Here is a 57671-nt window from a genome sequence, read left to right as displayed (position 1 = left end):
CGCTGAGCGTGGAGGCACGCGGCGACTCCTTCCCGGCGCAGGCCGGCTGGCACCCGTGGTGGCTGCGCAACCTCGGTCAGGGCGGCCAGGACGTCGAGTTGGCGTTCAGCGCCGCATGGCAGGAGGAGCGCGGCGACAACCACCTGCCCAACGGCAACCGCATCGACCCCAAGCCCGGCCCGTGGGACGACTGCTTCGGGATGCCGGACGGTGTGGACGTCACCCTGAACTGGCCCGGGGAGATGACGGTGCGGGTCAGTAGCCCGAGCGAGTGGGTCGTCGTCTACACCGAGCAGCCCGAAGCGGTATGCGTGGAGCCGCAGTCAGGCCCGCCCAACGGCCTGAACACGCGCCCCCGCCTGGTCACCCCGATCGATCCGCTGGAGATCAGCACGGTGTGGAGCTGGCAGAAGGTCGGCTGACGGGACCGGGGTAATGGCCGGTCGGAGCGTCGGCCCGGCGACTGGACCGGCGGTTCGCCCGGCTCCCGGGACCCGCTTCCGCCCTTCTGCTCGGAACATACCCATGCCTGTCGCTCGGCTAATCTCATCCGTATGAGCGACGTACGCACCGCCCTCCTGCGGCAGATCAAGGACAAGGCCGTCGTGCACGGCAAGGTGACCCTCTCCTCGGGCCTCGAAGCCGACTTCTACATCGATCTGCGCCGGATCACCCTGGACGGACAGGCCGCCCCGCTCGCCGGCCAGGTGATGCTTGACCTGACCGCGGACCTGGAGTTCGACGCGGTGGGCGGACTCACCCTGGGCGCCGACCCGGTGGCCACGTCGATGCTGCACGCGGCCGCCGCCCGCGGGCAGCGGCTGGACGCGTTCGTGGTGCGCAAGGCCACCAAGACCCACGGGCTCCAGCGCCGGATCGAGGGCACCGACGTCAAGGGCCGCCGGGTGCTGGTGGTGGAGGACACCTCCACCACCGGTGGTTCACCGCTCACCGCGGTCGAGGCGGTCCGCGAGGCCGGCGGCGAGGTCGTGGCCGTCGCGGTGATCGTCGACCGGGGCGCCGCCGCGAAGGTCGCCGAGGCGGGCCTGCCCTACCTGGCGGCGTACTCGCTCGCGGACCTCGAGCTGTCCTGACCGCCCGAGACCTGGGCGTGCGAGACGCGAGCGCCCGCTGAGACCGGAGCACCCGTCCTGACCTGGGATTTCATGGCTCCTGGGATGTTTCACGTGAAACATCCCAGGAGCCTTCGCGTGTGCGTGGCCCGCCCACCGCGGGCCCCGGGTACGGCGAGGTGGTGTATTCGTTCGAGTCTGGGAAGATAAGGGCGACGATGACGTCGCCACGCATGCCAGCAGTACCACCCGCACAGTCATGAGGAGCGGAAACGATGCCCATCGCAACCCCCGAGGTCTACGGCGAGATGCTCGACCGGGCGAAGGCCGGCAACTTCGCCTACCCGGCCATCAACGTCACGTCGTCGCAGACCCTGCACGCGGCCCTGCGCGGCCTCGCCGAGGCGGAGAGCGACGGCATCATCCAGATCTCCACGGGCGGCGCGGAGTTCCTCGGTGGCCAGTACAGCAAGGACATGGTGACCGGCGCGGTCGCGCTCGCCGAGTTCGCGCACATCGTCGCGGAGAAGTACCCGGTCACGGTCGCGCTGCACACCGACCACTGTCCCAAGGACAAGCTCGACGGGTATGTCCGCCCGCTGCTGAAGATCTCCCAGGAGCGGGTGGCCGCCGGCCGCAACCCGCTCTTCCAGTCGCACATGTGGGACGGCTCCGCCGAGACCCTGGACGACAACCTCGCCATCGCCAAGGAGCTGCTGGCCGAGGCGGTCAAGGCGAAGATCATCCTGGAGATGGAGATCACCCCGACCGGCGGTGAAGAGGACGGTATCTCCCACGAGATCAACGACTCCCTCTACACCACCGTCGACGACGCCTTCCGCACCGTGGAGGCCGTCGGCCTCGGCGAGAACGGCCGCTACCTGCTGGCCGCTTCCTTCGGCAACGTGCACGGCGTCTACAAGCCGGGCAACGTGGTGCTGCGCCCGGGCATCCTCCGGGAACTCCAGGACGCCGTGGCGCAGAAGTACGGCAAGGCCAACGCGTTCGACTTCGTCTTCCACGGCGGCTCCGGCTCGACGACCGACGAGATCAACGAGGCGCTGGAGAACGGCGTGGTCAAGATGAATATCGACACCGACCTCCAGTACGCGTTCACCCGTCCCGTCGCCGGCCACATGTTCAGCAACTACGACGGTGTGCTGAAGGTCGACGGCGAGGTCGGCAACAAGAAGGCGTACGACCCGCGGGTGTGGGGCAAGGCCGCCGAGGCCGGGATGGCCGCGCGCGTCGTCGTCGCCGCCCAGGACCTGCGTTCGGCGGGCAACCGCCGCAAGTAACGGTCGGGCGCGCCTGGTTCGGCGCCCGCGACGCGGCGGGAGCCGTGCGGAATCGAGGCCCCCGGCAGCTGCCGGGGGCCTTCTGCCTGCCCACTCGGGCAGACTGGAACCCATGGCCAATCACGAGAACCTGCTCGGGGGTCCCGCCCCCACCCACCTGCCCGACGACCCGGAGCCGCGTGAACTGCTCGCCTCCGGTGCCGCGCCCGCCGAGGTGGCGGCGAAGTACCCGTCCTCCTCGCTCGCCTGGGCGCAGCTCGCCGACGACGCGTTCGAAGGCGGCCGGGTGGTGGAGTCCTACGCCTACGCGCGGACCGGCTACCACCGCGGTCTGGACGCGTTGCGCAGGGCCGGATGGCGTGGCCACGGCCCCGTACCGTTCGAGCACGAGCCGAACCGCGGCTTCCTGCGCGCCCTGCACGCGCTGGCCCGGGCTGCTCAGGGCATCGGCGAGCAGGAGGAGTACGACCGCTGCACCACCTTCCTGCGGGACAGTTCGCCGACCGCCGCGGACACGCTGGGCTGACCCGCCGGTCCGCCCCACACGCCGGTATGCCCGGTGCTAGGGCGGTGTTGGGAGGTGCCGGGCGGTGCCGGGGTGGCTCACCCCGGCACCGCCCGGAGCGGCCCCAGCAGAGCGGTCCAGCGCCCCCCGTTTTCTCCCCTCCTCTCCCGACGCCCCTCCCCTCCCGTCACGATTACCGCCGCTGACCTGCCCAAATGTCGCGGTTCGGCAACAGTCGGTTGACTCATGGCATATTCACGTATCCATGTGCGATCGTGTCCATGCCGTCCTCACCGCAGGGCGGCATCACTACGTCCGGGACAGCCCGAACGTAGGCATGACGCCGACACGCAGCTCGGAAGCGCCACGGGGGGCCGGGGCCGCGGTTCCGGCTGCCGACGCCTTCAGGGGGAGCCTTGGCAGCAAAGGGCCGCCACGGCCGACATCAGCACAGCCGCCGTACGACACGACGCCGGGTCGCGTTCGTCGGCCCGCTGGCGGTGCTCTGCGTGGTCGTACTCGGCTGCGGCGGGGGCTACGCGGCCTGGCACAAGTCCAGGGGCGGCGGCTCTGCGGCGGCGATCGACGCGCCGATATCCCACTCGCCCTCGCCCGGCGGCGGCTCGCTCGCGCCGGCCAACGGCGACAGGACGGGCTCGGGCACCTCCTCCCCGTCCACCGCCGGCAAGCCCGCGACCGGCGGCCCGAGCGCGAGCCACTCACCCGCGCCCAAGCCCTCCAGCGTGCCCAAGTCGGGCACCGGCGCCTTCGGCACGGCGCACGCCACCGGCACCGCCTCCGGACACGGCAAGATCCGCCGCTACAAGGTCGAGGTCGAAGGCGGCATCCAGCTCTCCGCCAGTGACGCCGCTCACGAGATCGCCGGCATCCTCGCCGACTCGCGCGGCTGGGAGAACGACGGCCACGACGGCTTCCAGCTGGTCTCCTCCGGCCCCGCCGACTTCGTCATCAAGATCGCCACCCCCGACACGGTGGACAAGATCTGCGGCGCCGCCGGCCTGCTCACCCGGGGCGAGGTCAACTGCGACGTCGGCGCGACCGTCGTGGTCAACCTCAAGCGCTGGATGCTCGGCTCGCCGGAGTTCAGCGGCCCGATCCACGACTACCGCGCCCTGATCATCAACCACGAGGTCGGCCACCGCATCGGCCACGGCCACGAGGGCTGCCCCGGCCCCGGCAAACTCGCCCCCGTGATGATGCAGCAGATCAAGGGGCTGCACGGCTGCAAGGCCAACGCCTGGCCGTACGACAGCAAGGGTCGCTACATCCAGGGCCCGCCCACCGCCTGAACGGTCCGCCGCATCGGCCACCCCGCCGCGCCGCGCCACACCTCCGCCCATCGCCGTCGGCTCTTGCCGGATCTGTCCGCACCGCAGATGATCGCGGCACAGGCCCGGTGACCCCGGGACACGATGGAGGTAGAACCATGTCCGACGCACCGACCGACGAGGCGGCGACCCCGAACCTGTCGTTCGAAGGCAGCACGCCCTACGAGGACTACGTGCAGGCGTCCGTCCTCACCCACCTGCAGCACCCGCTCTCCGACGAACCCGGAGAGATGGCCTTCCTGGTCACCACCCAGGTGATGGAGTTGTGGTTCACCCTCCTGGTACACGAGTGGACCACCGCGGCCGCGGCTCTGCGTCAGGACGACCTGCCGACGGCCAGGGCCGCGCTGCTCCGCAGCCTGCCGGAGCTGGAGTCGCTCAACGCCTCCTGGAAACCGATCGCCCACCTCACTCCCGCCCAGTTCAACGCCTACCGGTCCGCCCTCGGCGAGGGCTCCGGCTTTCAGTCCGCGATGTACCGCCGCCTGGAGTTCCTGCTCGGCGACAAGTCCGCGTCCATGATCGTCCCGCACCGCGGTACCCCCAGCGCGCACGCCGAACTGGAGAAGGCCCTCACCGAGCCGAGCCTCTACGACGAGGTGCTGCGGCTGCTGGCCCGTCGCGGCTACGACCTGCCCGCCGCGGTGCTCGACCGCGACCCGGCGCTGCGCTACGAGCCGCACCCGGAGGTCGAGGCCGCCTGGCAGGCCGTCTACGCGGACGACGACCAGGACTCCGACATGATCCGGCTCGGTGAACTCCTCACCGACGTCGCCGAACTCGTCTGGCGCTGGCGCAACGACCACCTCGTGGCGACCCGGCGCGCGATGGGCGCCAAGGCCGGCACCGGCGGCTCGGCGGGGGTGGCCTGGCTGGAGAAACGCGCCACGAAGAACGTCTTCCCCGAGCTGTGGACGGCGCGCAGCCATGTCTGACGTCCCTGCCGTCCCCGCCGCCCTCGCCCTGGACGCGCTTGCCGACCGCGCCGCCGCCCTCGACGCCGCCGACCCGCTCGCACCTGTCAGGGACCGCTTCTTCCTCGGCGGCAGCTCCCCCACCGAAGGCCATGGGGGAGGCACCGTCTACCTCGACGGCAACTCGCTGGGCGCGCTGCCCACCACGGTGCTGCCGCGGCTGACCGAGGTGATCGGCCGTGAGTGGGGCGAACTGCGCATCCGCTCCTGGGAGGAGAGCGGCTGGTGGACGGCGCCCGAGCGGATCGGCGACCGGATCGCTCCGCTGATCGGTGCCGCGCCGGGGCAGGTCGTGGTCGGCGACTCAACCAGCGTCAACGTCTTCAAGGCGCTGGTCGCCGCCGTCCGCATGGCCCCCCAGGACCGCGACGAGATCCTGGTCGACGCCGCCACCTTCCCCACCGACGGCTACATCGCGCAGTCCGCGGCCCGTCTCACCGGCCGGACCGTGCGGGCCGTGCCCGCGGGCGGGATCGCCGAGGCGGCCGGCGCCCGCACCGCCGTCGCTCTCGTCAACCACGTGGACTACCGCACCGGCCGGCTGCACGACCTGCCCGCCGTCACCGCCGCCCTTCACGCGGCCGGGGCACTGGCCGTATGGGACCTGTGCCACAGCGCCGGGGCCCTGCCGGTCGCTCTGGACACCGACGGAGTGGACCTCGCGGTCGGCTGCACCTACAAGTACCTCAACGGCGGCCCGGGCGCGCCGGCCTACCTCTACGTGCGAGCCGAGCACCAGCCCCGCTTCGACTCCCCGCTGCCCGGCTGGAACTCGCACGCCGACCCCTTCGGCATGGCCCGCGAGTACGTGGCCGCCGAGGGCGCGCCGCGCGGACGCGTGGGCACGCCGGAGATCCTGTCGCTGCTCGCGCTGGACGCGGCCCTCGACGTCTGGGAAGGCGTCGCGCTCGCCGATGTGCGCGCCAAGAGCCTCGCCCTGACCGACTTCTTCCTCGACTGCGTGGCCGCGGCCGCCCCTGACGGACAGCTGCGGGCCATGACGCCCGGGGAACACGCGGAACGGGGCAGCCAGGTGTCGCTGCGCTGCGCGGACGCCGGCGAGGTGATGCGCGAGCTGATCGCACGCGGCGTCGTGGGCGACTTCCGGCCGCCCGATGTGCTGCGCTTCGGCTTCACCCCGCTCTACACCCGCTACGTGGACGCCTGGCGCGCCGCCCGTGTGCTGGCCGACATCCTTGAGGAACGCGACTCCACCCACGCTGGTGCCCGCCCGGGCGCCGGCACCGATATCCGACCCGACGGCCACCCCGACGGCGACCGCGAAGGGAACCCGTAACCGATGACCGCTGCCGCGCCCCGCCCACCCTCGCCCCAGCCCGCCGACCGGGCGGCGGCCGAGGAGGCATCGGCGTTCGGCCACGACCCCGTGCCCCCGGACGCCACCGCGTCCTACGGCGCCCACCCCGACCAGGTGGTCGACTTCTACCGGCCCGCCGGGGCCGGTACCGCCCGCCCGGCACCCCTGGTGGCGCTGCTGCACGGCGGCGCCTGGCGGGAGGCCCACGACCGCACCCACGTCTCCCCGCTCGCCGCGCATCTCGCGGCGCGCGGGCTGGCGGTGGCGTCGGTCGAATACCGCCGCGGCGGTACGGGCGGCGCGGCGGGCGGCGCACCAGGTGGTGCAACGGGTGGTCCGGAGGCACCCGGCGTCCCGCCGGGCAACGGCAGGCAACTGCCCCGGCAGGCGGAGGTCCAGGCGGAGACCGCCGAGCCCGCGCTTCCGCCCGCCGGCCGCTGGCCCGACACCTTCGACGACGTCGCCGCCGCGATGGACGCCCTGCCCGCGCTCGCTCGCGACGCCCTCGGCGAGGACACCGTCGACCCCCGCCGCATCGTGCTCACCGGGCACAGCGCGGGCGGCCACCTCGCGCTGTGGGCCGCCGCCCGTCACCTGCTGCCCGCCGACTCCCCTTGGCACCGCCCCGCACCTCCAGCCCTCCGCGGTGTCGTGGCCCTAGCCCCGATCGCCGACTTCACCTCGGCGATCCGGCTGCGCGTCTGCTCCGGTGCGGTGCTGGACCTCCTCGGCGGACCCGACCACGCCACCGACCGCCTGCCCCACGCCGACCCGGCCGCGCTGCTTCCCACCGGCATCGCCACCACCATCGTGCACGGCACCACTGACAATGAGGTTCCGCCGCAGGTCAGCGCAGCTTTCGCCCGTGCCGCCGGAGCGGCGGGGGAGGAGCCCACCGTGGCGTGGCTGCCGGCCACCGGCCACTTCCCGCTGATCGACCCGTCGAGCGACGCGTGTACGGCCGTGGCGGACGAGATCGGCCAACTCGCCTGGTGACTCCGCCCGAGGGCAAACCAAAGCGCCGGTGCCCGTCCATCGATGGGCACCGGCGCGAACGGTAAGGGCGACCTCACCGGGGACGGCCGCGGGCCGCGTTCCGGCTCGGATACGACGGCCCCACCGGGGGCCGGCTGCTGCCGCAGACCGGCTACTGGAAGCCAGTCACCGGCTACCGGCTGCGCTTCGCGAGCCGCTCCACGTCGAGGAGGATGACCGCGCGAGCCTCCAGCCGCAGCCAGCCGCGGCCGGCGAAGTCGGCGAGCGCCTTGTTCACGGTCTCGCGGGAGGCGCCGACGAGCTGCGCCAACTCCTCCTGGGTGAGGTCGTGCACGACGTGGATGCCCTCTTCGGACTGCACGCCGAAGCGGCGGGACAGGTCCAGCAGGGCCTTGGCGACACGGCCGGGCACGTCGGAGAAGACCAGGTCGGACATGACGTCGTTGGTGCGGCGCAGGCGCCGGGCGACCGCGCGCAGCAGCGCGGTGGAGACCTCGGGCCGTACGTTCAGCCAGGGCTGGAGGTCGCCGTGGCCCAAGCCGAGCAGCTTCACCTCGGTGAGCGCGGTGCCGGTGGCGGTGCGCGGACCGGGGTCGAAGAGCGACAGCTCGCCGATCAACTCGCCGGGGCCCACCACGGCCAGCATGTTCTCCCGGCCGTCGGGCGAGGTGCGGTGCAGTTTCACCTTGCCCTCGGTCACGACGTACAGCCGGTCCCCGGGGTCACCCTCGTGGAACAGCGCGTCGCCACGCGCCAGCGTGACCTCGGTCATGGAGGCACGCAGTTCAGCGGCCTGCTCGTCGTCGAGCGCCGCGAAAAGCGGGGCACGGCGCAGAACGTCGTCCACGAGCTCTCTCCTTGTCGACTGTCGACATCACCGGGTTGTCCGCCGGGCTGTCCCCATGATGCATGACACGAGAAACAGTGCGATCAATCACAAGTTTGTCTTATGTGTGCGCGGCGCCGTGCCGCGGGGGTCCGATTGGCGGTCGGAATTCCGTGGTTAGGGGCGGCGCTGCCGCCGAATGAGTGGCCACCACGGGGTGTTCCGCTGTCAGCGAACACGCTACCGGAGCCGACCTCGGAAGGCACCGGTGTGACCGGTCCCACGCTGTCGGACCTTCGGCGTAGCCTTCGTACATGGCAGAGAGCAAGGTCGGCAAGGCCCCCAAGACGGAGTCCCAGGTAGCGAAGGTCCGCAGGGCCCGCCGGATCAACCGCGAACTCGCCGAGGTGTATCCGTACGCACATCCGGAGCTGGACTTCGAGAACCCGTTCCAGCTCCTGATCGCCACGGTGCTGTCCGCGCAGACCACCGACCTGCGGGTCAATCAGACGACGCCCGCGCTGTTCGCGAAGTACCCGACGGCGGCGGACATGGCGGCGGCCGACCCGGCGGACCTGGAGCAGATCCTGCGGCCGACCGGCTTCTTCCGGGCCAAGACGAGGTCCGTGCTGGGCCTGTCCGCCGCGCTGCGGGACGAGTTCGGCGGCGAGGTGCCTGGCCGCCTGGCCGACCTGGTGAAGCTGCCCGGCGTCGGCCGCAAGACCGCGAACGTGGTGCTGGGCAACGCGTTCGGGGTGCCCGGCATCACCGTGGACACCCACTTCGGCCGGCTCTCGCGCCGCTTCGGCTGGACCACCTCGCAGGACCCCGAGGAGGTCGAGCGGGATGTGGCCGCGCTCTTCCCCAAGTCGGACTGGACGATGCTGTCGCACCGCGTCGTCTTCCACGGCCGCCGGATGTGCCACGCCCGCAAGCCCGCCTGCGGGGTGTGCCCGATCGCCGCGCTCTGCCCGTCGTACGGCGAGGGCGAGATGGACCCGGAGAAGGCGAAGAAGCTGCTGAAGTACGAGAAGGGCGGCTTCCCCGGGCAGCGGCTGAACCCGCCGCCGGACTACCCGGGGCAGCCCGCGCCCCCGCTGGGCGCCTCATGACGCGGTCCTGGGAGGCCGGCGCGTCGAAGGTGGACGTCAGCGCCGGCGGGCTGCCGCAGTGGCTGGAGCCGGTGGTCGAGGCCGTCGACACCGTGCGGCCCGAGCAGCTCAGCAGTTTCCTGCCGCCCGACGGAGGGGGGCGGCAGTCGGCCGTGCTCGTGCTGTTCGGCGAGGGCGATCAGGGGCCTGACCTGCTGCTCATCGAGCGTTCCGCGGCGCTTCGTTCGCACGCGGGTCAGCCGTCCTTCCCGGGCGGCGCGCTCGACCCCGAGGACGGCGACCCGGACGGCGAGGGCCCGCTGCGGGCGGCGCTGCGCGAGGCCGAGGAGGAGACCGGCCTCGACCCGGCGGGCGTGCAACTCTTCGGCGTCCTGCCGCGGCTCTACATCCCGGTGAGCGGTTTCGTGGTCACGCCGGTGCTGGGCTGGTGGCGCGAGCCGAGCCCGATCCGCGCGGTCGACCCCGCGGAGACCGCTCGCGCCTTCCGGGTTCCCGTGACGGATCTCACCGATCCGGCCAACCGTGCGACTCTCGTGCACCCCAGCGGTTTCCGCGGCCCGGCCTTCCTCGTCCAGGGCGCCCTGGTGTGGGGCTTCACCGCCGGCCTGATCGACAAGTTGCTGCACTACGCGGGCTGGGAGCGGCCCTGGGACCGGGAGCGCACCGTGCCGCTGGCCTAGCGGCGGACCGTATCCGCACCGCATGGCCGCCGGGCCCGTCCGTGTGCGCGGACCGGACCGGCGGGGCCGTACCGCCCCACGCGCTCAGGCCGACGTGAGACCGTGTTCCCCGTGAACGTGCTGGACATCCTGCTCATCCTCGCCGCTGTGTGGTTCGCCGTGATCGGCTACCGGCAGGGCTTCGTCGTCGGCGTCATGTCGGTGATCGGCTTCCTCGGCGGCGGCCTGGCCGCCGTCTACCTGCTGCCGCTGCTGTGGGACAAGGCGACGGACCATGCGACCCCGGGCTCGGCCGCGGTGATGTCCGCGGTCGTGATCGTGATCGTGTGCGCGTCGGTGGGGCAGGCGTTCACCACGCACCTGGGCAACAAGGCGCGCACCCGCATCACCTGGTCCCCGGCCAGAACCCTGGACGCGGGCGGCGGCGCCCTGGTCAACGTGCTGGCGATGCTGCTGGTGGCGTGGCTGATCGGCAGCGCGCTGGCGACCACGACGCTGCCGACGATAGGGCGCGAGGTGCGGTCGTCGAAGGTGCTGATCGGGGTGTCCCGGGTGATGCCGCCGTCGGCCGACACCTGGTTCACCGACTTCAGCGACACCCTGGCGCAGAACGGCCTGCCGCAGGTCTTCGGCACGTTCGGCTCCGAGCCGATCACCTCGGTGCCCGCCCCCGACCCCGCGCTGGTCGGCAGCCCCGCGGTGGCCGACGCCCGCCCCAGCATCGTCAAGGTCGTCGGCACCGCCCCGAGCTGCGGGAAGGTGCTGGAGGGCTCGGGCTTCGTCTTCGCCAAGGACCGGGTGATGACCAACGCGCACGTCGTCGGCGGCGTCTCCGAGCCCACCGTGCAGGTCGGCGGCAAGGGCCGGCTGCACGACGCCCGCGTGGTCCTCTACGACTGGCAGCGCGACATCGCCGTCCTCGACGTGCCCGGGTTGGACGCGCCCGCGCTCCACTTCGCCACCACGAGCGAGCAGAGCCGCGACGACGCCATCGTGGCGGGCTTCCCCGAGAACGGCCCCTTCGACGTGCGCGCCGCCCGGATTCGGGACCGCATCAAGGCCAGCGGGCCGGACATCTACCACCGCGGCACCGTGCACCGCGACGTGTACTCGCTGTACGCGACGGTCCGGGCGGGGAACTCCGGCGGTCCGCTGCTGACCACCGACGGCGAGGTCGCCGGGGTGGTCTTCGCGAAGTCCCTGGACGACTCGCACACCGGTTACGCGCTGACCGCCGCCGAGGTGGCCCCGGACGTCACGGCCGGGCGTACCGCGAACCGGCAGGTGGACACCGAGGGGTGCGCGCTGTGACGCGGACCCGCGGTCTCATTCCTTCACATGGCGCAGCCGAGCGCTGACCCAGCGGGCCCGGCGGCCGAGTATGCGGGGGATGCCGAGACGGCCGGCCCCCGAGGGGATCAGCGTCATCGGGACCCGGTCGGCGGCTGCGAAGCTGCGGTGAGTGCGTGATACGTCACGGTAGTCGTGCGTCGAACCCATACGGAGCTACGTGCCCGCGCCGATAGGTCGGTAATCGCCCTCGGGTCGTCCGATTGGCTTATGCGCCCGGCATTTTGGCGATCATCGTACTGTCGCAATGTGGCCGTAGTGCGGCCGTATCGCGCCGGTTCAGCGGTCCGGTTCCGGGTCCTTGAGCCAGTTGACCAGCTCGGTCGAGAAGGCCACCGGGTCCTCCTCGTGCGGGAAGTGCCCGAGGCCGTCGAAGAGCCGCCAACGGTAGGGCGCCTCGACGTACTCCCCGCTGCCTGCCACGCTCCTGGTGCCGACCGCCCGGTCGAGCGAGCCGTGCATCTGCAGGGTGGGCACGCGCACCGGGCGCTTCATCCGGCGGTTGAACTGGAGGCCGTCCGGCCGTGCCATCGACCGCACCATCCAGCGGTAGGGCTCGACCGCGCAGTGCGCCGTGGACGGGATCTGCATGGCCTCGCGGTAGACGTCGATCGACTCCTCGTCCAGCGGCCGCGGTCCCGACCAGTCCCGGATCATCTGGCCGACCAGTGCCGCGTCGTCGGCGACGAGTTGCCGCTCGGGTACCCAGGGCCGCTGGAAGCCCCAGATGTAGCCGCCCGACCTGCTCTGCCGCAGGTCGGTGAGCATCGCGGCCCGCCAGCGTCGTGGGTGCGGCATCGAGCAGACGGCCAGCCGACGTACCAGCTTCGGCCGCATCGCGGCGGCGGTCCAGGCCAGGTATCCGCCCAGGTCGTGGCCGACCAGCGCGGCGTCGGGCTCGCCGAGCGAGCGGATCACCCCGGTCACGTCGAGTGCCAGGTTGCCGGGGTCGTAGCCGCGGGGCGTACGGTCGCTGCCGCCGACCCCGCGCAGGTCCATCGCGACCGCGCGGAAGCCCGCGTCGGCGAGCGCGGTGAGCTGGTGCCGCCAGGCCCACCAGAACTGCGGGAAGCCGTGCAGCAGGAGCACCAGCGGGCCGTCGCCGGCCTCGGCGATGTGGAAGCGGGCGCCGTTCGCGGCCACCTCGCGGTGGGTCCAGGGTCCGTCGAGGCGGGGTACCTGGCCGCCGCGGCCGAGCTCCGCGCCGCCCGGCCCGCTCCGGTCCGTCGCGTCCGGCACCGGGACGGGCCGGTTGGGCTGGCTGGGCGAGCCGGCGGGGAGGTTCATGGTGTCGAGCGTGTCACATCTTCGATTCGAGCGCGGGAGCCGCGACGGTGGCGCCCAGCGGCTCGGCGTCCTGCGGACCGAGCTCGCGCGGGCGCGGCTTGGCCTTCTGCAGCACCGCGGCGGTCTCCTTGGCCGAGGCGATGGAGCGCTCCGGCTTCTTCACCTTCTTGAACCGGCCGTACGCCAGTGCGGCGAGCAGCACGCCGAGGACCACGAAGGCACCGCACACGATGCCGAACGACGCGTCGAGCGGCAGTCCGGTGCGGTGGATGACGTACGCCAGTGCCATGCAGCCCATGGGTACCGCGAACAGGCAGAGCGCCAGCGCCACGATCAGCGCGCCGCTGCCGATCGTGGCGCGCTTCACGTCCTGCCGGATCTCGGTCTTGGCCAGCGCGATCTCGTCGTGCACCAGGGCGGACAGCTCCGTCGTGGCGGCGGAGAACAGCTCGCCGAGGCTGCGCTCGTCACCGTTCGAGGCTGGGCTCATCGAGTCCTCCGTGGTCGTCGCACCGCTTCGCTCGCGGGTGGTGTGGTCCGGACAAGGGAATGTCTGCCCCCGATCATGCCTTACGTGCCGTCAGGGCCGCCCGCCTGCCGCCGCCGGGCGAGCGCGGCGAGCCTGCGGTGCTCGGCGGCCTGGCGCTCCAGGATCTCGGCCATCCGCATGTGGTACGCGGGTTGGTCCTGCTCGTAGATGTCGGGGATGCCGTCCCCGTCGTCGTCCCGCTCCTCCTCCGTGGTCAGCTTCCGGTATCTGTCGTTGCGCAGTTTGAGCAGGACCGCGGCCAGCACGGCCGCGATCACCGAGCCGACCAGCACGGCGGCCTTGGCCTCGTCGGCGAGCTTCGGGTGGGCGGCGAAGGCGAGTTCGCCGATCAGCAGGGAGACGGTGAAGCCGATGCCGGACAGTGTCGCGAGCGCGAGGACGTCCGGCCAGCGCAGGTCCGGATTCAGCTCCGCGCGGGTGAAGCGGACCGCCAGCCAGGTGCCGCCGAACACGCCGATGGTCTTGCCGCAGACCAGGCCGAGGACGACGCCGAGGGTCTCGGGGCGGTGGAACACGTCGGCGAGCGCACCGCCGGAGATCGACACGCCCGCTGCGAACAGCGCGAACAGGGGTACGGCCAGGCCCGCCGACAGCGGCCGTACCAGGTGCTCGACGCGCTCGGCCGGCGGGTGCTGCTCGTCGCCCTGGCGGGTACAGCGCAGCATCAGGCCCATGGCGACGCCCGAAATCGTGGCGTGGACGCCGCTGTTGTACATCAAGGCCCAGGTGACGAGCGCGAGCGGGACATACACGTACCAGCCGTGCACGCCGGCGCGTTGCAGCAGCCAGAACAGCACCAGGCACGCTGCCGCGCCGGCCAGGGCCGCGTAGTTGAGGCCGGAAGTGAAGAAGATCGCGATGATCAGGATCGCGAAGAGGTCGTCGACGACGGCGAGGGTGAGCAGGAACGCGCGCAGTGCCGAGGGCAGTGCGGTGCCGAGCACGGCGAGGACGGCGAGCGCGAAGGCGATATCGGTGGCGGTGGGCACCGCCCAGCCCTTGAGCGAGCCGCCGCCCGCGGCGGCCACCACGGTGTACACGACCGCGGGCGCGGCCATGCCGCACAGGGCGGCGATGACGGGAAGCGCGGCCTTGGCCGGTTCGCGCAGTTCGCCCGCGACGAGTTCGCGTTTGAGTTCGATGCCGGCGACGAAGAAGAAGATGGCGAGCAGGCCGTCCGCCGACCAGTGCGCGACGGACAGGTGCAGGCCGAGCGCGGACGGGCCGAAGTGGAAGTGCGCGGTGGACTCGTAGCTGTGGTGGAGGGTGTTCGCCCAGATGAGGGCGATGACGGCGGCGAGCAGCAGCAGGATGCCGCCGACGGTCTCGGTGCGCAGGGCGTCGGCGACGAAGTTCCGTTCGGGCAGCGGGAGACGGCCGAAGAGGACTGAGGAGCGGCGGCGCGGCTGCTCGGTCACGGGGGGTGGCCTCCTGGGCGTCGTAGCCGGCTGTGGACACAGTTGTCCTGTGTGCCGACCAGACTTCCCGGCGCGCCCATAAGTCTCGTCGCCATGGTGCGGCGACGCGGGGTCAGCTTAACCCGGACGGGTGAAGGGGCGAGGGGGACCACGACGAGGGGCGCCCGCACTGATGGAGTGCGGGCGCCCCTTGGGCGGTGACGGGCTCTTACGTTGTGACGGTTCCTACGCTCTGACGGCTCTTACCCGGCCCGGTCAGTCCTCGCTGGGGGCGGAGGGCAACTTGGTCTGGATCAGGTCCATGACGGAGGAGTCGGTGAGGGTGGTGACGTCGCCCAGCGCGCGGTTCTCCGCGACGTCGCGCAGCAGGCGGCGCATGATCTTGCCGGAGCGGGTCTTGGGCAGCTCGGAGACGATCAGGACGCGCTTGGGCTTGGCGATCGGGCCGAGTGTCCTGCCGACGTGGTCGCGCAGCTCGCCGACGAGTTCGGCGCTGTCCTCGGCGGTGCCGCGCAGGATCACGAACGCGACGATGGCCTGCCCGGTGGTCGCGTCGGCGGCGCCGACCACGGCGGACTCGGCGACCTTGGGGTGCGAGACGAGCGCGGACTCGACCTCGGTGGTGGAGATGTTGTGGCCGGAGACCAGCATCACGTCGTCGACCCGGCCGAGCAGCCAGATGTCGCCGTCCTCGTCCTTCTTCGCGCCGTCGCCCGCGAAGTAGCGGCCGGGGAAGCGGGACCAGTAGGTGTCGATGTAGCGCTGGTCGTCGCCCCAGATGGTGCGGAGCATCGACGGCCAGGGCTCGGTGAGGACCAGGTAGCCGCCGGAGCCGTTGGGCACTTCGTTCGCCTCGTCGTCCACGACGGTGGCCGCGATGCCGGGCAGCGGGGTCTGCGCGGAGCCGGGCTTGGTCTCGGTGACGCCCGGCAGCGGGCTGATCATCATGGCGCCGGTCTCGGTCTGCCACCAGGTGTCCACGATCGGCGTCTTGCCGGCGCCGATGTGCTCGCGGTACCAGATCCACGCCTCGGGGTTGATCGGTTCGCCGACGCTGCCCAGAACGCGCAGGCTGCTCAGGTCGAAGTTCGCGGGGATGTCGTCGCCCCACTTCATGAACGTGCGGATCGCCGTCGGCGCGGTGTAGAGGATGCTGACGCCGTACTTCTGAACGATCTCCCAGAACCGGCCCTGGTGCGGGGTGTCGGGCGTGCCCTCGTAGATCACCTGGGTGGCGCCGTTGGCGAGCGGGCCGTACACGATGTACGAGTGGCCGGTGACCCAGCCGATGTCCGCGGTGCACCAGTAGACGTCGGTCTCCGGCTTGAGGTCGAAGACGGCGTGGTGGGTGTAGCTGGCCTGGGTGAGGTAGCCGCCGGAGGTGTGCAGGATGCCCTTCGGCTTACCGGTGGTGCCCGAGGTGTAGAGGATGAACAGCGGCTGCTCGGCCTCGAACGCCTCGGGGGTGTGCTCGGTGGACTGGCGACCGGTGATCTCGTGCCACCACACGTCGCGGCCCGACGTCCACTCCACGTCCTGGCCGGTGCGGCGGACCACCAGGACGTGCTCGACCTGCGGGGTGCGGGACACCGCGTCGTCGATGGCGGGCTTGAGCGCGGACGGCTTGCCCCGGCGGTAGCCGCCGTCGGCGGTGATGACCAGCTTCGCGTCGGCGTCGTCGATGCGGGAGGCGACGGCGTCGGCCGAGAAGCCGCCGAAGACCACCGAGTGCGCTGCGCCGATCCGGGCGCAGGCGAGCATCGCGACCACGGCCTCGGGGATCATTGGCAGGTAGACCGCGACGCGGTCGCCCTTGCGCACGCCGAGTTCCGTCAGGGCGTTGGCGGCGCGGGACACCTCGTCCTTCAGCTCCGCGTACGTGATCGCGCGGCTGTCGCCCGGCTCGCCCTCGAAGTGGATGGCGACGCGGTCGCCGTGGCCGGCCTCGACGTGGCGGTCCACGCAGTTGTAGGCGACGTTCAGCCGTCCGTCGGCGAACCACTTCGCGAACGGCGGGTTCGACCAGTCAAGTGTCTGGGTGGGCTCGGTCTCCCAGGTCAGACGGCGGGCCTGCTCGGCCCAGAAGCCCAGCCGGTCGGCCTTGGCCTGTTCGTACGCGGCCGCGGTGACATTGGCCGCAGCGGCCAGTTCTTTCGGGGGAGCAAACCGCCGCTCCTCCTTCAGCAGGTTGGCCAGGCTCTCGTTGCTGCTCACGCCAGCTCCTTGTCAGGGTGTCCCAGATGTCCCGCCACTACCTCATCAGTCCTGGAGCACCCTGACAAGAGCCTCCGGTGAACTGGTTTAGACCTTTGTGATGAGAGTGACTGCTGATGTGTCTGCGTCCTCGTCCTGCGGCCGAGGCGTGCCGGCCTCCGGCCGGATCTGTGCGAACACCCCGGTGGGGTGGTCGAGGATGTACGCCTGCGCCTCGGCGACGTGGAAGTACATGCCGTGCAGTTGGAGGGTGCCGTCGGCGATCCGGCGGGCCACGCACGGATGGGCCGTCAGGTGCTCCAGCTGGGTGATGACGTTGACCAGTGCGAGGCGCTCCTGGTCGTCGGCCGCCGGGCGGCCTTCGAAGGTGGGGACGGCGGCGTGGCCGGCTGTGGAGCCGTTGTCGTGGTCCACGGCGGCAACGGCGTTGAGTCGGGCCAGACTCGGTCGGCCGTGCCGCAGCCATCTGGCCAGCGGGGTCCGGGCGCCTGGTTCGTGGTCAGAGCCGAGGAGTGCCTGCATCGCGCCGCATCCGGAGTGCCCGCACACGGTGATGCTGGAGACCCGTAGGACGTCGACCGCGTACTCCACGGCGGCGGCCACCGAGTCGCAGGACGCGTCGGAACCGGGCGGCGGCACCATGTTGCCCACGTTGCGGACGGTGAACAGGTCGCCCGGGCCGCTTGAGGTGATCATGCTGGTGACCAGCCGGGAGTCGGCGCAGGTCAGGAAGAGCTGACCAGGGCGCTGGCCTTCGCGGGCGAGCCGGGCGAGTTCGTCGCGCACCAGCGGGGCGGTGTGGCGCTGGAAGTTGCTGACCCCGCCGAGCAGTTGGCCGCCGCTGGTGGCCGGGATGGCCGCGGGGCGGGTGCAGTGGTGGTTGTGCCAGGGCGTCCAGGGGCGGCAGACGTGCGCGCTGACCGGTTCGCTGACGGTCCGTCCGGAGCCGTCGCCCAGGACGACCCGGCCACCGCGTGAGCGGTGCCGCGCGCACCACGCGCTCAGCGCCTCGTAGGCGGCGTGGTCCATGAACGAGCCGTCCAGTTCCACCACGACGCTCGCCCGCTCCGGCACCTCGGCGAACGCCTTGGTCAGCCGGGGCACCGCCAGGAATGTCAGTTGGCCGCGGGCGCGGACCCGGTGGCACGCCGCCTCTTCGGTGACGGTGACCCGGGTGTGGGTGAGGCTGCGCAGTGCGAGGACGGCGGCGACCGCGATGCCCGCGGCCACTCCCTGGAGCACCCCGAAGACCACCACGGTGCCGAGGGTCACCGCGTATACCGGGAACTCGCGGTGCCTTTGGATGTGCCGGATGTGGGCGAAGCTGACCATGCGTACGCCGACCAGCATCACCAGTGCGGCGAGCGCCGCGAGCGGGATCTGCTCCAGGACGCCGGCCGCGAGCCCCGCGCACAGCAGCACCCAAACACCGTGCAGCACCGTGGCCCGGCGGGTGCGGGCCCCCGCCTCGACGTTGGCGGAGCCACGCATCGCGCCGCCCGCCACCGGCAGTCCGCCGAGCAGCCCGGACACGACATTGGCCGCACCCTGGCCGAGCAGTTCGCGGTCGAGGCGGGCCGGGGGAGCGTGCGGTCCCGGGCGCCGTGCCTGCAGGGCGTCCACCGCGACGGCCGACAGCAGCGCCTCCATGCTCGCCACCAGGGTGACGGTCAGGACGGCCGCGACGAGCGCGGAGACCGGGCCGCCGGGCATGACCGGCAGGCCAGGCGCGGTCAGGCGCGGCAGATCGACCCGCGGCACCGACCATGCGGCGCTCACCGCGGTGGCCAGGGCGACCGCCGCGAGTGGTGCGGGGACGGCGCGCAACGCCCGGGCCCGGCCGCGCAGCCGCGGCCAGCCGAGCAGCACGCCCACGGTGACCGCGCCGATGACCGGGGTGATGGGGTGGCTGTGCATCAATTGATCCGGCAGCGCCGCGATGTTGGCGAGCGCGGAGATCTGCGGGCTGCCGCCGAGCACGACATGCAGTTGCCCGACGGCGATGACCGTGCCGATGCCGGCGAGCATGCCGTGCACGATGGCCGGGCTGACCGCGAGCGCGGCTCTGGCCACCCGCAGCCCGCCGAGCAGCAGTTGCGCCAGCCCGGCCAGCACGGTGATCGCGCAGGTGGCCCGCCAGCCGTAGCGCTCGACGAGGCCCGCGGTGATGACGACCAGGCTGGTGGCGCCGCCGCTGACCTGCAGCGGCGCCCCGCCCAGCAGTCCGGCGACGATGCCGCCGACCGCCGCGGCGACCAGGCCGGACTGCAACGGGGCGCCGGTCGCCAGCGCGATGCCGAGCGGCAGGGGCACGGCGATCAGGAAGACGGTGATCGACGCGGACAGATCGGACCGATGGCATCTCATGGGCTCCCCACTCCTTCATTCCCTTGACACTCTCAAGCATCCGTAAATGGAGAGTAATGGAACGACTGCGGAGAGTGAAGTCCAGAATCCGAATCCGTGTGCTATTTCCGTCTTTCGAGTGAACTGGTGCTGGTGGTGGTCGCGCTTGATCGAGGTGACGGGCCGTCGCGCCGCGGGGGCGAGGTGGACCCGAGCGGACCCCGTGGGTCAGTGCGCGAGCGCGGCGGGCGCTTCGATCAGGTCCTCGCTGAGCGTGAAGTCCGGGTCGATCTGGGCAGCGAGGTCGGCGCCGGTCCTGGCGTTGCCCCAACTCTCCGCGTTCTTCCGGTGGAAGTGCGCCATCTGCTGGGTGTAGCGGTCCCAGTCGCGGGCCTGGTATGAGCGGTCGGCGCGCTCGTGCATGACGCGCAGGGCCTGGCGGTTCGGCTCTTCCAGCTGTTCGAATCGGGGCGGGCCGCCCTTCTCCATCGCCCGTACCCAGTCCGAGTGCCCGACGGTGACCAGCAGGTCGTCGCCGACCTCGGCCCGCAGGAAGGCGAGGTCGTCCTCGCCGTGCACCTTGTTGCCGATCACGACCAGGCCCACGCCGAAGTCGCGGGCGTACTCCTTGTACTGCCGGTAGACCGCGACGCCCTTGCGGGTCGGTTCCGCCACCAGGAAGGTCAGGTCGAACCGGGTGAACAGGCCCGAGGCGAAGGAGTCGCTGCCCGCGGTCATGTCGACCACCAGGTACTCGTCGCGGCCGTCCACCAGGTGGTTCAGGCACAGCTCGACCGCCCCGACCTTCGAGTGGTAGCAGGCCACGCCGAGGTCCGACTCGGTGAAGGGACCGGTGACCATCAGCCGTGCGCTGCCGGCGTCGGGGCCGAACGCGAGCGGGCGGGCGCACGCCGTGTAGACCGGGTTGTCCCCGCGCAACCGCAGCAGGCGGGAGCCGCGGCCGGGCGGGGTGGTCTTGATCATGCTGTCGGCCGAGGCGATGAGCGGGTTGGAGCCGCGCAGGTGCTCCTTGATCTCCGGCAGGTGCGCGCCGAGCGAGGGAAGCGCCGCCGCGTCGTCCTCGTCGAGCCCGAGCGCGGGGCCGAGGTGCTGGTTGATGTCCGCGTCGATCGCGACGACGGGGACGCGGGCGGCGGCGAGATGGCGAATGAACAGGGAGGACAGCGTCGTCTTGCCGCTGCCGCCCTTCCCAACGAAAGCGATCTTCATGTTCACTGAGCGTAGGGGTGTCTCCGGGGAAGAACTGACGGGGAGTGGGCAAGGCCACTCGATCGTGGTCTTTCCGGGCTGCGAGCGGTGCGTAGGGTCGGGGACATGGCTACGAACGCTGCTCCTTCTCCCGCTCCCGGGCAGGCGGACCCGCTGGTCGTACTCGCCGCGCTGCCGGGCGTGCCCGACGCGGTGGAGTCCGTGCGGCAGGCCGTGGATCGGGTCTACGGTCACCGGGTCATGCGCCGACGGGCCGGCGAGGTCGCGTCGGAGGCCGCCCTGCGCGGCGCCCGGGCTTCCGCGGCGCTCGCCGGCGCCGACTGGCCGCTGGAAGAGGTGCGCCGCCGCAGCGACTTCTCGGCCGACGACCAGTCACGAGCGGTCGGGGCCGCGCTGCGGGTGACCGCCGAGGCAGGACAACTCCTCAGCGTGTGGCGGCAGTCGCCGGTCCAGGCACTGGCCCGGCTGCACCTGGTCGCGGCCGGCGGGGCCGCCGAGGAGCCCACGGTCGGGCGGCCGCGGCTGAGCGGCGAGCCGGTGGTCGACGAGACGGCCGGGTTCGAGCAGATCCCGCTGCCTGAGCCGTCCGAGGTCGCGGCGCGGCTCGACGGACTGGTCGGACTGCTGCGGTCGGGCTCCGCGGCGCCCGCGCTGGTGGTGAGCGCGGTCGTGCACGGCGAGCTGCTCTGCCTGCGCCCCTTCGGCTCGTTCAACGGCTCGGTGGCCCGCGCCGCCGAACGGATCGTCCTGGTCGGCAGCGGGCTGGACCCCAAATCCATCTGCCCCGCCGAGGTCGGCCACGCGGAGCTGGGCCTGGCCGGATACCTCAAGGCCCTGGAGGGATACGCCTCCGGTACGCCGGAGGGGATGTCCGAGTGGATCGCCCACTGCGGGCGGGCGCTCGAACTCGGGGTACGCGAGAGCGTCGCGGTCTGCGAGGCGCTGCAGCGCGGCGCGGCCTGAACGAGAATGCGGCGACACCCGCGGGTGCCGCCGCTCGCCACGTCCGCCGAGTTACCAGTGCGTGCGAGAATGGTGCCGATCAGGGCGGGGACTTTGCCCGCTTCCTGGTGCGGCTGGCCCGGTTGGCGGGTCGGCTACGCGTGGGTGCCCGGTTTTCGTGCTCGGTCCGTGGGGCCAACTGCTGAACTGCGGTCTTCCTCTCGGAAGTCCGTGGTCTCGCGGGCCGCTAACTCTTTTGTACTCCCGACCGGCAGGTAGTGGAACCCCTGGCTACACTTTTTACTTTTGCCGCCAATCGGGACATTTCGCTTGACTTTCTGCCACCTCGGGTCGCTGTGGCCCCAGTGGCCTCATCGGTGCGGTCAGGACGCCGCCAGTGGACGGCGCCGGCGCGCCGCGAGCCACACCAGCCCGGCGGTGGCGGCGGCGGCGCCGATCGCGGCCGCGGCCAGAACCGGGCGAGGTGGCATCGAGAGCGACTGGATGCGCTGCTTCAGGCGCACCGGGCGGCTGAAGGTGAGGATCGGCCAGTCCCGTGCGGAAGCCTCCTTGCGCAGCGCCCGGTCGGGGTTGACCGCGTACGGGTGGCCGACCGATTCCAGCATGGGGATGTCCGTAGCCGAATCGCTGTAGGCGAAGGACCGTTGCAAGTCGTAGCCTTCGGACTCCGCCAGCCGGGTGATGGCTTCGGCTTTCGCCGGACCGTAGACGTAGTGCTCGATCTCCCCGTTGTAGGCGCCGTCGGCTACCACCATCCGGGTGGCCACGACGTGGTCGGCGCCCAGCATCTCCCCGATCGGCTCGACGACTTCGGACCCCGAGGCGCTGACGATCACCACATCGCGGCCTGCCGCGTGGTGCTCCTCGATCAGTGAGGCGGCCTCGTCGTAGATGATCGGGTCGATCAGGTCGTGCAGGGTCTCGGCGACGATCTCCCGGACCTGCTGCACATTCCAGCCGCGGCACAGATCGGAGAGGTATTTGCGCATACCTTCCATCTGGTCGTGATCTGCGCCGCCGACGAGGTACACGAACTGGGCATATGCGGTACGCAATACCGCTCGCCTGTTGATGAGCCCGCCGTGGTAGAAGGACCGTCCGAAGGCGAGCGTGCTGGACTTGGCGATCACGGTCTTGTCGAGATCGAAGAACGCCGCAGTGCGCGGGTGCAGGTGGTTTTCCACGAGACGAGCATAGGCAACCACCATTCGGCCTAAGGTCCGGCGCGTGGGTTTGCCTGAGAGTGCCTTCGGGTACACCATGGAAGTCACGGATCGTTCGCGACCGTGCTAACCCGGTCTGGCTCCTCCCCCCCCCGAGTCGGACCGTGGGGACGACCCCCGCTCTCCCCCCCGGCGGGGGTCGTCGCATGTCCGGATGCATTTGGGCGGTAGACCCCGGGGCTGTGGCACCAGTCAGCATGTTCATGTTGCTCCCACTCCTTCGCGCATGTGTGCGTTTCTATGTGTACGACACGTGACGTTCGGTAATCGTTCGCGGATCTCGTGGAACTCACCCGTCCGGGTGGCGAAGTTATCCACAATCGCCGAGTTATCCACAGATTCCGACCAAGATCATCTCAATTCCACTTCCTGTCCCAAGCTGATCGCAGGCGAAGCACGCCGTGCTCGCACGACTAGCGACAGGGGACAGGGAAATGGCCCGGACCAACGCATCCGATCGACCGAGCGGCGCTACCGAAGCGGCCCGCGGACCGCTCATTGTGACCGAGGACGAAAGCCTCCTCGACGATCTGCTCAGACTGTGCGCCGCGGCCGGCACGGAACCGGAAGTCGTCTTCACCGCGCCCCCGCGCGCGGTGAGTTGGGACAACGCACCACTTGTCCTGGTCGGAGTGGAAGCATCCGGAAGGGCCCGCGGCTGCGGGCGGCGCAAGGGCGTTCTGCTGGTCGGACGCGGCGGCACCGACTCGGCCGACTCCGAAGCGTGGCGCCGGGCCGTCGCGGTCGGGGCCGACCATGTCCTGTTCCTGCCGGCCGCCGAGACATGGCTGGTGGACCGCCTCGCAGATGTCGCCGAGGGCAGCGGCGGCCCGGCCCTGACCATCGGCGTGGTCGGCGGGCGCGGTGGCGCCGGTGCCAGCACCCTGGCCTGCGGCCTCGCGGTCACCGCCGCCCGCACCGGCCTGCGCGCCATGCTCGTCGACGGAGACCCGCTCGGCGGCGGCCTGGACATCCTGCTCGGCGCGGAGCGCACGGGAGGGCTGCGCTGGCCCGACCTCGCCGACTCCCGCGGCCGGGTCAACAGCGGAGTGCTGGAGGAATCGCTGCCCCGGCTCGGCTCGCTCAGCGTGCTGAGCTGGGACCGCGGACAGCCCGTGCTCATTCCGCCCCAGGCGATGCGGTCGGTGCTGGGCGCCGCCAGACGGCGGGGCGGGGTGGTCGTCGTCGACCTGCCGCGCAAGGTGGATGAAACCGTCGCCGAGACGCTCGGCCAAGTGGACGTGGGACTGCTGGTGGTTCCCGCCGAACTCCGCGCGGTGGCCGCGGGATGCAGGGTGGCCGCGGCCTTCGCCCAGGAAATCGACGACCTGCGGGTGGTCGCCCGCGGGCCGTTCGGTTCCGGCCTGGACGGCGCCGAGATCGCCCGGCTGGTCGGCCTGCCGCTCGCCGGGGAACTGGCGCCGGAACCCGCGCTGGCCGACCCGATGTCCGGCGGCGCACCACCGGGTTCCGCCACCCGCGGCCCCCTCGCACGCTTCAGTGGCGCCTTCCTCGGGCAGGCGCTCGCGGCGACCGGGTGCGTGGCGGCATGAGCGCCGCACTGCTGGACGCGGTCCGGCTGCACCTCGCCGAACACGGCGGCGAACCCACCCCGGCCCGTGTCGCGGCCGCGCTGCGCGCCCAAGGACGCCTGATCGGGGACTCCGAAGTGCTCGACGTGGTCGCCGCGTTGCGTTCCGAACTGGTCGGCGCGGGCCCGCTGGAGCCCTTGCTGGCCGACCCCGACGTCACCGACATCCTCGTCAACGCACCCGACCAGGTCTGGATCGACCGGGGCCGCGGTCTCGAACGCAGCCCGATCCGGTTCTCCGACACAGCCGCGGTTCGGCGCCTCGCGCAGCGGCTGGCCACGACCGCCGGCCGCCGCCTCGATGACGCGAGGCCCTGGGCCGACGCCCGACTGCCGGACGGCACAAGGCTGCACGCGGTGCTGCCGCCCGTCGTGGTCGGCTCGCCCTGCCTGTCCCTGCGTGTCGTGAGAGCCCGCGCCTTCACCCTCACCGAACTCGTCGCGGCCGGCACGCTCGACGAGGAGACCGCCGCGCTGCTGCGCGCGATGCTCGACGCGCGGCTGTCGTTCATGATCAGCGGCGGCACGGGCTCGGGGAAGACCACCCTGCTCAGCTGCCTGCTCGGCCTGGTCGACCCGGCGGCCCGGATCGTCCTCGCCGAGGACTCGGCCGAACTGCGCCCGGACCACCCGCATGTCGTCCGGTTGGAGACCCGGCCCGCCAACCAGGAGGGCGCCGGGCAGGTCACGCTGCGGGACCTGGTGCGGCAGGCACTGAGGATGCGGCCCGACCGGCTCGTGGTCGGCGAGGTCCGCGGCGCCGAGGTGCTCGACCTCCTGGGTGCCCTCAACACCGGCCACGAGGGCGGCTGCGGCACCGTTCACGCGAACGCCGCGGCGGATGTGCCCGCACGTTTGGAGGCGCTCGGTTCGACCGCCGGCCTGGATCGGGCCGCGCTGCACAGCCAGTTGGCCGCCGCGCTGTCGGCCGTCGTCCACCTGGTGCGGGACGGTGAGGGCCGCCGCAGGGTGGCCGAGATCCATGTCCTGAGCCGACGCCCGGACGGCCTGGTCGGCACCGTTCCCGCGCTGGTCCGGCACACCGGAGGTGGTGCCGAACGCGGCCCGGGCTGGCGGCGCCTGACGGATCTGTGCTCGGTGGGTGCGTCATGAGCGCGGCGACCTCTCCGGCGGTGACCCCCGCCGTCGCGCTGTGGGCCGCGCTGCTGGTGGCCTGCCTGCCCGCCTGGACGGCCCTGCAGCGGCACGGACGCAAGCGCCGGGCGTGCGGCCTTCTGAAGGGCCCACAAGCCCGTCCTGCGCCCGCTCCAGGCGTTGTTGGGCGAGAGCGGGTGTGGTGGAGCCGCGTGGTCGCCGGCAGCCGGGTGCGGATCGGCGGCCGAGGTCCGGGCAGGCGTCGGCGGTCGGGCCGGGTGTTCCTTGGCGGGTGGCGTGACAGGCGTCCGGGCGGGCGTGGAGATCCGGGCAGCGATGCCGGGCGCCGAGCGGCGGGGACCGTCGGGGCGCGGCAGAGCGGTAGCGGCCCCGAGTGGCTGTGTCTGCCCGCCGGCGCGGTGCTCGCGGCGATCACCTGGTCGGTGGTGCCGATGGTCGCGGGAATGGTCGCGATGCCGTTGGTGCGGGGCGCTTTGCGAGGCCGCGCCGAGCGGGCGGCGGCCGAACGGACCGCGGCTGCCGTGAGCGCGCTGTGCGGCACCCTGGCGGGTGATCTGCGGGCAGGACGGCCACCGCACGCAGCGCTCGCGGACGCGGTGCAGTCGGCTGGATGGCCCGGCTCGCCCGAACTGGGCCGGATCTCGGGCCTGCTGCTGTCCGCCGCCCGGTTCGGCGGGGACGTGCCACGAGCGCTGCGCACGGCGGCGCGCGTCGGGCCGGGCGCACAGGGGCTCGCTGCGGTGGCCGCGTGCTGGCAGGTCGCGGTGGACGGCGGTGCGGGGCTGGCCGCGGCGCTGGACCGGGTCGCCGCCGCGCTGCGCGCCGAGGCGGACCAACGCGAGGACCTGCGTGCCCAGTTGGCGGGCCCGCGCTCCACGGCGGTGCTGTTGGCGCTGCTCCCCGTCTTCGGGCTGGTGCTGGGCACGGCGATGGGCGCAGACCCGGCGGGGGTGCTGCTGCACACACCCGCCGGGCTGGCCTGCCTGGTCGCGGGCGCGTTCCTGGAGTGGGCCGGTCTGGCCTGGACGGCGCACATCATCCGGGCGGCCGAGGGCGGCCCGCCCCGTGGCGCGGAGAGTGATCCGCGCGGCCCTGAGCCGGGCGGGGCGGGAACGCGGTCCGCCCGGGCGGCGCGGGGGTCGGCTGCGGAAGGGGGCCGGCCATGAGCGGCGGGTCTGTCCACAGCCTGGGGACGGCGGCGGCCGTCGTGGCGGCAGTGTGCGCCGGGGCGGCGGGAGCGATGGCGACGAGGGAGCGCAGGCATGGCGGTGTGCGCAGGCTGCGCCGCGTGCTGCAGGGAGCGCGGCCGGCGAGGGCGCGCCGGGCGTGGCGGGCAAGGGCGCGCCGTGCCGGGCGGACCTGGCTGCCGGTGGTCGCACCGGCGCTGGGGGCGGTGGTGCTTGTGGGCGGCGTCGCGGGCGTTCTGGCCGGGATCGTGATCGGGGCCGGAACGAGGGTGGCGCTTGCCCGGCGTCGGCCTCCCGCCGTCGAGCGGGCGGCCGGCGCGGAACCTGATCCGGCCGAACTGCCGCTGTGCGCCGACCTGATGGCGGCCTGCCTGGCGGCGGGCGCCACGCCCGGGGAGGCGGCGGGGGCGGTGGGGCGGTGCCTGGACGGGCCGTTGGGGGCCGCGCTGCTGCGGGCGGAGGCGGAGTTGCGGCTCGGCGGGGAGCCGTCGGAGTGCTGGGGCAGGTTCGGGCGGCTGCCCGCGGCGAGGGCGATGGGCCGTTGCCTGGCGAGGGCGTCGACGACGGGCAGCGCACCGGTGGCCGAAATGGCGCGGCTGGCCGCGGACTACCGCGCCGAGCAGGGGCGTTCGGCGCTCGCCCGGGCCCGCAAGGCGGCGGTGCTGGCGACCGCGCCGCTGGGCGTGTGCTTCCTCCCGGCCTTCCTGCTGGTGGGTGTCGCCCCGGTGGTGATGGGGCTGGCCGGGGCGGTGCTCGGCGGCCCGATGAGCGGATGAGGAGGTGGCGATCGACGGCCTGCCGTGCCCCGCCCGGCCGGCCGCGCCGATGGGAACAGCAGGGAAACGCGGGAGCCCGGCACGGCCCGAGGCCGCGAGCCGCCGCACACGCGAGCACGTGACGCGGCCGGACCGGCGAGTCGACGGACGACAGCGGCACTGGTGACGCGGGCAGCGGCATCGGATGCGGGGGCGGCAGAAAACACAGGAAACCAGGAGGAGAACGGAAATGGCGATGCGGAAGAAGGCGGAGCGGGTGGCGTGCTGGTGGGCCGGACGGGTCCGGCGGTGCCGGTCCGCGGCCGACGCGGGGATGAGCACCGCGGAGTACGCGGTGGGCACGATCGCGGCCTGCGGGTTCGCGGCGGTGCTCTACAAGATCGTGACGAGCGGGCCGGTGCGGACGGCGATGACCTCGGTGATCGAGAAGGCACTCCATGCGCCGTTCTGAGCCGTTGAGGAGGGCCGTTCGGCCCGAGCGGGCCGGACCGGTGCGCCGCCGCGGGGACCGGGGCTACGTCACGGCGGAGGCGGCCGTGGTGATCCCGACGCTGGTGGCGCTGGCCGGGCTGCTGGTGTGGGGGCTGATGGCGGCGGCCGCACAGATCCGCTGCGTGGATGCCGCCAGGGCCGGGGCGCGCGCTGCTGCGCGGGGGGAAGGCGGGGGGGATGTGGTGCGGGTGAGCCGCGCGGCAGCGCCGAAGGGAGCGGAGGTGAGGGTGCGCCGGGGCGGGGGGTTGGTGCGGGTGCGGGTGACGGTGGGTCGGCCGCGGTTCCCGGTCACGTTGACGGCGGAGGCGGCCGCGTTGGACGAGGAGACGGTGGGGGGTGGTGGGCCGTGAGACGGGACCGGGGGTCGGCAACGGTGTGGTCGCTGGGGCTGATGGCGGTGTTGATGGCGATCTTCGCGGGTGTGGCGCTGATGGGGCGGGCGGTGGTCGCCAGGCATCGGGCGGGCGGGGCCGCGGACCTGGCCGCTCTGGCCGCGGCGGACCATGCGCTCGACGGTGAGGCGGTGGCGTGCGGGCTGGCCGAGCGGGTGGCGGCCGCCCAGGGAGCGGTGCTGCGCGGGTGTGCAGTGGCGGGGGAGGTGTCCGAGGTCGTCGCCGAGGTCGGGGGAGCGCGGGTGAGGTCGCGGGCGGGGCCGGCGTCGGGGTCGGTGCGGGCCCCGGAGGACGGCCCGGCTCGACCGGCGGGCTGGGCTGCGGGCTGGGCTGCGGGCTACGGCTGCGGTCGCGGGTCCTGGCCGGAAGCGAGCAGGCAGTCCAGGAGACGGACGGCGGCGGCTTTGTCGAGCGGGTCGTTGCCGTTGCCGCACTTGGGCGACTGCACGCAGGAGGGGCAGCCGTGGTCGCACTCGCAGGAGGAGATGGCCTCGCGTGTGGCGGCGAGCCAGCCGCGGGCGGTGCGGAAGGCGCGTTCGGCGAAGCCCGCACCGCCCGGGTGGCCGTCGTAGACGAAGACGGTGGGCAGGCCCGTGTCGGCGTGCAGCGGTATGGACACGCCGCCGATGTCCCAGCGGTCGCAGGTGGCGAAGAGCGGGAGGAGGCCGATGGAGGCGTGCTCGGCGGCGTGCAGAGCGCCGGGCAGTTCCTCGGGATGGATGCCGGCGGCGTCGAGTTGGGCATCGGTGACGGTCCACCAGACGGCGCGGGTGCGCAGGGTACGAGGAGGGAGGTCGAGTTTGGACTCGCCGAGGATCTCGCCGGTCAGCAGCCGGCGGCGCAGGTAGGAGACCACCTGGTGGGTGACCTCGACGGAGCCGAAGTGGATGCGGGCATCGCCCCAGGGCTCCTCGACGTCGGTCGACAGCACGCGGACGTCGGTGGTGTCGCGGGCCATGGTGGAGAAGGGCGGGTCGGCGCGCTCGACCAGGGCGACGGAGTCGTCGAGGTCCAGGTGCCGCACGAGGTAGGTGCGGCCCTGGTGGAGGTGGACGGCGCCCTCGTGGACGGTGGTGTGGGCCGACGACGCGTCCACGGTGCCCAGCAAACGCCCGGTGCCCGCCTCGACGACCTGGATCGGGGCGCCGCCCTCCCCGCGGATGTCGGTGAGGTCCGCGGCCCGCTCCCGCCGGGTCCAGTACCAGCCGTTGGCCCGGCGGCGCAGCAGCCCGCGCTTCTCCAACTGCGGTACCAGATCGGCGGCTTCGGGTCCGAACAGCGCCAGGTCGTCGTCGGTCAGCGGCAGTTCGGCGGCGGCCGCACACAGGTGGGGCGCGAGGACGTACGGGTTGTCCGGGTCGAGGACGGTGGATTCGACGGGCCGTTCGAAGATCGCCTCGGGGTGGTGGACGAGATACGTGTCCAGCGGGTCGTCGCGGCCGACCATGACCGCGAGCGCGCCCTGGGCGGTGCGCCCGGCCCGCCCGGCCTGCTGCCACAGCGAGGCGCGGGTGCCCGGGTAGCCGGCCAGCAGGACGGCGTCGAGGCCGGAGACGTCCACGCCGAGTTCGAGGGCGGAGGTGGATGCCAGGCCGAGCAGCCGTCCGGAGTGCAGGTCGCGCTCCAGGGCGCGGCGCTCCTCGGGCAGGTAGCCGCCGCGGTAGGCGGCGACGCGCTGCGGGAGGGAGGCGTCGATCTCGGCGAGCCGCTCCTGGGCGATGAGGGCGACGAGTTCCGCGCTGCGCCGGGAGCGGACGAAGGCGACGGTCCGTACGCCTTGGAGGACGAGGTCGGTCAGGAGTTCGGCGCACTCGGCGGTGGCGGTGCGGCGGACCGGGGCGCCGTGCTCGCCCGACAGTTCGGTCAGCGGCGGCTCCCACAGCGCGAAGGCGAGTTCGCCGCGCGGCGAGGTGTCCTCGGTGACCTCGACGACGGGCACGCCGGTCAGGCGGGTGGCGGCCTGGGCCGGGTCGGCCGCGGTGGCGGAGGCGAGCAGGAAGACCGGCTCGGCGCCGTAGCGGGCGCAGATCCGCCGCAGGCGGCGCAGCACCTGGGCGACATGGGAGCCGAAGACGCCCCGGTAGGTGTGGCACTCGTCGATGACGACGTAGCGCAGTCCGCGCAGGAAGGAGGACCAGCGGGCGTGCCCGGGCAGGATGCCGCGGTGCAGCATGTCGGGGTTGGTCAGCACGTAGGTGCCGTGCCGGCGGACCCATTCGCGTTCCTCGAACGGGGTGTCGCCGTCGTAGACGGCGGGGCGGACCGCGGTGCCCAGTGGGGCCGCGAGCGCACTGACCGCGCGGCGCTGGTCGGCGGCGAGCGCCTTGGTGGGCGCGAGGTAGAGCGCGGTGGGCCCGCGCGCCCCCGCCGCGCCCGCCCCGGCCCGCCGCGCCGCGGCCGTACCGCCACGTCCGGCCCTCACGGCCTGTCCGGCCCTCACGGCCTGTCCGGGCCGTCCGCCGTCCGCCCCGGGCACCTGCGCGCCGGGGGCCCCGGCCGGCCCGTCCGGAGCCCCTGGCGCCCCCGTGTCGTCGGCCCCCCGCTGCTCCGGCAGCAGCGCGCTGAGCACCGGCGCCAGATACGCCAGCGACTTGCCGGAGGCGGTGCCGGTCGCCACGACCACCGACTCGCCGCGCAGCGCGTGCCCGGCGGCGAGTGCCTGGTGCTCCCACGGACGGTCGATCCCGGCCGCGCGGATCGCGTCGACGACCTCCGGACGGATGCCCTCCGGCCAAGATGCATGACGGCCGACCCGCGGGGGCAGGTGCTCCGTATGGGTGATGCGTACGGCGCGGTCAGCCCCCGCGGAGAGCCGCTCCAAAGCGGTCCGTGGGGACGGGCGGCCGTGCGCCGACTGCGGAAGTTGATCCTGGGCCATCGGCACTCAGTGTGTCACCGGCATGACGGACAATCGCAGTAAGGCGTCGTGCGGGCCCACCGCGAAGTGATTGAATGCCATCGCGGCCCAACTCCTTCCCCCACCTGTCGGTGGAGGAGTCGCCACTACCGTTAACGTTTCGGTGGAGGCCCCAGGGGGGCGCCGCGTCGATGCAAGGTGCTGGAGGATCAGTGGACCTGTCCCTGTCGACCCGAACCGTCGGCGATCGCACGATCGTCGAGGTCGGCGGCGAGATTGATGTGTACACCGCGCCCAAGCTGCGTGAGCAGCTCGTGGAGCTCGTGAACGACGGGAGTTACCACCTCGTCGTGGACATGGAGGGAGTCGACTTCCTCGACTCGACCGGCCTGGGTGTGCTCGTCGGTGGGCTCAAGCGGGTACGTGCGCACGAAGGATCGTTGCGTCTGGTGTGCAACCAGGAGCGGATTCTGAAGATTTTCCGAATCACCGGTCTGACCAAGGTGTTCCCCATTCACACCTCGGTCGACGAGGCTGTCGCGGCGACCGACTGACGTTCGTCCGAGAGGGGCACCGGGCGGATCGCCGTCCGGGCCCCTGTGATGCCCAACCACAGGACCGGAGGGGGAGCCCCATGCCCACCGTAGAACTGCTCTTCAGCGCCCAGCCCGAGCATGTGCGTACCGCACGGCTCGTGGCTGCTCAGGTGGCGCGCCGAGCGGGGGTGGACGAGGCGTCCCTGGACGAGGTCCGGCTGGCGGTCGGCGAGGCGTGCAGCCGCGCCGTCGGCCTGCACCGCAACAACGGCGTCGAAGAGCCGGTGCGGGTGCTGCTCAACGAGGACGAGAAGAAGTTCTCCATCGAGGTCGTCGACGAGGTTCCCGGCAACGCGACCGGTGGCGGCCACACCGACGGCCCGCCCACCGACGACGCCGCCGAGGACGAGGGCGAGATGGGCCTGGCCGTCATCAGCGGCCTGGTCGACGACGTCGAGGTGATCGACGGCGAGCGCGGCGGAGTGATCCGGATGACCTGGCCGACGGTCTCCGTCTAGCGCTGTCCCCCATATGGATCAGCGGCCGCGCCCTCTCCCGTAGATCGAAAACACGGCTCTCGTAGATCGAAGACGAGTCCCCGATCGGTCTTTTTCGCGCCGCGCGGAATGATGCTGCCTCCTTTACCGTGGGAATTCCCTGCGAGCACCCTTTTTTGATCTTCTGCGGCTCCCTACAATCCGTCCATCTTGCTCAGCTCGCCTGAGCGTCGCGGCTTGATCAGCCGTAGGAGCCGCACGCCCATGCGCCAAACGTCAAGGAGGACGAATGGCGGGGCCACTCACCCCTTACCCGGGGTCGCTCAACTCTCCTCACGCACTGGCCGCAGCGCCGGTGCTGACCAGCGGGAACCGTACCCTGGTCTGGATCATCGCGGTCGTCGCGCTTGCCGCCCTCGCGCTCGCCTGGGTGCTGGTGCGCCAAGTGCTCAGGTCGGACGAGGGGTCCGACGCCATGAAAAAGATCGCCGCTGCCGTGCAGGAAGGCGCAAACGCCTATCTCGCACGGCAGTTCCGCACGTTGGGGATCTTCGCGGTGGTGGCGTTCTTCCTGCTCATGCTGCTGCCCGCCGACGATATGTCGCAGCGAATCGGCAGGTCGATCTTCTTCCTGGTCGGTGCGGTGTTCTCCGCGATCACCGGCTATATCGGAATGTGGCTCGCGGTCCGCAGCAATGTGCGGGTCGCCGCCGCGGCCAGGTCGGCGACCCCCGCGCCGGGTGAGCCGCCCGCGGACCTGACCTCCGTCTCGCACCGGGCGATGCGGATCGCGTTCAGGACCGGCGGCGTGGTCGGCATGTGCACCGTGGGCCTCGGCCTGCTCGGCGCGTGCGCGGTGGTGCTGATCTACAAGGCCGACGCGCCCAAGGTGCTGGAGGGCTTCGGCTTCGGCGCGGCGCTGCTGGCGATGTTCATGCGGGTCGGCGGCGGCATCTTCACCAAGGCCGCCGACGTCGGCGCGGACCTGGTCGGCAAGGTCGAGCAGGGCATCCCCGAGGACGACCCGCGCAACGCCGCCACCATCGCGGACAACGTGGGCGACAACGTCGGGGACTGCGCCGGCATGGCCGCGGACCTGTTCGAGTCCTACGCCGTCACCCTGGTGGCCGCTCTCATCCTCGGGAAGGTCGCCTTCGGCGACTCCGGGCTGGCGTTTCCGCTGCTCATCCCGGCGATCGGCGTCCTCACCGCCATGGTCGGCATCTTCGCGGTCTCCCCTCGCCGCGGCGACCGCAGCGGCATGACCGCCATCACCCGCGGCTTCTTCGTCTCCGCGGTGATCTCGCTGGCCGGTGTGGCGATCGCCAGCTACGCCTACCTGCCCTCCTCCTACGCCGACCTCAAGGGAGTCGGCTCCGACATCACCGGCCACAGCGGCGACCCGCGGGTGCTCGCCCTGGTCGCGGTGGCCATCGGCATCGTGCTGGCCGCGCTGATCCAGCAGCTCACCGGGTACTTCACCGAGACCTCCCGGCGCCCGGTCAGCGATGTCGGCAAGACCTCGCTGACCGGCCCGGCCACGGTGATCCTCTCCGGCATCTCGCTCGGTCTGGAGTCCGCGGTGTACTCGGCGGTGCTGATCGCGCTCGCCGTCTACGGCGCGTTCCTGCTCGGCGGCACCTCGGTGTGGCTGGCGCTGTTCGCGGTGGCGCTGGCCGGCACCGGGCTGCTGACCACGGTCGGCGTGATCGTCGCCATGGACACCTTCGGTCCGGTCTCGGACAACGCGCAGGGCATCGCCGAGATGTCCGGTGACGTGCACGGCGAGGGCGCCCAGGTGCTCACCGACCTCGACGCGGTCGGCAACACCACCAAGGCGATCACCAAGGGCATCGCCATCGCCACCGCGGTACTGGCCGCGACCGCGCTGTTCGGGTCGTTCAAGGAGGCGGTCGACACCGCCGTGGGCAAGGCGCACCCGCCCGCCTCCGACGCGCGCTGGCTGAGTCTGGACATCTCGCAGCCGAACAACCTGGTCGGGCTGCTGCTCGGCGCGGCCGTGGTGTTCCTCTTCTCCGGTCTGGCGATCAACGCGGTGTCCCGGTCGGCCGGTTCCGTGGTCTTCGAGGTGCGCCGGCAGTTCCGCGAGCACCCCGGGATCATGAGCGGCGACGAACTGCCCGAGTACGGCCGGGTGGTGGACATCTGCACCAAGGACGCGCTGCGCGAGCTGGCCACCCCCGGCCTGCTCGCGGTCCTCGCCCCGATCGCGGTCGGCTTCTCGCTCGGCATCGGCTCGCTCGCCTCCTACCTGGCGGGCGCGATCGGCGCGGGCACCTTGATGGCCGTCTTCCTCGCCAACTCCGGCGGCGCGTGGGACAACGCCAAGAAGCTGGTGGAGGACGGCCACCACGGCGGCAAGGGCAGCGCGGCCCACGCCGCCACGGTGATCGGCGACACCGTCGGCGACCCGTTCAAGGACACCGCGGGCCCGGCGATCAACCCGCTGCTGAAGGTGATGAACCTGGTGGCGCTGCTGATCGCGCCCGCCGTGGTGAAGTTCAGCTACGGCGTGGACGCCAACCTCGCGGTACGGGTGCCGGTCGCGATCGCGGCCGTCGTGGTCATCGTGATCGCGGTGTACGTGTCCAAGCGGCGCGGCATCGCGGTCGGCGACGACAGCGCGGACGGTGGCAGCGGCGGCGGAAGCGGAAGCGGAAGCGGTAGTGACGGTGGCAGCGGAACGGGAAGGGGAAGCGGTATCGGAAGCGACCGTGACAGCGGCAGCGACGACGGAGCCGCCGCGGCGGCCTGACGCCGTGTGAATTGTCACACCGCCAGGTGGGCGGCGGAGGCGCGGGCAGAACCGTACGAGGCCCGCGCATCCGCCGCCCACCTGCGGTTCAGCACATGCGACGAATGGCTTGAATATCAGATAAAAGGGGTCAACGGAGGTCAGGTCTGCGGGAGCGGTACCGCCCGGCCGTGTATGTTCCGGGGCCGTAAGGCCACGGAAGGGATCACCCGGTGAAGGTGAAGAAGAAGTTCCTGGCCGCGCTGTCCGGCGGCGCGGCCGTACTGCTCGCGGTGTCCGCGTGCGGCGGGGACGACACCGGCAAGAAGCAGGACGACTGGGCGAAGGGCGTCTGTGACCAGGCCCAGGTCCAGCTCAACAAGATCAACACCGCGAACACGTCGTTCGGCAAGGTGGACAGCGGCGGCAAGCCGCAGGACGTGAAGAGCGCCGACTCCGCCGCCTTCCAGTCGATCTCCGACGCGTACAAGTCGCTGGCCGGGATCTTCGGCAAGGCGGGTGCCGCGCCCGGTGACGACGGCGCGAAGTTCCAGCAGAACGCGGTGAACGTGTTCAACCAGCAGTCCGCGCAGTACGCCGCGCTGAAGAAGCAGGTCGACGGCCTGGACACCAGCGACCAGGCGAAGTTCGCGGCCGGCCTCGGCGACGTCTCCACCTCGCTCAAGCAGACCGCCGCCAACGGCCAGAAATCGCTCGACACCCTCCGCCAGGGCGACATGGGCAAGGCCCTCGCCCAGCAGCCCGGCTGCCAGGGCGTCTCCGGCGGTTCGACGAGCGCGAGCCCGACGGCGTCGTAACCGGACGGCGTCGTCACCGGACGGCGTCGTCATCGGACGGCGCCGGCATCGAACGGCGTCGGCGCCCGGCGCCGTCGTCGCCGGCCCGCGACATCGCCGGACCGTGCGGTCACCGGACGGTGTGGGGCACCGGACGGCCCACCCGGACCGCACCGGACCGCGGTACGGCACCCCTCCCCGGATTCCGGGACAATGAGCGGCGTGAGCGATCCGAGCAAACCGACCCAGCCGACCGGCGGTCCGCACTCCCCGCACCACCCGGGCGGTTCCGGCCGACCACTGCCCGATCCCGGCGCCGCGCCCGCCCTCCGCGCCGACCTGCTCGCCGCCGACTTCACCGCCGACGGCTGCCTGGAACTGCTCGGGGCCGTCGCATACACGGCCTTGTCCCGCGCCGAGACCGTCCCCGCGCTGCGCGCCACCCGCGGCGGCAGCCCCCTGGAGACCCTGGTCCGGCTCTTCCTGCTCCAGCAGGCGGTCCCGCTCACCCGCGCCCGCGCAGCCCTGGGCAGCAATGCCACGGGCACCGGCAACACGGGCCTGGACCGTTATGAGGCCGCCGGCTGGCTGCTCCGCGACGGCGACGACATCCGCGCCACCGTCGACGTACGCCCCTACGCCGGGGACGCCGGCGCCGACTGGTGGATCGTCTCCGACCTCGGCTGCGCGGTCGGTGGCGCGGCCGGCGTCGGCAGCGCGCCCGGCGTGGACCGGGCCGACCTGGTGCTGGGCGTCGGCGGCGCGTCCACCACGCTCGCCGGGCTGACCGTACGCGAGCCGGTCGGCAGCGCGCTCGACCTCGGTACGGGCTCGGGCGTGCAGGCGCTGCACGCGTCCCGGCACGCCACGCAGGTGACCGCCACCGACGTCAACCCGCGCGCCCTGCACTTCGCCCGGCTCACCCTCGCGCTGTCCGGCGCGCCGGAGCCGGAACTGCGGCAGGGCGGCCTCTTCGAGCCGGTCGGGGACGCGCGGTACGACCTGATCGTGTCGAACCCGCCGTTCGTGATCTCGCCGGCCGGGCGGTTCACCTACCGCGACGGTGGCATGGCGGGGGACGACCTGTGCCGCGAACTGGTCCAGCGGTCCGCCGACCACCTCACCGAGGGCGGCTACTGCCAGCTCCTCGCCAACTGGCAGCACACCGAGGGCCAGGACTGGCGCGAACGCGTCACGTCCTGGCTGCCCGCCGGATGCGACGCGTGGATCGTGCAGCGCGAGGTGCAGGACGTGGCGCAGTACGCCGAGTTGTGGCTGCGCGACGGCGGCGACCACCACGCCGACCCGACCGCGTACGCGCGGCACTACGACGCCTGGCTGGACGACTTCGAGCGGCGCAAGGTCAACGGCGTCGGCTTCGGCTGGATCACGCTGCGCAGGTCAGGCGCCGAGCAGCCCTCGGTCACCGCGGAGGAGTGGCCGCATCCGGTGGAGCAGCCGCTCGGGCCGTACATCGCGGACTGGTTCGGCCGGCAGGACTTCCTGCGCGGGCACGACGACGCGGCGCTGCTCGCGGCCCGCTTCACCCTCGCGCCCGACGTGGTGCAGGAGCAGGTCGGGCTGCCCGGCGCGGAGGACCCCGAGCACGTGGTGCTGCGCTCCGCGCGGGGCATGCGGCGGGCCACGAAGGTCGACACCGTCGGAGCCGGGTTCGCCGGGGTCTGCGACGGCTCGCTGCCGGCCGGCCGCATCATCGACGCCATCGCCCAGCTCCTCAACGAGGACCCGGTGGTGCTGCGCGACCGCACCCCCGCGTCGATCCGCCTCCTGGTCGAGCAGGGCTTCCTCGCCCCGGTCCCGGAGTAGCCGGAGCGGCTCAGTTCAGGTTGCGGAACAGCGTCCACACCACGGCCACGACCAGCAGGGCGTACTGGGACCGGGGGCGGAGGATCGGCTGCCAGCGCCGGCCGCGCAGGCCCTCGACCACCCAGCGGCCGAACATCCAGACCAGCGCGGGGGACAGCACCAGGACCAGGGCGTTGTCGTGGAAGGCCCGCACGGGGTCGCCGTGCAGGAGGTCGTACGCGAGGCGGGTGGCGCCGCAGGCGGGACAGAGCAGTCCGGTGAGCCAGTTGAAGGGGCAGCGCGGCAGGAAGTGCCCGCTTTGGTGCGGGTCGGTGCGGTAGAGGTAGGCGGACGCGGCCACCCCCACGGCGAGGGTGGCCAGCGGCACGACCGCCGGGTGCGGGCGCCGCGGCCCGGAGCGGGGCGGCTCGGAGCGGTGCGGCGCGGTGGTGGGGTAGCTCACGGGGACAGGTCCCCGCGCTCCGGCCGGCTCTCGTACGGGTTGTCTCCGTACGGCTCGCCGGCGGACGGATTCCGGTCGGACATGACGTGTCCCCCTGCCCCTGCGTTCCCGCCGTCGTGCGGATCGGTCGTCGTGCGGATCGGTCGTCCGCCTGCCCGCGGCCATTTTTGCAGCACCCGGCGCGCCGCGTCCCGTACCGCCGTTGATACGAACATTGATGCGAACCGGCCCGTGGGCCGGCCGTTGAACCGGCCGGTGAACCGGCCGCGGACAAGCCGCGGACGCGTCGCGCCGACCGCCGCCGCGGGCCCGGCCCGCCCGGCCCGCGGGCCCCGCCTCCGCCGTACCGCCCGTGTGGCCGTCCGCCGGAGCGGACGTAGAGTCGGCAGTGGAGCGGCATTGAGCCGCGGGGGTCGGAAAGCGCGATTTCGGGCAGGATCAAGCCCGTGGACGTAGCCTGCTGGAGGACCCCGCCGGTGTGGATAGAACGTACATCGGGTTACCGTTCGAGTGGCGTTGCGGACTTTTCCCGTTTGACACGGGCCCAGGAGGTACGGTCACACTCCGCAGCGACACCCCTTCGAACCGGAGAGAAGAGCGAAGTTGTCCCCGACCCGCGAGACCGCACAGGGCGGCCGCCGACTCGTCATCGTCGAGTCGCCTGCCAAGGCGAAGACGATCAAGGGCTATCTCGGCCCTGGATACGTCGTCGAGGCCAGCGTCGGGCACATCCGCGACCTCCCCAACGGGGCCGCCGAAGTGCCGGCGGAGTACAAGGGCCAGCCGTGGGCACGGCTGGGCGTCAATGTGGACAGCGATTTCCAGCCCATCTATGTCGTGAACGCCGACAAGAAGGCACAGGTCAAGAAGCTCAAGGATCTCCTCAAGGACTCCGACGAACTATTCCTGGCCACTGACGAGGACCGCGAGGGCGAGGCCATCGCCTGGCATTTGCAGGAAATCCTCAAGCCCAAGGTGCCGGTGCACCGGATGGTGTTCCACGAGATCACCAAGGACGCCATCCAGGAGGCCGTGCGGAATCCGCGCGAGCTGAACCAGCGCTTGGTCGACGCCCAAGAGACCCGCCGTATCCTCGACCGGCTCTACGGCTACGAGGTCTCCCCGGTGCTGTGGAAGAAGGTCATGCCGCGGCTGTCGGCGGGCCGGGTCCAGTCCGTGGCGACCCGCCTGGTGGTCGAGCGCGAGCGCGAGCGGATCGCCTTCCGCACCTCCGCGTACTGGGACCTGACCGGTGTCTTCAACACCGGCCGGGCCGGTGACGCCTCCGACCCCGCCACGCTCAACGCCAGGCTCGTCGCGGTCGACGGCCGCCGTGTCGCCCAGGGCCGCGACTTCGACGCCTCCACCGGCGCGCTCAAGCAGAGCGCCGCGGTGCTGCACCTCGACGAGGAGAACGCCCGGGCGCTGGCCGCCGCGCTCGCCGACTCGCAGTTCTCGGTGCGCAGCGTCGAGTCCAAGCCGTACCGCCGCTCGCCGTACGCGCCGTTCCGCACCACCACCCTCCAGCAGGAGGCGTCGCGCAAGCTCGGCTTCGGCGCGAAGGCCACCATGCAGGTCGCCCAGAAGCTGTACGAGAACGGCTTCATCACCTACATGCGTACGGACTCCACCACGCTGTCGGAGACCGCGGTGGGCGCCGCCCGCGCGCAGGTCGCCCAGCTCTACGGCTCCGACTACCTGCCGGACAAGCCGCGGGTCTACGCGGGCAAGGTGAAGAACGCCCAGGAGGCGCACGAGGCGATCCGCCCCTCCGGCGACCGCTTCCGCACCCCCGCCGAGACCGGCCTGACCGGCGACCAGTTCCGGCTCTACGAACTGATCTGGATGCGCACGGTCGCCTCCCAGATGAAGGACGCGGTCGGCCAGTCCGTCACCGTCAAGGTCGGCGGCGCCGCCTCCGACGGCCGGGACGCCGAGTTCTCCGCCTCCGGCAAGATCATCACCTTCCACGGCTTCCTCAAGGCCTACGTCGAGGGCGCCGACGACCCCAACGCGGAGCTCGACGACCGCGAGCGCCGGCTGCCGCAGGTCACCGAGGGCGACCCGCTGACTGCCGACGAGATCACCGCCGACGGCCACTCCACCAAGCCGCCCGCCCGCTACACCGAGGCGAGCCTGGTCAAGGAGCTGGAGGAGAAGGAGATCGGCCGCCCGTCGACCTACGCCACGATCCTCGGCACCATCCTCGACCGCGGCTACGTCTTCAAGAAGGGCACCGCGCTCGTCCCGTCCTTCCTCTCCTTCGCCGTGGTCAACCTGCTGGAGAAGCACTTCGGCTGGCTGGTGGACTACGACTTCACCGCCTCCATGGAGGACGACCTCGACCGGATCGCCCGCGGTGAGGCGCAGGCGGTGCCGTGGCTGCGCCGGTTCTACTTCGGCGCGGAGGGCGACGGCGACACGGCCCCGGCCGCCTCCGCCAACGGCGGCGACGGCGATCACCTCGGCGGCCTCAAGGAACTCGTGGAGGACCTGGGCGCGATCGACGCCCGCGAGATCTCCTCATTCCCGGTCGGCGAGGGCATCATGCTGCGGGTCGGCCGCTACGGGCCGTACGTCGAGAAGGGCGAGCGCGGCGAGGACAACCACCAGCGCGCCGACGTCCCCGAGGACCTGCCGCCGGACGAGATGACCATCGAGCTGGCCGAGGAGCTGTTCGCCAAGCCCAGCGGCGAGTTCGCGCTCGGCGACGACCCCGAGACCGGCCGCCCGATCGTCGCCAAGGACGGCCGCTACGGGCCGTACGTCACCGAGGTGCTGCCCGAGGACACCCCGAAGACCGGCAAGAACGCGGTGAAGCCGCGCACCGCCTCCCTCTTCAAGTCCATGACCCTGGACACCGTCACGCTCGCCGACGCCCTCAAGCTGATGTCCCTGCCCCGGGTGGTCGGCACCGACGCCGAGGGTGTCGAGATCACCGCGCAGAACGGGCGCTACGGCCCCTACCTGAAGAAGGGCACCGACTCGCGCTCCCTGGAGAGCGAGGACCAGCTCTTCAGCATCACCCTCGAACAGGCGCTGGCGATCTACGCGCAGCCCAAGGTGCGCGGCCGCGCCGCCGCCAAGCCCCCGCTGAAGGAACTGGGCACCGACCCCGTCAGCGAGCGCCCGGTTGTGGTCAAGGACGGCCGGTTCGGTCCCTACGTCACCGACGGCGAGACCAACGCGACGCTGCGCCGCGACGACGACGTCGAGACGATCACCCCCGAGCGCGGCTACGAACTCCTCGCGGAGAAGCGGGCGAAGGGCCCGGTGAAGAAGAAGACGGCCGCCAAGAAGGCACCGGCGAAGAAGGCTCCCGCCAAGAAGACGGCCGCGAAGAAGACCGGTTCGGCCACGGCGGCGAAGAAGGCGCCCGCCAAGAAGGCCGCGGCCACGAAGAAGACCGCGGCGAAGAAGGCGAGCTCCGCCAAGGAGTGAGGACGGCGCGGACCCGTTGACGTGGTGAGCGGCACTGTCCGTTTGTTCGGGCGGACACGTTTGGTTCGGGTGGGACGGATAGGCTGTCAGAATGACGCGATCCGAGCAGCCAGCGCAGCCCGCGACGGACGTCACCGAGGCGTTCGCGACCGACCTCTCGGCCGACTCCCGTGAGCGTGCCGTGGGCGCGTTGCTGAAGATTCCCACGCTGCGCAAGCTGTGGAGCGCGCAACTGACCGGTGCGGTCGCCGACCGCCTCGGCCTGCTGGTGCTGCTCGTGCTCACCGTGCAGGCGACCGTCACCGCGCACTCCTTCGGCGGCGGCTACCGGGGTGTCGCGTACGCCGTCGCCGCGGTGTTCGCCGCCCGCCTGGTGGCCACCCTCCTCTTCGGCGCGGTGCTGCTCGGACCGCTGACCGGGCTCACCGCGGAGAGCGGCCCGCTGGACCGGCGCTGGACGATGATCGGCGCGGACGGCGTACGGCTCGCGCTGTTCATCGTCGCCCCGCTGTGGGTCACGTGGGTCCCGCACTCGGCGCACCTGTGGCTGCTGGCCACCGCGTTCGTCGCCGGACTCGCCGAGCGGCTGTGGACGGTCGCGAAGGACGGCGCCGCCCCGGGGCTGCTGCCCCCGGCGGGCGACACGTCGGTCCGGCCCGCGCCCGACCACCTCGCCACGCTGCACCGCCTCGACCTGCGCACGAGCTTCGTCGCGCTGCCGCTGGCCGCCGCCTCCCTGGTCGTCGTCACGCTCGTCAACACGCTCATCGCGGTGGGCGTCGACTGGTTCCACCTGCACCAGGTCGCGCTGTCGTCGTACGTGGCCGCCGGGCTCTTCTCGTCCTCGATGGCCGTGCTGTACCTGCTGGAGCTGCCCGCCGGCAGCGCCGCGAAGCCGCACTCCCCGCTCCAGGGCCTGCGGCTGCCGAAGGGCCCGGCGGGTGCCGAGCGGGGCCGGACCGGCGCGCTGCCGCTGCTGGTGCTCGCCACCGCCGCGGTGGCCGGGGCGATCGGCGTCGCCGTTTCGGTCGCCGTCCTGCACGCGCTCGCCCTCGGCTTCGGGCCGACCGGCTTCGGCCTGCTGGTCCTGACGCTGACCGCCGGCACCGTGATCGGCATCCGGATCGCCCCGCACACCCTGCCCGCGCTCTCCCGCCGCCGCCTGCTGGCCGTGGGCACCGGCGTCACCGGCGTCGCGCTGCTGCTGACCGGCATCGTCCCCGACCAGGCCACGGTGCTGCTGCTGTCGCTGCTGGCCGGCACCGCCGCGGGCGTCACCGCGAACGCCGGGCACACCCTGATCGAGCAGGAGGCCGAGGAGTCCCGCCGGGTGCGGAGCGTCGAGCACCTGCACGCGGTCGTGCGCGCCGTGCTCGCCGTGGCCGCGATCGGCGGGCCGCTGGTGGCCGCCGCGATCGGCCCGCACCGCATCCAGAACGGCCACTTCACCTTCGACCACAGCGGTGCCGCGTACACCCTGATCCTGGTCGGCGCGCTGCTGCTGCCGGTCGCCGCGCTGGTCCTCGGCAAGACCGACGACCGTACCGGGGTGCCGTTGCGCCGCGACCTGCGCGAGGCGCTGCGCGGTGCGGAACCGGCCACCGGACCCGCCGCCACCGGCTTCTTCATCGCGATCGAGGGCGGCGACGGCGCCGGCAAGTCCACCCAGGTCGAAGCGCTCGCCGAGTGGATCAGGGCCAAGGGCCACGAGGTCGTGGTCACCCGCGAGCCCGGCGCCACGGCCGTCGGCAAGCGGCTGCGCTCCATACTCCTGGACGTCTCCTCCGCCGGGGTCTCGCACCGCGCCGAGGCCCTGCTCTATGCCGCGGACCGTGCGGAGCACGTCGACACCGTGGTGAAGCCCGCTCTCGACCGCGGCGCCGTCGTCATCTCCGACCGCTACATCGACTCCTCCGTCGCCTACCAGGGCGCCGGACGCGACCTCGCGCCCACCGAGATCGCCCGGATCTCGCGCTGGGCCACCGACGGGCTCGTCCCGCACCTCACGGTGCTCCTCGACGTCCCGCCGGAGACCGCCCGGGAGCGCTTCACCGAGGCCCCGGACCGGCTGGAGTCCGAGCCGGCCGAGTTCCACCAGCGGGTGCGCTCGGGATTCCTGACGCTCGCCGCCGCCGACCCCGCGCGCTACCTGGTGGTCGACGCGGCCCAGGAGCCCGAGGCGATCACCACCGTCGTACGACACCGGCTCGACCGCATGCTGCCGCTCTCCGCCCAGGAGATCGAGGCTCGCGCCGAGGCCGAGCGCAAGGCGGCCGAGGAAGCCGCCCGGCTCGCCGCGGAGGAGGCCGCCCGCAAGGCCGAGGAGGAGCGGCAGGCCCGCGAGCGCCAGGAGCAGCTCGAACGGCTGCGCCGCGAGGAGGAGGAGCGCCGGCTCGCCGCGGAGGAGGCCGCGCGCCGCGAGATCGCCGAGCGCAAGGCCGCGCAGGAGGCCGAGGCTGCCCGGCTCGCCGCCGAGGAGGCCGCTCAGCGGCAGGCCGAGGAGGACGCGCGGATCGCCGCCGAGGAGGCGGCGCGTGCGGCCGAGCAGGAGCGGCTGCGGCGGCTCGCGGAGGAACAGGCGCGGCTGCGCGCCGAAGCGGCCGAGAAGCGGCAGGAGAAGCAGCGCAAGGCCGAGGAGGCGCTGTTGCGCGCGGAGGCGGCGCGAGCCGCTGCCGCTGCCGCGTCCGACTCGGAGGAGACCGCGGTGCTGCCCGCGGTGTCGGACGCGCCCCCGGCGGATTCCGACCCCGGCTCTGACTCCGACTCCGGCTCCGGGTCCGGGTCCGGGTCCGGCACGGACTCTGATTCCGGCTCCAGCTCTGATTCCGGGTCCGGCTCGGGCTCCGGGGCTCGGTCCGGGTCCGGCTCCGGGTCCGACGCGGGACCCGACTCGACGTCCGGTGCTCCGTCCGACGCCGACGAGACCACGGTGCTGCCCGCGCTGCGGGACGAGCCCCACGCGGGGCCCGACGACGTCTCGGACTCCGATCGGACCGCGGTGCTGCCTGCCGTCGCGCCGCCCGCGTCGTCCTCCTCGGAGACGACGACGGTCATGACCCCGATCACGCCTGAGCCTGAGCCCGCGCCTACGCCCAGGCCGCAGTCGCAGTCGCAGTCGGAGCCGGCGCCGGAGACCTCGGGCAGCAATGACGAGACCACCGAGCTGCCGCCCCCCACGCCCGGCACCGCGCGTTCCGACGACCCCACCGACCGCGTGCCGCCGTGGCTCTTCCGCCCCGACCAGCCCACCGGCGACGAGCGCACCCATGAGATCCCCGCCGCCCAGGCCGCTCGCCGCCCCCGCCCCGAGTGGGCGGAGGAGACCCCTCTCGACGACCTTCCCACCCTCGCGGACGAGCTCCTCGGCCCCCACGACCGGGAAGACCCCCCGCGCGGCTGACCCCCGGGACCGCTGACCCCCGGGACCCCGGGACCCCGGGGATCTTCGGGACCGCTTGCCCTCGGAACCGCTCGTGCCGAGCGGGCCCGGGTTTCGAGGGCGGGGGCGGGGGAGCGGACCCCTCGCCCGGCCGCAGGCAGGGACAATGGACGGCGTGCGCTACTTCGTGCTCGGGGTGACCGAGGCCAGGTCGGAGGACGGCACCGTCCTGCCCCTGGGCGGCGCGAAGGTCCGTACCGTCCTGACCGTCCTCGCCGCGCACGCGAACCGCCCGGTCCCGCCCGAGTCGCTGATCGCCGAGGTGTGGACGGAAGACCCTCCCGCTGACGCGGCGGGTGCCCTCCAGGCCCTCGTCGCGCGCCTGCGCAAAGCCCTCGGCCGGGACGCGGTGGCGTCGGAGCCGGGCGGATACCGGCTGAACACACCGCGCGAGAGCGTCGACCTGTTCGCGTTCGAGGCGCTGCTGCGCGCGGGCGAGGCGGAGCTGCGAGAAGGCCGCCCGGACAGCGCGGCCCGCACCCTGGACCGGGCACTCGGTCTGTGGCGCGGCCCGGCGCTCGCGGACCTGCCGGACCGCGACGCGGCGGCGGCCCGCACGGACGCGCTGCGGCTGGCCGCGCTCCGCTCGAAGTTCGAGGCGGAACTGGCCCGCGGGCAGACCGCCGCCGTACTGCCCGCGCTGCGGGAGGCGGTGGCCGCGCACCCGCTGGACGAGCCGTTCCACGCGCAGCTCATCCGCGCGCTGCGGGCGACCGGCCGCAGCGCCGACGCCCTGATGGCGTACGAGGAGGCCAGGACCGTACTCGCCGACACGCTCGGGGCCGACCCGGGACCGGAGCTGCGGGCGCTGCACGCGGAACTGCTGGAGTCGCCGGAGCCGGCCGGGCGGGTCGGGACCGCCGGGCGGGTCGGGACCGCCGACCCGCCCGGGACCGCATCCGATGCGCAGGGGCCCGTACCCGATGCGCACGGGACCGCCGCCGCCCGGCCGGACCGTCCGCAGCGCGGCAACCTACGGGCCCGGCTGACGAGTTTCGTCGGCCGGGAGACGGACCTCGCCGCGATCCGGGCCGACATACGGGCCGCGCGGCTGGTGACCCTCACCGGGCCCGGCGGCTCCGGGAAGACCCGGCTGGCCCAGGAGGCGGCCGAGGCCGCGCAGGACGGCTACCCCGACGGCGTGTGGCTGGCCGAACTCGCCCCGCTGGACGATCCGCACGCCATCCCGCACGCCGTGCTGAGCGCGCTCGGCCGCCGCGACACCTTCGTCCTCGGCCCGGCCCGGGACGCGCTGAGCGGTGAGCCGCACACCGAGAACCCGATCGAGCGGCTGGTCGAGTACTGCACCGGCCGCCGGCTGCTGCTGGTGCTGGACAACTGCGAGCACCTGATCGAGGCCGCCGCGTACCTGGCCGCGGAACTGCTCGCCCGCTGCCCGGACCTGACCGTCCTCGCCACCAGCCGCGAACCGCTGGGCGTGCCGGGGGAGCTGGTCCGCCCGGTGGAGCCGCTGCCGCCGCGGACCGCGTTCCGGCTGTTCGCCGAGCGCGCCAGGACCGCCCGCCCGCATGCGGCGCCGTACCCGAACCCGCCCGAGGATCTGGCCGAGGACCCGTCCGGGCGCCCCCACAGCGACACGACCGACACCAAGGACACGAAGGACACCACCGGCACCGATGTCGCGGCGGTCCAGGAGATCTGCCGTCGGCTGGACGGCTTGCCCCTGGCCATCGAACTCGCCGCGGCCCGGCTGCGCGCGCTGTCCCCCCGGCAGATCGCCGACCGGCTGGACGACCGGTTCCGGCTGCTGACCGGCGGCAGCCGCACCCTCCTGCCGCGCCAGCAGACCCTGCGCGCGGTGGTGGACTGGAGTTGGGACCTGCTGGACGAGCGGGAGCGTACGACGCTGCGCTCGCTGAGCGTCTTCGCCGGCGGCTGCACGCTCGCCGCGGCCGAGGCGGTGTGCGGCCCGGACGCGCTGGACACGGTGGCCCAACTCGTCGACAAGTCCCTGGTGGTGGCCGAGCACGACCGTGCCGCCGGCACCCGCTACCGGCTGCTGGAGACGATCCACGAGTACGCCCTGGAGCGGGCTCGTGAGCATCCCGCCGAGCTGGCCGCGGCCGGCGAACGGCACACCGCGTACTTCCGCGAGCTGGCCGCGACCGTCGATCCGCGGCTGCGCGGCGGCGACCAACTGCTCTGGTTCGAGGTGCTGGAGACCGAACTGGACAACGTCAGGGCCGCGTTGCACCGCGCGCTGGAGCACCGGTCGGAGGCCGACGCGGTGGCGATCGCGCGGGCGATGGGCTGGTTCTGGTGGCTGCGCAACTACCGTGACGAGGCGGTCGGTTGGCTCACGCGGGTGGCCGCGCTCGGCGTCGACCACCTGGACGACGCGGACGACCCGATGTACTGGCCGCGCCTCGACGTGCAGTTGCTGCTGCTGTTCGTCCAGGGCGACCGCGCCACCGAGGACCAGTGGGCGTCGTCGGAGGTGAAGGCGATGGTGAGCCGGCTCTCCACCGCGTACCGGGAAGCCGGCCGGCCCGCCGCGCGCTTCCCGGGCATGCTCTGGCCGTTCACGCTCTACGTGTCCGACGGCGGCCTGCTGGTGCTCGCCGAGACGGACCGGGTGGTGGCGAACTGCCGTGCCCACGGCGGCGAATGGGAGCTGGCCGCCGCGCTGATGTTCCGGCTGCACGTGACCGTCGACTCTCCCGGCGGCGCGGAGCGGGCCGACCAGGACTGGGAGGAACTGAGCGTTCTCAACGGGCGGTTGGGCGACCGCTGGATCAGGGCCCAGGTGCACAGCGCCCGGGCCGAGATCGAGACGCTCCGCGGTGACTACACCGCGGCCCGGGCCGGTTTCGACGCGGCGTACCGGCTCGGCCGCGAGCTGGGCGCCTTCAGCGAGGGCTCGTTCCTGCTCGGACGGATGGCCGAGCTGGCGCACCGCTGCGGCGACGACGAGGACGCCAGTGTGCTCCTGGACGAGGCCGAGGAGGAGGCCGAGCGGTACGCGGTGATGGACGCCCGCACCTACGTGCGCTACCTGCGGTCGCTGTTCCTGCTGCGCCGGGGCGCCGTGCGCGAGGCCAGGGAGCTGTACGAGACGGCGGTGGGGCGGATCGCCGACGGCACCCCGCCGCCGATGTTCCACGTGCTGCTGCGCGGCCTGTCCGCCGGGCTCACCGCCGCCGAGGGCGACCCGCGGGCCGCGCTGCGCGAAGCGGCCGAGGCGGTACGGCTGGCGACCGAGGTGGGCTGCACCGAGGCGGTGGTCGGTGCCCAGTTCGACACGGCCGCGCAGATCCTGGCGGAGCTGGGCGACGCGCGCTCGGCGGTGCGGATGTCGGGCGCCGCGGACACGGTCCGCGGCGGCCTGCCCCGGACGGTGCCCGAGCAAGCGCAGGACGACGAGGTACGGGCGCGGGTGGCGGCCGTACTCACCGCGGAGGAGTCGGCCCGGCAGCGCGCGTGCGGGGCGGGGCTGAGCCGGCCGGAGGCGGTGGCGGAACTGGCGGAACTGGCCGGACCGGCGGGTGAGCGGGCGGCGGAACCGGCCGAACCGGCCGCACCGGCCGGACCGGCGCGTGAGCGGGCGGCGGAACCGGAAGAGGGCCGGGAATAGCCAGGCCGGGTCGGGCGGTTTTCCGTTGAAGAGTTATTGATGTTTCAATCGGATTTTCGTTGACGGGTTCTGGGAGTGAGTGCCGTGAAGGTCGAGATCTATTCGGACATCGCCTGTCCGTGGTGCTACGTGGGCAAGTCCCGCTTCGAACGGGCGCTGGCGGCATTTCCGCAGGGCAACACGGTCGAGGTGGTCTATCGGCCGTTCCAGCTCGACCCGGACGCCCCGCACGAGCCCCGTCCGCACCGCGAGGTGCTGGCCGCGAAATACGGTCCCCAGGCCGTCGCCATGGACGACCGGCTGACCCAGCTCGGTGCCGCCGAGGGCCTCACGTTCGACTTCGACTCCGTGCTGGAGAACAACTCGCTGCTCGCGCACCGGCTGCTGCGCTTCGCCCTCGACGAGTACGGCGCCCCCGCCCAGAACCGGCTCAAGGGAAACCTGATGGCCGGGCACTTCGCCGAGGGCCTGGACATCGGTGACCCCGACCGGCTGGCGGACGCCGCCGTCGCCGCCGGTCTCGACCGCGCGGCGGTGACCGCCTTCCTCGCGAGCGACGCCCTCACGGACGAGGTCGTCGCCGACATCGCGCAGGCCCGCGCGGTCGGTATCACCGCCGTGCCGACCTTCGTGTTCGAGGGGCAGTGGGCGGTCCAGGGCGGCCAGGAGACCTCCACGTTCCTGCGCGCCCTGGAGCAGGTGGCGCAGGAGACGGCCGCGGACCAGCCGACCGCCGAAGGCTCCCACGGCACCGACAGCTCCGACGGCTCCGACGGTGACGGGTGCGTCGACGGGGTCTGCGCGGTCAAGTGACGCCTGGCGGTGGGCCGCTGGGCGTCACTGGCAGGTGATCACCGAGTCGGCCCAGTCCGCCAGGTTGCCGAAGGACAGACCGCCCGAGGCCGGCGTGACGACGAGTTGAAGCGTCTTGCGGCCGGTGAGGTCGACGTGCACCGGCACGGCGGGGTCGCCCGGGTGGACGGGGCCGGAGGACCACAGCCGGCTCCCGTCGGCGTACACCGCGAAGGTGACCGACGTGCGCAGCAGCGGGCTGACCAGGTCGTCGATGCCCGCGCGGGCGTCGTAGGAGACGCAGGCGCGGTTGAGGGCGACGTTCACCGTGGAGGGCGCGTGCACGGTGATGCCGTGGTCGTAGGTGGTGCCGCCGATGCTGGGACTGGTCCGGTCCCACCACCAGTTGCCCAGGCCCTGGGGGACGATCGCCGGCTCGTCGGAGTTCGCGCCGAGTCCCTGGACCGGCAGTGAGTTGACCTTGTACGCGGTCGGGGCCGGCGGCGGTGGGGTCGGTGTCGGCGTCGGCGTCGGCTTGGGGGTGGGCTTGGCCGGCGGCGGTGTCGGCTTCGGCGTGGGTTTGGGCGTCGGCTTGGGCTTGGGCGGCGGTGTGGTCGCCACGGGTGCCGCCGACGGGGCCGGTGGCGGCGGCACCACGGGCTTCGGGGTCGGCTTGGGCGCCGGGCTCGGCGGTGGCGCGGCCGTGACCGGTACGGTGACCGGCGGCTTGGCCTGCGGCTTCGCCGGGGCCTTCTCGTGGCCGCCGGTGAGCGCGAAGGCGAAGGCGACCCCGGCGGCGGCGACCACCACGGCCGCGGCGATCCCCGCCTTCGCGGGTGCCCCCAGTCCCTCGCCCGCCGCGGCGCCTCCTGCCGCGCCCGCCGTGCCTCCGGAACCGGTGGCCGCGGCCGCCGCGCCTCCCGCCGCCGCGGTGGCGGCCGCTCCGCCCGCCACCACGATCCCGGCGGTCTTGGCGGCGTAGGCCGCGGCGAACCAGCCGATGTACGCGACCGGCAGCAGCCCCTTGAGCGCGGAGTTGAGGTCGGCGAGTTCGGCCGACGCGGCGGTGCAGCGCGCGCACTCCTTGAGGTGGCGGTTCAACTCCCGGTCCGCGCGCATCCGCAGGCCGCCGCGGGCGTGCGCGCCGAGCCGGTCGGCGTAGCGGGCGCACTCGCCCTCGGTGGTGAGCGTGCTGCTGACGTGGGCCTGCAGATATGCCTGGCGCAGCCCCTCCCGGGCGCGATGGGCGAGGACCGCCGCCGCGTTGGGGGTCAGGCCGAGCAGCGGGGCGACCTCGCTGGGCGACTCGTCCTCCACCGCGGTGTGCCACAGCACGGTCTGCCAGCGCTCGGGCAGGGTACGGAACGCCCGGATGGCCAGGGAGCGTTCGGCCTCGTGCATGGCGCGCACGTCGGCGCCGAGGTCGGCGCTGCGGTCGGTGACGGTGGAGCCCGCCGCGGTGACCGCGAACACCGCGAAGTCCTCGACCAGTTGCTCCCGGCGGGCGGTGTTGCCCCAGGTGGCGGCGACCCGGCGCACCGTGGTCAACAGGTAGGCGCGTACGGCGGATTCGGGTCCGCTGCCGCCGCGGATGGCCTGGAGGGTACGGGCGAAGACCTCGCCGGTGAGGTCCTCGGCGGTGTGGGCGTCGCGGCAGCACGAACGGGCGTAGCGGCGTACGGACTCGGCGTGCCGGCGGTAGAGCTCTTCGTACGCGTGGTCCTGCCCGGCCCTGACCTGGTCGACCAACTCGGCGTCCGAGTAGCCGGATGGGGTCGACAGGCCGCCGGGCCCGGTCGGCTGCGCGGGTACGGTCCCGGTCGGCTGGGTGTCGTCGAGGTCGGCGTCCGTGCGGCCAGTGCCCGGGTCGGTGCCGGCACCGGTGTCCGCAGCGGAGTCGGCGCCGGACTCCATGCCGGGGTGTGCCGCCGCGTGCAGGTCGGCGTCGGCCGGCAGTTGGGTGTCGGCCGACCCGACGGGCCCTGCCGCAGGGCCTGTTGCGGGCGCTGCGGCAGGGGCCGGGATCGTCGCCGGAGCCGAAGCCGAAGCGGACTCCGGGGCAACGGACTCCGCGGCGGCGGGCTCGGGTCGTGCGAACGGGTCGCGCTGTCCCGGCACCCTGCGCGGCGGTGCCGCGTCGCCGGTCACCGGGTCCGCGGGTGCGGAGCCGGACTCGCCGTTAGCCTCATCCACGGGGCAAGCGTGACACAGGACCCGAGCGCGGTGTCATGTCTTCCGGTGGAACCACTCATCCGTGGTCGCACCGTTCACACATCCTCCACTGTCACTCGATCGGGTCGCTGCCGGAGTGGTGGTTGAGCTCCGTGACGTGTTCCGTGAGGGGGTCGCCGGACCGCGGGCGCAGTCCTTCCAGCAGGATGTCCAGCAACCGTGCCGAAGCGGCTTCCTGCTGGTGGGCGTCGGGCAGCGCGGGCGGTGAGGTGGCGATGACCAGCAGTACGTCGGCCACCGACACGTCGGTGCGCAACTCGCCCGCCTGCCTTGCTCGTTCGACGAGCTGCCCGACGACGTCGAGCAGGGTGCCGATGCCGTCGTCGTCCGCCCGCGGTTCGGTGCGGGCGCGACCGCCGTGCAGACCGGTGTGGACGCCGGTGTGGTCGGCGGTGTGGTCGGCGCCGACCGGGACGCCCTGGTCGGACGGTCCGGCTGCGGCCACCGCAATCGGGGTGCGCTGCGACGGCACCCGGACCGGCTCGTCACCGCCGGGGCGGTAGTCCTTGCCGCCCGCTCCGCCTTCCACCCGCAGGACCTGCGGCGGCAGCAGCCGCCCGGCGCCCGACGCGGCCGAGGTGCGCAGGAAGCGGGCGAGCGCGGACCACGCCTCGTCCTCCTGCCCGAGCGCGGTACGGGCCTGCTCGGTCAGGCGCGCGGTCTCCTCCTTCGCGATCCGTCTGACCAGGACGTCCTTGCTGGGGAAACGGCGGTAGACCGTGCCGACGCCGACCCGGGCCCGCCGGGCCACGTCTTCCATGGGTGCGCCGTATCCCAGTTCGCCGAACACTTCACGTGCGGCGCGGAGTACGTGCTCGAGGTTGCGCTGGGCATCGACGCGGAGTGGCGCTGGGCGCGCAACGCCTCCGCGATGGTCCGAACCGGCAGCCGAAGTGCGTTGAGAGTCCTGAATGTGCATTTGTCCCATCCCCCGGTGAATCAATGTCTCCCCCCGGAGACTCCTCACCCATTGTGAAGATCGCCGCGCCAGTGGCGCGGTACTACGAGATACGAACATAGTTGAGGGCGCGGCCAGAAAGAAGGGGGGCTGCTTGCGGTCCGCCACATGGCGGCATGCGCCGCCCGGAACGGGTGTCATCCGTTACCGCCGCCAAACCGGTTCGTTTCGCCCCCGCTGACCTGGCTCCTTGCCGATTCCCCGGAATCGTCGTGTCCGTACTGTGGACAAACGACTCTGATCCATTGCGTCATGGAGCAATGACGACGGAGTCGGCAGTCATGGCCAGGACAAGCACACCGCGCATTCTCGTCATCGGCGGTGGCTATGTCGGGATGTATGCCGCCCTGCGGCTCCAGCGCAAGCTGAAGCGCCATGAGGCCGACATCGTGGTCGTCGAACCGCAGCCGTACATGACCTACCAGCCCTTTCTGCCCGAGGCGGCGGCCGGCTCGATCTCGCCGCGGCATGTGGTAGTGCCGCTTCGCCGGGTGCTTGACAAGTGCCGGATCGTCGTCGGCGAGGCGCGCGGCATCGACCCCGACAAGCGCACCGCCACCGTCGACACGCTGGTCACCGTGGAGGAGGGCGGCAATGCGCTGGAGATCCAGTACGACCATCTGGTCATCGCCCCCGGCTCGGTCTCCCGCACCCTGCCGGTGCCGGGCCTGGCCGAACACGGCATCGGGTTCAAGACCGTCGAGGAGGCCATCGGGCTGCGCAACCACGTGCTGGAGCAACTCGACATCGCCTCCTCCACCCGTGACGCCGAGGTGCGCGAGGCCGCGCTGACCTTCGTCTTCGTCGGCGGCGGCTACGCGGGCGTGGAGGCGCTCGCCGAACTGGAGAACATGGCCCGCTACGCCGTGCGGTACTACCACAACATCACCGCCGACGACCTGAAATGGGTGCTGGTCGAGGCGTCCGACCGCATCCTGTCCGAGGTCGGCGAGACCATGGGCCGCTACGCGCTGCGCGAGCTGCGCGGCCGCAACATCGACATCCGGCTGGAGACCCGGCTCGACTCCTGCGAGCACCGGATCGCGGTGCTCTCCGACGGCGACCGGCTGCCGACCCGGACCCTGGTGTGGACCACGGGCGTCAAACCGGCGCCGCTGCTCGCCGCCACCGGGCTGCCGCTGACCGCACGCGGCCGGCTGCGCGCGGACGCCGCCCTGCGGGTGGAGGGCGCCGAGCGGGTGTGGGCGGCCGGAGACGCAGCCGCCGTGCCCGACCTGAGCGCCGAGCAGCCCGGCGCCGAATGCCCCCCGAACGCCCAACACGCCGTGCGCCAGGCCCGCGTTCTCGCCGACAACCTCATCGCCGAACTGCGCGGCCTCCCGCTCACCGACTACCGGCACGTCTCGGCCGGCTCGGTGGCGTCGCTCGGCCTGCACGAAGGTGTCGCGGTCGTGCACGGCCGCGCCTTCAAGGGCTATCCCGCCTGGCTGATCCACCGGATCTACCACCTCAGCCGGATGCCCACCTACAACCGCAAGGCCCGCGTCCTCGCCGAATGGGTGCTGGCCGGCCTCTTCAAACGGGAGGTCGTCTCGCTCGGCTCGCTGGAACACCCGCGCGCCGAGTTCGAACTGGCGGCCGGTTCCGAGCGCAAACCCGACGCACCCTGACCCCGCCCAGCCGCTCCGCGATTCCCGCCCGCGCCGCGGTTCGGCCACACTGGGGCTGTGACCACGCGTGCAGCAGCACTGGCAAAGAGTGACAAAAACGAGGAATCGGACGTTTGAACCTTACGCGCTGGAGCGCCCGGCTCCCCGGAACACAGCGACGCAGTGCCGTACCAGCAGCGCGCGGCAAGGCCGGCGACCCCACTCCCGGCACCACCGGCGCAGCCGCAGCCGGCACCCCCGGTGGCGACGCCACCACTCCCGGCGACCGCGCATCCGACAGCGACGGCCGGCCACCCGCCCCGGCACCCACCGACACCACCCCCGCGAGTGAACAGTCCGTCCGCGGAGTGCTCAGCCGGCTCCCGGCCCTCATCGCCTTCACCCGCGGCCCCGCCCACCAGGTGCGCTTCGTCAACGACGCCTACACCGACGTCTTCGGCCCCCGCACCACCGGCACCCCCGCCCGCGACGCCCTGCCCGAACTCGACGAACTCGGCCTGCTCCCGCTGATGGACCAGGTCCACCGCAGCGGCAAACCGCGCACCGTCAAGGCCCGCAAGGTCGCGCAGGGCGCCCACGCCGCCCCGGGCACACCCACCCGCGAGGGCTACTTCACCTTCACCTGCACCCCGGTCCAGCCCGGACACGCCGACCCCGAGCAGCGCGGCGTCCTCGTCTTCGGCGCCGACGTCACCGACCAGGTGCAGTCCGCCGAACGCCTCCGCGAGAGCGAACGCCGCCTCCGCGACACCGCCGTCACCCTCCAGCGCAGCCTCCTGCCGCAGGAGCTCGAACAACCCGACGACCTCCGGGTCGCCGCCACCTACCAGCCCGGCGGCACCGACGCCGCCGTCGGCGGCGACTGGTACGACGTCATCACCCTCGGCGCAGGCCGCACCGCCCTGGTCATCGGCGACGTGATGGGCCGCGGAGTGCGCGCCGCCGCCGTGATGGGCCAGCTCCGCACCGCCGTACGCGCCTACGCCCGGCTAGACCTGCCACCGCACGAGGTGATCCAGCTCCTCGACGAGCTCGCCGCCGAAATCGACGCCACCCAGATCGCCACCTGCGTCTACGCCGTCCACGACCCCAGCGAGGGCCGCCTGCACTACGCCAGCGCCGGCCACCTCCCCATCCTCATCCGCGACCCCGACGGCACCGTGCACTGCGTCGAGGAACCCACCGGACCGCCCCTGGGCACCGGCGGCTGGATTCACACCTCCGGCACCGTCCCGCTCGGCCCCGGCTGCACCGCGGTGCTCTACACCGACGGCCTCATCGAACGCCGCGACCAGGACATCGACGAAGGCGTCACCGCCCTCACCCGCGCCCTGGCCGGCGCCACCGGCGCACCCCAGGTGATCTGCGACCGGCTGCTGCGCTCCCTCGGCGTCACCTCGGAACACGACGACGACGTGGCCGTGCTCGTCCTGCAGTACCCCGACCACACCGGCGCCGACGCGGAACTCTTCCGCAACGCCTCACTCGACCTGCTCGGCGGTGTGGAGGCCGCGCCCCGCGCCCGCGCCTTCGCCACCGGGGTGCTCGCCTCCTGGCGCTTCCCCACCGAACTACGCGACCTCGGTGTCCTCGCGGCCAGCGAACTCGTCGCCAACTCGCTCAAGCACGGCATCCCGCCCATGCGGCTACGGCTGCGACGCACCGACCGGCGCCTGATCATCGAGGTCACCGACGGCGACGAGCACCTTCCGCGCCGCCGCCGCGCCGACCCCGCCGACGAAGCCGGCCGGGGCATCTCGATCATCGCGACCATCGCCACCGGCTGGGGCTCCCGCCGCACCCCGGGCGGCGGCAAAGCCGTCTGGTGCGAGTTCGCGCTGCCGATGTGACCGGCGGCCGGAGCGGGCGGCCTCCGAATGCCGCCGCACCCGCCTGCCCGGCCGCGGTCGCCCCACCCGGCACCGAACGGGCGGCACCGCGCACCGGGTCGCGGTGCGCGCGGTACGACCCGCGGCTCAGCCCGGTATGCGCTCGGCCTCCACCGGCTCCGGACGCACCGACTGCGCCACCACCCGGACCGCCGGCAGCGGACTGTCCTGCACCGGCGAGAGATGCCGCGCCATCCGCAGCGCCGTCACCGATATCGCCAGCGAGCACACCACCAGCATCACGATGTACGCGTCATACGCCCCGGCCGCCGCGATGACACCCGCCACCGCCGGGCCCAACGCCAGGGCGAGCTGCTTCACCAGCGCGAACGCCGAGTTGTACTGCCCCACCATCCGGTCCGGCGCCAGGTCGGCCACCAGCGGATTCACGGTGGGCGCCAGCATGGCCTCACCCAGCCCGAACAGCGCGTAGGTGGAGATGATCGCGGCGACCGCGAGCGTGTGGTTGCCGTGCATCAGGCCGGATACACCGGCAGCCATCCAGGCCACTGCCCACACGAGGCCGACCGCGGCTATCACCCGGCTGCGCCGCCGGCGCTCCACCACCCGCAGCACCACGAACTGCGCCAGCACCACGACCGCGGTGTTGGCTGCAAGTGCAGTCCCCAGGGTGGCGGGGGAGATGTGCGTGACCTCCACCGCGAACGCCGACAGTCCCGACTCGAACTGTCCGTAGCACGCGAAGAACATCACGAAGCCGAGCACGCAGACCATCACCATCGCCCGGTCCCGCAGCATCGTCCGCCAACCGCCCGCGGCGCCGCCATCGGTCTGCGACCGGTCGCCGGCGGCCAGGCGAGGCGCCCCGGGCACCCGCGCGGTGGCGATCACCGCGCCGAGCACCAGGAACATCGCCGCCTCGATCGCGAACAGCCGGATGAACGACGACGGATGCGCGGTGTCCACGATCAGCCCGCCGATCAGCCCACCGACGCCCAGCCCCAGGTTGTTCAGGAAGAACTGCATGGCGAACGCCCGCGACCGGGTCGCCGTGGTCGAGCACCACACGATCATCGTCGCCAGCGCCGGCTGCACCACGGCTATCCCCGCGCCCAGCGCGCCCGCCGCGGCGATGACGCCCGCCTCGCTGCCGGACAGCCCGAGGCCGAGCGAGCCGCACGCGGCCAGCGCGGTGCCCACGACGGCGACCGGGACCGGACCGCGCCGGTCGATCGCCCGACCGGTGAAGGGCAGCACGAAGAGCGCGGCGACGGCGAACGTCGCCAGCACCGCGCCCGCGGTACCGGCACCCAGCCCGCGCACCTGCGACACGTAGATAAACGTGAAGGGCACGGTGAAGCCGTTGCCGAACGCGCTCAACGCGTTCCCCAGCTGGATACGGCGCAGCGCGGCGCCCATCGCGGTGGTCACACTCACCTCACTCGTTCACGGCCGCGCCCTGTCCGGGCGCAGCGCAGCCACAGTCCGCCCCCGGAGCCGCAACAGCTTCGGAGTGAAGACTTCAGAAGTAAACTTCGAAGCTAAAGACTACACAGGGAAGGGCTTTAGTGCAATGTCTTTCCATGGCATACTCAGGGGCATGACCGCAGCCCCAGGCCCCGCGGGAGCACCGCAGGAGCTGGACCTCGACGAACAGATCGCCGCCTACCAACGCGAGTTCCCGGAGGTCGATCCGCAGGTCGAGAAGGTGGTCACCGCCCTCGGGCGGCTCAACCGCCGGATGAACGTCGCGTAC

Annotated in this window: 43 protein-coding genes and 1 pseudogene (2 of these 44 running past the window's edge); 31 read left to right on the top strand and 13 right to left on the bottom strand. The window is 72.7% G+C overall.

Annotated features, from left to right (window positions below):
• From OG896_RS17080 to OG896_RS17045, 8 genes are all read left to right on the top strand, one after another.
• A protein-coding gene (locus OG896_RS17080; protein WP_329366382.1) for an aldose epimerase family protein crosses the window boundary here: on the top strand, nucleotides 1–422 show its 3' portion. The gene continues 376 nt to the left of window position 1, outside the view; 422 of the gene's 798 nt are visible here — the last part of the coding sequence; its start codon lies off the left edge, out of view; the stop codon is at nucleotides 420–422.
• A gap of 132 nt (nucleotides 423–554) precedes the next feature.
• Nucleotides 555–1094: an orotate phosphoribosyltransferase gene (pyrE, locus tag OG896_RS17075; RefSeq protein ID WP_329366380.1), complete on the top strand. Its 540-nt coding sequence runs from the start codon at nucleotides 555–557 to the stop codon at nucleotides 1092–1094.
• A gap of 254 nt (nucleotides 1095–1348) precedes the next feature.
• Entirely contained in the window at nucleotides 1349–2371 is a 1023-nt protein-coding gene (gene fbaA / locus OG896_RS17070) for a class II fructose-bisphosphate aldolase (protein ID WP_329366379.1), read from the top strand.
• 112 nt (nucleotides 2372–2483) lie between these two features.
• The gene (locus OG896_RS17065) at nucleotides 2484–2897 is read left to right on the top strand and encodes a DUF3151 domain-containing protein (RefSeq protein WP_329366377.1); all 414 of its coding nucleotides are present in this window, start codon (nucleotides 2484–2486) and stop codon (nucleotides 2895–2897) included.
• Between the two features lie 395 nt (nucleotides 2898–3292).
• A complete protein-coding gene (locus tag OG896_RS17060; RefSeq protein WP_329366375.1) occupies nucleotides 3293–4186 on the top strand; it encodes a DUF3152 domain-containing protein in 894 nt (297 codons plus the stop codon).
• 137 nt (nucleotides 4187–4323) lie between these two features.
• Entirely contained in the window at nucleotides 4324–5160 is an 837-nt protein-coding gene (locus OG896_RS17055; protein ID WP_329366373.1) for a tryptophan 2,3-dioxygenase family protein, read from the top strand.
• Complete coding sequence (gene kynU / locus OG896_RS17050; RefSeq protein WP_329366371.1) at nucleotides 5153–6496, top strand: kynureninase; 1344 nt, start codon at nucleotides 5153–5155, stop codon at nucleotides 6494–6496. The genes OG896_RS17055 and kynU overlap by 8 nt, the downstream gene beginning before the upstream one ends.
• A gap of 3 nt (nucleotides 6497–6499) precedes the next feature.
• Nucleotides 6500–7513: an alpha/beta hydrolase gene (locus OG896_RS17045; RefSeq protein ID WP_329366369.1), complete on the top strand. Its 1014-nt coding sequence runs from the start codon at nucleotides 6500–6502 to the stop codon at nucleotides 7511–7513.
• 172 nt (nucleotides 7514–7685) lie between these two features.
• On the opposite strand, the gene OG896_RS17040 is transcribed toward OG896_RS17045, so the two are convergent.
• A complete protein-coding gene (locus OG896_RS17040) occupies nucleotides 7686–8360 on the bottom strand; it encodes a Crp/Fnr family transcriptional regulator (RefSeq protein ID WP_103890795.1) in 675 nt (224 codons plus the stop codon).
• Between the two features lie 293 nt (nucleotides 8361–8653).
• Here OG896_RS17040 and nth point away from each other — a divergent pair, with 293 nt between their 5' ends.
• From nth to OG896_RS17025, 3 genes are all read left to right on the top strand, one after another.
• Nucleotides 8654–9451 carry an endonuclease III gene (gene nth, locus OG896_RS17035; RefSeq protein WP_328467364.1) on the top strand — a complete coding sequence of 266 codons (798 nt, stop codon included), beginning with the start codon at nucleotides 8654–8656 and terminating at the stop codon, nucleotides 9449–9451.
• Nucleotides 9448–10131, top strand: a complete 684-nt coding sequence (locus OG896_RS17030) for an NUDIX hydrolase (RefSeq protein ID WP_329366366.1) — start codon at nucleotides 9448–9450, stop codon at nucleotides 10129–10131. The genes nth and OG896_RS17030 overlap by 4 nt, the downstream gene beginning before the upstream one ends.
• A gap of 111 nt (nucleotides 10132–10242) precedes the next feature.
• Complete coding sequence (locus tag OG896_RS17025; RefSeq protein WP_328467368.1) at nucleotides 10243–11442, top strand: MarP family serine protease; 1200 nt, start codon at nucleotides 10243–10245, stop codon at nucleotides 11440–11442.
• A 318-nt stretch (nucleotides 11443–11760) separates the two neighbouring features.
• Here OG896_RS17025 and OG896_RS17020 read toward each other — a convergent pair whose 3' ends face one another.
• From OG896_RS17020 to OG896_RS16995, 6 genes are all read right to left on the bottom strand, one after another.
• Entirely contained in the window at nucleotides 11761–12768 is a 1008-nt protein-coding gene (locus OG896_RS17020) for an alpha/beta fold hydrolase (RefSeq protein WP_329366364.1), read from the bottom strand.
• A 13-nt stretch (nucleotides 12769–12781) separates the two neighbouring features.
• Nucleotides 12782–13258: a phage holin family protein gene (locus OG896_RS17015; protein WP_329366362.1), complete on the bottom strand. Its 477-nt coding sequence runs from the start codon at nucleotides 13256–13258 to the stop codon at nucleotides 12782–12784.
• A gap of 80 nt (nucleotides 13259–13338) precedes the next feature.
• On the bottom strand, nucleotides 13339–14736 hold the full coding sequence (nhaA, locus tag OG896_RS17010) for a Na+/H+ antiporter NhaA (protein ID WP_329366360.1): 1398 nt from the start codon (nucleotides 14734–14736) through the stop codon (nucleotides 13339–13341).
• 255 nt (nucleotides 14737–14991) lie between these two features.
• Nucleotides 14992–16950, bottom strand: coding sequence for an acetate--CoA ligase (gene acs, locus OG896_RS17005; protein WP_329366358.1), 1959 nt, complete (start codon nucleotides 16948–16950; stop codon nucleotides 14992–14994).
• 87 nt (nucleotides 16951–17037) lie between these two features.
• A complete protein-coding gene (locus OG896_RS17000) occupies nucleotides 17038–19317 on the bottom strand; it encodes a SulP family inorganic anion transporter (RefSeq protein WP_329366357.1) in 2280 nt (759 codons plus the stop codon).
• Between the two features lie 207 nt (nucleotides 19318–19524).
• Complete coding sequence (locus OG896_RS16995; protein ID WP_329366355.1) at nucleotides 19525–20526, bottom strand: ATP-binding protein; 1002 nt, start codon at nucleotides 20524–20526, stop codon at nucleotides 19525–19527.
• 105 nt (nucleotides 20527–20631) lie between these two features.
• On the opposite strand from OG896_RS16995, the gene OG896_RS16990 reads away from it, so the two are divergent.
• On the top strand, nucleotides 20632–21489 hold the full coding sequence (locus OG896_RS16990; RefSeq protein ID WP_329366353.1) for an oxidoreductase: 858 nt from the start codon (nucleotides 20632–20634) through the stop codon (nucleotides 21487–21489).
• Nucleotides 21490–21851: 362 nt separating this feature from the next.
• Here OG896_RS16990 and OG896_RS16985 read toward each other — a convergent pair whose 3' ends face one another.
• Nucleotides 21852–22697 carry an HAD family hydrolase gene (locus OG896_RS16985; protein WP_329366351.1) on the bottom strand — a complete coding sequence of 282 codons (846 nt, stop codon included), beginning with the start codon at nucleotides 22695–22697 and terminating at the stop codon, nucleotides 21852–21854.
• A 449-nt stretch (nucleotides 22698–23146) separates the two neighbouring features.
• On the opposite strand from OG896_RS16985, the gene ssd reads away from it, so the two are divergent.
• The 7 genes and pseudogenes from ssd to OG896_RS16950 all read left to right on the top strand — a co-directional run.
• Nucleotides 23147–24265, top strand: coding sequence for a septum site-determining protein Ssd (gene ssd, locus OG896_RS16980; protein ID WP_329366349.1), 1119 nt, complete (start codon nucleotides 23147–23149; stop codon nucleotides 24263–24265).
• Nucleotides 24262–25416: a TadA family conjugal transfer-associated ATPase gene (locus OG896_RS16975; protein WP_329366347.1), complete on the top strand. Its 1155-nt coding sequence runs from the start codon at nucleotides 24262–24264 to the stop codon at nucleotides 25414–25416. The genes ssd and OG896_RS16975 overlap by 4 nt, the downstream gene beginning before the upstream one ends.
• Nucleotides 25417–25610: 194 nt before the next feature.
• Nucleotides 25611–26585 (top strand): type II secretion system F family protein, encoded by a 975-nt coding sequence (locus OG896_RS16970; protein ID WP_443057254.1) that lies wholly within the window; start codon nucleotides 25611–25613, stop codon nucleotides 26583–26585.
• Nucleotides 26582–27382, top strand: a complete 801-nt coding sequence (locus OG896_RS16965; RefSeq protein ID WP_329366345.1) for a type II secretion system F family protein — start codon at nucleotides 26582–26584, stop codon at nucleotides 27380–27382. The genes OG896_RS16970 and OG896_RS16965 overlap by 4 nt, the downstream gene beginning before the upstream one ends.
• A gap of 229 nt (nucleotides 27383–27611) precedes the next feature.
• Entirely contained in the window at nucleotides 27612–27833 is a 222-nt protein-coding gene (locus OG896_RS16960) for a DUF4244 domain-containing protein (RefSeq protein WP_443057064.1), read from the top strand.
• Nucleotides 27820–28224, top strand: coding sequence for a TadE family type IV pilus minor pilin (locus OG896_RS16955; RefSeq protein ID WP_329366343.1), 405 nt, complete (start codon nucleotides 27820–27822; stop codon nucleotides 28222–28224). The genes OG896_RS16960 and OG896_RS16955 overlap by 14 nt, the downstream gene beginning before the upstream one ends.
• Nucleotides 28221–28541, top strand: a pseudogene (locus OG896_RS16950) (Rv3654c family TadE-like protein); the annotation flags it as partial. The gene OG896_RS16955 and the pseudogene OG896_RS16950, both read left to right, overlap by 4 nt.
• A 62-nt stretch (nucleotides 28542–28603) precedes the next feature.
• On the opposite strand, the gene OG896_RS16945 reads toward OG896_RS16950, so the two are convergent.
• Nucleotides 28604–31144: a DEAD/DEAH box helicase gene (locus OG896_RS16945; RefSeq protein WP_329366341.1), complete on the bottom strand. Its 2541-nt coding sequence runs from the start codon at nucleotides 31142–31144 to the stop codon at nucleotides 28604–28606.
• Nucleotides 31145–31335: 191 nt separating this feature from the next.
• Between OG896_RS16945 and bldG the strand changes: the two genes are divergently transcribed.
• The 5 genes from bldG (at nucleotide 31336) to OG896_RS16920 (ending at nucleotide 37535) form a co-directional block, all read left to right on the top strand.
• Complete coding sequence (gene bldG, locus OG896_RS16940) at nucleotides 31336–31677, top strand: anti-sigma factor antagonist BldG (RefSeq protein ID WP_031520166.1); 342 nt, start codon at nucleotides 31336–31338, stop codon at nucleotides 31675–31677.
• Between the two features lie 80 nt (nucleotides 31678–31757).
• Complete coding sequence (locus tag OG896_RS16935) at nucleotides 31758–32177, top strand: ATP-binding protein (protein ID WP_328467399.1); 420 nt, start codon at nucleotides 31758–31760, stop codon at nucleotides 32175–32177.
• A 268-nt stretch (nucleotides 32178–32445) separates the two neighbouring features.
• On the top strand, nucleotides 32446–34932 hold the full coding sequence (locus OG896_RS16930; RefSeq protein ID WP_329366338.1) for a sodium-translocating pyrophosphatase: 2487 nt from the start codon (nucleotides 32446–32448) through the stop codon (nucleotides 34930–34932).
• Nucleotides 34933–35144: 212 nt separating this feature from the next.
• Nucleotides 35145–35729, top strand: a complete 585-nt coding sequence (locus tag OG896_RS16925) for a small secreted protein (RefSeq protein ID WP_329366336.1) — start codon at nucleotides 35145–35147, stop codon at nucleotides 35727–35729.
• A gap of 192 nt (nucleotides 35730–35921) precedes the next feature.
• Nucleotides 35922–37535: a DUF7059 domain-containing protein gene (locus tag OG896_RS16920; protein WP_329366334.1), complete on the top strand. Its 1614-nt coding sequence runs from the start codon at nucleotides 35922–35924 to the stop codon at nucleotides 37533–37535.
• A 10-nt stretch (nucleotides 37536–37545) separates the two neighbouring features.
• Here the strand turns inward: OG896_RS16920 and OG896_RS16915 are convergent, their stop codons facing one another.
• Nucleotides 37546–37977, bottom strand: a complete 432-nt coding sequence (locus OG896_RS16915) for a DUF2752 domain-containing protein (RefSeq protein WP_329366332.1) — start codon at nucleotides 37975–37977, stop codon at nucleotides 37546–37548.
• Nucleotides 37978–38580: 603 nt separating this feature from the next.
• Between OG896_RS16915 and topA the strand changes: the two genes are divergently transcribed.
• The 4 genes from topA to OG896_RS16895 all read left to right on the top strand — a co-directional run bounded on the left by topA (nucleotide 38581) and on the right by OG896_RS16895 (nucleotide 49265).
• Nucleotides 38581–41418 carry a type I DNA topoisomerase gene (topA, locus tag OG896_RS16910; RefSeq protein WP_329366330.1) on the top strand — a complete coding sequence of 946 codons (2838 nt, stop codon included), beginning with the start codon at nucleotides 38581–38583 and terminating at the stop codon, nucleotides 41416–41418.
• Between the two features lie 91 nt (nucleotides 41419–41509).
• Nucleotides 41510–44818, top strand: coding sequence for a dTMP kinase (gene tmk / locus OG896_RS16905; RefSeq protein ID WP_329366328.1), 3309 nt, complete (start codon nucleotides 41510–41512; stop codon nucleotides 44816–44818).
• 154 nt (nucleotides 44819–44972) lie between these two features.
• Nucleotides 44973–48452 carry an AfsR/SARP family transcriptional regulator gene (locus OG896_RS16900; RefSeq protein WP_329366327.1) on the top strand — a complete coding sequence of 1160 codons (3480 nt, stop codon included), beginning with the start codon at nucleotides 44973–44975 and terminating at the stop codon, nucleotides 48450–48452.
• A gap of 84 nt (nucleotides 48453–48536) precedes the next feature.
• Complete coding sequence (locus OG896_RS16895) at nucleotides 48537–49265, top strand: DsbA family oxidoreductase (protein ID WP_329366325.1); 729 nt, start codon at nucleotides 48537–48539, stop codon at nucleotides 49263–49265.
• Between the two features lie 24 nt (nucleotides 49266–49289).
• Here the strand turns inward: OG896_RS16895 and OG896_RS16890 are convergent, their stop codons facing one another.
• Entirely contained in the window at nucleotides 49290–51158 is a 1869-nt protein-coding gene (locus OG896_RS16890; RefSeq protein ID WP_329374077.1) for a sigma-70 family RNA polymerase sigma factor, read from the bottom strand.
• A 370-nt stretch (nucleotides 51159–51528) separates the two neighbouring features.
• Complete coding sequence (locus OG896_RS16885; protein WP_402442610.1) at nucleotides 51529–52395, bottom strand: TetR/AcrR family transcriptional regulator; 867 nt, start codon at nucleotides 52393–52395, stop codon at nucleotides 51529–51531.
• A 320-nt stretch (nucleotides 52396–52715) separates the two neighbouring features.
• On the opposite strand from OG896_RS16885, the gene OG896_RS16880 reads away from it, so the two are divergent.
• Together OG896_RS16880 and OG896_RS16875 are read left to right on the top strand one after the other, a co-directional pair.
• Nucleotides 52716–54065 carry an NAD(P)/FAD-dependent oxidoreductase gene (locus tag OG896_RS16880; protein ID WP_329366323.1) on the top strand — a complete coding sequence of 450 codons (1350 nt, stop codon included), beginning with the start codon at nucleotides 52716–52718 and terminating at the stop codon, nucleotides 54063–54065.
• A 113-nt stretch (nucleotides 54066–54178) separates the two neighbouring features.
• Complete coding sequence (locus OG896_RS16875; RefSeq protein WP_329366321.1) at nucleotides 54179–55915, top strand: SpoIIE family protein phosphatase; 1737 nt, start codon at nucleotides 54179–54181, stop codon at nucleotides 55913–55915.
• 126 nt (nucleotides 55916–56041) lie between these two features.
• Here OG896_RS16875 and OG896_RS16870 read toward each other — a convergent pair whose 3' ends face one another.
• Complete coding sequence (locus tag OG896_RS16870; protein ID WP_329374075.1) at nucleotides 56042–57346, bottom strand: MFS transporter; 1305 nt, start codon at nucleotides 57344–57346, stop codon at nucleotides 56042–56044.
• Nucleotides 57347–57515: 169 nt separating this feature from the next.
• Here OG896_RS16870 and OG896_RS16865 point away from each other — a divergent pair, with 169 nt between their 5' ends.
• Nucleotides 57516–57671, top strand: the start of a protein-coding gene (locus tag OG896_RS16865; protein ID WP_328467425.1) for a MarR family winged helix-turn-helix transcriptional regulator. 405 nt of this gene lie beyond the right edge of the window; only the first 156 of its 561 coding nucleotides appear in the window; the start codon lies at nucleotides 57516–57518; the stop codon falls past the right edge of the window.

It is taken from the genome of Streptomyces sp. NBC_00669 (genome assembly GCF_036226785.1).
In the GTDB taxonomy this organism is placed as follows: domain Bacteria; phylum Actinomycetota; class Actinomycetes; order Streptomycetales; family Streptomycetaceae; genus Actinacidiphila.
This window is presented reverse-complemented; position numbering and strand designations above follow the sequence as displayed.

Excerpts from the sequence above, each read along its gene's own strand:
- OG896_RS16965 (WP_329366345.1), top strand. The coding sequence starts at position 26,582 with ATGAGCGGCGGGTCTGTCCACAGCCTGGGGACGGCGGCGGCCGTCGTG.
- OG896_RS16990 (WP_329366353.1), top strand. The coding sequence starts at position 20,632 with ATGGCTACGAACGCTGCTCCTTCTCCCGCTCCCGGGCAGGCGGACCCG.
- OG896_RS16955 (WP_329366343.1), top strand. The coding sequence starts at position 27,820 with ATGCGCCGTTCTGAGCCGTTGAGGAGGGCCGTTCGGCCCGAGCGGGCC.
- OG896_RS16985 (WP_329366351.1), bottom strand. The coding sequence starts at position 22,697 with ATGGTGGTTGCCTATGCTCGTCTCGTGGAAAACCACCTGCACCCGCGC.
- OG896_RS17045 (WP_329366369.1), top strand. The coding sequence starts at position 6,500 with ATGACCGCTGCCGCGCCCCGCCCACCCTCGCCCCAGCCCGCCGACCGG.
- kynU (WP_329366371.1), top strand. The coding sequence starts at position 5,153 with ATGTCTGACGTCCCTGCCGTCCCCGCCGCCCTCGCCCTGGACGCGCTT.
- OG896_RS16880 (WP_329366323.1), top strand. The coding sequence starts at position 52,716 with ATGGCCAGGACAAGCACACCGCGCATTCTCGTCATCGGCGGTGGCTAT.
- OG896_RS16960 (WP_443057064.1), top strand. The coding sequence starts at position 27,612 with ATGGCGATGCGGAAGAAGGCGGAGCGGGTGGCGTGCTGGTGGGCCGGA.
- nth (WP_328467364.1), top strand. The coding sequence starts at position 8,654 with ATGGCAGAGAGCAAGGTCGGCAAGGCCCCCAAGACGGAGTCCCAGGTA.
- OG896_RS16995 (WP_329366355.1), bottom strand. The coding sequence starts at position 20,526 with ATGAAGATCGCTTTCGTTGGGAAGGGCGGCAGCGGCAAGACGACGCTG.
- OG896_RS17030 (WP_329366366.1), top strand. The coding sequence starts at position 9,448 with ATGACGCGGTCCTGGGAGGCCGGCGCGTCGAAGGTGGACGTCAGCGCC.
- OG896_RS16930 (WP_329366338.1), top strand. The coding sequence starts at position 32,446 with ATGGCGGGGCCACTCACCCCTTACCCGGGGTCGCTCAACTCTCCTCAC.
- OG896_RS17015 (WP_329366362.1), bottom strand. The coding sequence starts at position 13,258 with ATGAGCCCAGCCTCGAACGGTGACGAGCGCAGCCTCGGCGAGCTGTTC.
- OG896_RS16885 (WP_402442610.1), bottom strand. The coding sequence starts at position 52,395 with ATGCACATTCAGGACTCTCAACGCACTTCGGCTGCCGGTTCGGACCAT.
- OG896_RS17055 (WP_329366373.1), top strand. The coding sequence starts at position 4,324 with ATGTCCGACGCACCGACCGACGAGGCGGCGACCCCGAACCTGTCGTTC.
- OG896_RS17065 (WP_329366377.1), top strand. The coding sequence starts at position 2,484 with ATGGCCAATCACGAGAACCTGCTCGGGGGTCCCGCCCCCACCCACCTG.
- ssd (WP_329366349.1), top strand. The coding sequence starts at position 23,147 with ATGGCCCGGACCAACGCATCCGATCGACCGAGCGGCGCTACCGAAGCG.
- OG896_RS16920 (WP_329366334.1), top strand. The coding sequence starts at position 35,922 with ATGAGCGGCGTGAGCGATCCGAGCAAACCGACCCAGCCGACCGGCGGT.
- OG896_RS16890 (WP_329374077.1), bottom strand. The coding sequence starts at position 51,158 with ATGGAGTCCGGCGCCGACTCCGCTGCGGACACCGGTGCCGGCACCGAC.
- tmk (WP_329366328.1), top strand. The coding sequence starts at position 41,510 with ATGACGCGATCCGAGCAGCCAGCGCAGCCCGCGACGGACGTCACCGAG.
- pyrE (WP_329366380.1), top strand. The coding sequence starts at position 555 with ATGAGCGACGTACGCACCGCCCTCCTGCGGCAGATCAAGGACAAGGCC.
- OG896_RS16935 (WP_328467399.1), top strand. The coding sequence starts at position 31,758 with ATGCCCACCGTAGAACTGCTCTTCAGCGCCCAGCCCGAGCATGTGCGT.
- fbaA (WP_329366379.1), top strand. The coding sequence starts at position 1,349 with ATGCCCATCGCAACCCCCGAGGTCTACGGCGAGATGCTCGACCGGGCG.
- OG896_RS16945 (WP_329366341.1), bottom strand. The coding sequence starts at position 31,144 with ATGGCCCAGGATCAACTTCCGCAGTCGGCGCACGGCCGCCCGTCCCCA.
- OG896_RS17000 (WP_329366357.1), bottom strand. The coding sequence starts at position 19,317 with ATGAGATGCCATCGGTCCGATCTGTCCGCGTCGATCACCGTCTTCCTG.
- OG896_RS16975 (WP_329366347.1), top strand. The coding sequence starts at position 24,262 with ATGAGCGCCGCACTGCTGGACGCGGTCCGGCTGCACCTCGCCGAACAC.
- OG896_RS17020 (WP_329366364.1), bottom strand. The coding sequence starts at position 12,768 with ATGAACCTCCCCGCCGGCTCGCCCAGCCAGCCCAACCGGCCCGTCCCG.